We start from the raw sequence: 54,978 nt of genomic DNA on the forward strand, positions 1-54,978 counted from the left end.
ACAGCAGAACAGCGAGATCGAGATGGCGGCCACCGCCGTCACCGAGATGAGCCAGGCGGTGGACGAGGTGGCCGGCAACGCCACCTCCACCTCGGCCGAATCGCGCCAGGCCGCGGACACCGCCCGCCAGGGCCAGCGGCAGCTGGGCGATACCCTGGGCGCCATCGAGGTGCTCACCGAGAACGTGCTGGGCGCCAGCGAACAGGCGCGCCAGCTGGCCGAGCAGACCCGCAACATCAGCCAGGTGCTGGACGTCATCCGTTCGGTCGCCGAGCAGACCAACCTGCTGGCGCTCAACGCCGCCATCGAAGCTGCGCGGGCCGGCGATGCCGGTCGTGGCTTCGCGGTGGTCGCCGATGAAGTTCGCGCCCTCGCCCACCGCACCGGCGAATCCACCCGCGAGATTGAAGGCATGATCGGCAGCATCCAGCAGGGCACCGGCCAGACCGTCGATGCTTTGCTGACCAGCGCCGATCAGGCGCGCCAGACCCGCGAGCAGGCGCAGTCGGCCAACGCCGCCCTGGCCGCGATCGCCCAGTCGGTGTCGGGCATCGACGAGCGTAACCTGCTGATCGCCAGTGCCGCCGAGGAACAGGCGAAGGTCGCCCGTGAGGTGGACCGCAACTTGGTACGCATCCGCGACTTGTCAGTACAGACCGCCGCGGGCGCCGAGCAGACGCGCTCCGCGAGCCAGCAGCTCTCCGAGCTGGCCGTGGAACTGAACGGGCAGGTCAGACGCTTCCGGGTCTAGCGCACCCCCCTCGCCCTCCGGCCCTGGTCAACCGGCCAGGACGCCAGGTGCTATCCCTTTCAGCAGACAGCACCTGGCGCGACTCGGCGATCCTTGGCGCGAAGCGGCCGCTCGCCCCGGACGCTCCACTCTCCGCCCACAAACGAAAAAGCCCCTGGAACCTCAGGCTCCAGGGGCTTTCGCGAATCACAATATGGCGGAGAGATAGGGATTTGAACCCTAGGAGCCATTGCTGACTCAACGGATTTCGAATCCGTCCCGTTCGACCACTCCGGCATCTCTCCAACGCGGCGCATGATACCAGCGATGCGCGCAAAAGCGAACAAGCAATTGCAAAAAAAGCTCTGGTATCAGCGGCTTGCGTTTAGAGCGGGACGCCCAGGCGCTGGGCGACCTCTTCGTAGGCCTCGATCACGCCGCCCAGACCCTGGCGGAAGCGATCCTTGTCCATTTTCTTGCGGGTGGCCTTGTCCCACAGGCGGCTGCCGTCCGGGCTGAACTCGTCGCCCAGCACGACCTTGCCGTGGAACAGACCGAATTCCAGCTTGAAGTCCACCAGCAGCAGACCGGCGTCGTCGAACAGCTGCTTGAGGATGTCGTTGATACGGAAGGTCAGGGCCTTCATCTCGGCCAGCTGGTCGAGCGTGGCCCAGCCGAAGGCCTGGACGTGGCTTTCGTTGACCATGGGGTCGTGCAGGGCGTCGTTCTTCAGGAAGAGTTCGAAAGTCGGCGGGGTCAGCTCCAGGCCCTCTTCCACACCCAGGCGGCGGACCAGGCTGCCGGCGGCGAAGTTGCGCACCACGCACTCGACCGGAATCATCTCGAGCTTCTTGACCAAGCACTCGTTGTCGCCCAGCAGTTGCTCGAACTGGGTCGGAATACCGGCGGCCTCCAGCTTCTGCATAACGAAGGCGTTGAACTTGTTGTTCACCATGCCCTTGCGCTCGAGCTGCTCGATGCGCTCGCCATCGAAGGCAGAGGTGTCGTTGCGGAACAACAGGACCAGGCGGTCGGGATCGTCGGTGGTGAATACCGACTTGGCCTTGCCGCGGTAGAGTTCTGCGCGTTTTTCCATCTTGGACTCCGGTTCGAATGGCTTGCAGGCTGTGGACGAACGCTAAGGGGACGACAGGTTCGGGACGAATACAGCCGGGAAGCGCAGTTTACATAGGATCGTGGATCTTTTGGCCGTGCCGCGAAGCCTAGCCGTCAAAGAAAAAGCCGAGCCGGCGCGCCTAGGCGATCGCCTGCCATTCCAGCCCCTGTTGCTGATCGGCGACGTGCAGCCAATCCGCGTCGCAGCCCAGAACGTTGGTGAAACAGGCGCGCGCCAGCCAGGGGTTGTTGTTCTTTTCGCTCAGGTGCGCGAGCACCAGGTGCTGCAGGCCTGGGCAAGCCAGTTCCAGCACCAGGTCCGCCGCCTGGCGGTTGTTCAGATGTCCCCGCACCCCACCGACACGCGCCTTGAGGTGATAGGGATAGGGCCCCGAGGCGAGCATGGCGCTGTCGTGGTTGGCCTCGATCACCAGGGCATCGAGCCCGCGGTAATGGGTCAGCACGCCGGGCGTGGCCTCGCCGAGATCGGTCAGCACGCCCAGGCGCTTGCGGCCATCGTCGAAGACGAATTGCGTCGGCTCCAAGGCGTCATGGGATACCTGCACCACGGTCACTTCCAGCGCGTCCAGGACCAGGCGTTCGCCATCCACCAGCAGCCCCTGGGCCGCGACCGGCTTGCGCAGGCCGCGCCCAGTGCCGGCGCTGTAGTACACCGGCACGCCATGCTTGCGCGCCAGCAACTCGACGCCCTGCACGTGATCGGAATGCTCGTGGGTGACCAGGACGGCGTCCAGCTGGGCAGGTACCACGCCCAGCCGGGCCAGACGACGTTCGGCTTCCCGCAGGGAGAAGCCGCAGTCGATCAGGACATAGCTGTTATGGCTGTGCACCAGGGTCGAGTTGCCCCGACTGCCGCTGCCCAGGATTGCGAAGCGCATACTGCATGCTCGTCTGAAGCTTTTTCAGCACGCCTTCGGCGATATCCTGGGGTGCTGCGGTATTGATGGTCTTGTCCAGGGTAACCTGGACGGCGTTGCCCACCGAAGTGAGGCGTACCTGGAAGCGCCGTGCCCGGGCGTCTTCCTCTTCCTTGGTCTCGCCCTTGCCGAACAGGCGACCGAAGAAGCCTGGCTTGCGCTCCTCGGGCTTCTGCGCGCCCTCGGCGAGGTTGACGTAGTAGACGCCCAGGCTGCGATCCATGTCGTCGACGCGGATGTCCGCGCCTTCGATGGCGCGACCGACGCTGGACCAGGCACGGTTCAGGTCGCTTTCCAGCACCAGCATGGGCACCCCGCTGCCATCGACCTCGTAGGTCACGCGTTCGGGGGTGTCGTAGCCGCCGGCGGCGAGCAGGGAGACGGAGCCACTGCCCTCCTCGCTGCGATCCAGGCCGGCGAGAACCTGATTCAGCAGAGCGTCATCGAGGGCCGAGCTGTTCTGGCTGCTCGACCAGGACGGCTCACTGCTGCTGCCCTGGCTGCGGGTCTGGGTCTGAACGAAGATTTCGCTGCTGCCGGACTGCACGCCCGGCTCGATGCGTACGCGGGTGCGCAGCTCGTTGCCCGGTTGCAGGCGGCCATTGGTGCTGAGGCTACGGGCCAGCGGCGTGGACAGTTCGGTGGGCGATTGCCAGGCGGTGATGAGTTCACCGGTCTGCGGCCGCTCCTCGGCGATGCGGAAGCCGTTGTCGGTCAGGTACTGGCGAGCCACCGGCCAGACGCTGGCCGGGACCTTCTGCGCGGCCAACCAGCGGGCATTGCCGCTGCGCTGCACGCTGTACTGCTCGCTGCCACCGCCCTGGACGCTCAGCGCCTGGGGCCGCGGGACCTCGAAGCCATAGGAGCGATTCTGGGTGTCGGCGACGTTGGCCGGGATCGGCAGCAGCGGGTCCAGCGGCTTGGCCTTGACATCGGTCGGCACCTGCATCGGTCCCGTCTCGCGGGATTCGAGGTAGTCGTTGCCGCGATCACGGAAATACCCGTGCTCGCCCCACACCCAGCTGCAGCCACTGGCGGTGGCCACGGCCAGACCCAGCGTCGTCAAACCCAGAACACGTTTCATCGACTGCTTCCTAATCACGCCAGCACTCCTGCCTGACGCAGGGCCTCACGTACCACTTCGTGGCAGCGCGAGCTGAGCCAGGTCAGCGGCAGGCGGATACCGGCGTCGATCATGCCCATTTCATGCAGGGCCCACTTCACCGGGATCGGGTTCGATTCGATGAACAGATTCTTGTGCAGCGGCATCAGCTTTTCGTTCAGTGCCCGCGCGGTGTCGGCATCGCCCTTCATCGCGGCGGCGCAGAGGTCGCTCATGGCGCGTGGCGCGACGTTGGCGGTCACCGAGATGTTGCCCTTGCCGCCCAGCAACATGAGCTCGGCCGCGGTGGCGTCGTCACCGGAGTAGACCAGGAAGTCCTTGCCGACCCGGGAGAGGATGTCGCGGGCGCGGGCCAGGTCGCCGGTGGCTTCCTTGATGCCGATGATGTTCGGCACCTTGGCCAGCCGCTCGACGGTCTCGGCCAGCATGTCGCAGGCGGTACGCCCCGGCACGTTGTAGAGGATCTGCGGGATGGCGACGGTTTCGGCGATCATGCGGAAGTGCTGGTACAGGCCTTCCTGGGTCGGCTTGTTGTAATAGGGCACGACCAGCAGGCAGGCGTCGGCGCCGGCGTCCTTGGCGGCTTGCGTGAGGTCGATGGCCTCGCGCGTGGAATTGCCGCCGGTGCCGGCGATCACCGGGATGCGACCCTTGACCTGCTCGACCACATGACGGATCACGGCGACGTGCTCGTCCACGTCCACCGTGGCGGATTCGCCCGAGGTGCCCACCGCAACGATGGCGTCGGTGCCTTCGGCGAGATGGAAGTCCACCAGCTTGGTCAGGTTATCCCAGTCGATACGCCCCTGGGCGTCCATAGGGGTGACCAGCGCCACCATGCTCCCCGCAATCATGCAACCGCTCCTGCCGGAAAAAGAGAGCGGTAATGGTACTGACGCCTCTGCGCCAGCACAAGCAACGCGCCCCCAACGGGCATTCCCCCCGCGAGCGCTTTTCGCTACCCTTTCGCCTTTGCCAGTCGTATCTTCCCCTGCCAGGAACCCTAATGTCCGCCACCCCCCCGATTCGCGAACAATTTCTCGTCATCAGTGCGCTGGGCGCCAATCCGATGGAGCTGACCAATGTGCTCTACCGCAGCTGCATGGACAACCGTTGCGCGGTGGTCAGCAGCCGCCTGAGCCGACACGGGGAATACAGCGCGTTGATCCTGCAGGTCTCCGGCAACTGGGATGGCCTCGCGCGCCTGGAAGGTGGCCTCGCCGGCCTCGGCAAGCGTCACGGCTTCACCGTCGGCGTGACCCGCAGCGCGGCGCTGGAGAATCGTCCGCAGGCCCTGCCGTACGTCGTCTATGTCAGCGCCGCCTATCGCCCCGACATCCTCAACGAACTCTGCCAGTTCTTCGCCGACCACAAGATCGAGGTGGAAAACCTGGTCTGCGATTCCTACCAGGCGCCCCAGACCGGCGGCACCATGCTCAACGCCACCATCACCGTCACCCTGCCGGCCGGCACCCAGATCAGCTGGCTGCGTGACCAATTCCTCGATTTCGCCGACGCCCTGAATCTCGATGCGCTGATCGAGCCCTGGCGCCCGCAGAGCAACTAGACCTCGACCCGACCAGAGGAGCTGTCCATGAGCGTGACCCTCGATCAACCGCTTCCGACCTTCCAGGCCCAGGCCACCAGCGGCCTCGAGGTCTCACCGGACAGCCTGCGCGGACGCCAGGCGGTGCTGTACTTCTATCCGAAGGACAATACCCCCGGCTGCACCACCCAGGGCCAGGGCTTCCGCGACCTGCACGAGCAATTCCAGGCAGCCGACACCCAGATCCTGGGCATTTCCCGCGACAGCCTGCGCACCCACGAGAACTTCCGCGCCAAGCAGGGCTTTCCCTTCGAGCTGATCAGCGACAAGGACGAGACGCTGTGCAACCTCTTCGCGGTGCTGCAACCGAAGAAGCTCTATGGCAAGGAATACATCGGCGTCGACCGCAGCACCTTCCTCATCGATCGCGACGGCGTGGTACGCCAGGTCTGGCGCGGCGTGAAGGTCCCCGGCCATGCGGCCGAGGTGCTGGCCGCCGCCCAGGCGCTGAACGGGGCCTGATCAGGCCTTGCGCAGCCAGTAGCGGAAGGTCTCTCCGGACACTTCCTCGCCCACCAGGGCATGGCCAGACAGCTTGGCGAAGGTGCGGAAGTCCCGCTGGGAACCGGCGTCGGTGGCCACCACGGCGAGCACCTCGCCCGCGGCCAGCCGGTTGAGTTCGAGCTTGGCCTTGAGCAGCGGCATGGGGCAGCTCAGGCCGCTGGCATCGAGGTGGGCGGTGACGGCGCCGGTATAGGGTTGGCTCAGATCGGCCATGGGATTCTCCGGTACGGGATACGACAGTGCCCGCGCTCGCTAGGCACTCGGACGAGGGGCCGCTAAAGTAACGGCTTTGCGGCCAAGAGTCATTTCATGAAAGTCCTGCGCCCCGCCCTGCTGTCCCTGGCGCTGCTCGCCACGCCGTTCCTGGCGCATGGCGCGAACGACCTGCCGTCGCTGGGCGATGCCAGCTCTTCGATCGTCTCGCCCGAGCAGGAGTTTCAGATGGGCCGTGCCTGGCTGAGCATGCTGCGCGGCCAGGTACCGACCATCAACGATCCGCAGCTCAAGCAGTTCGTCGAGCAGACCGTCTACAAGCTGGCCGAAACCAGCGACCTGCAGGATCACCGGCTGGTCTTCATCCTGATCAAGGATCCCGAGATCAATGCCTTCGCTGCGCCTGGCGGCGTCATCGGGGTGAACGGCGGGCTGTTCCTCAAGTCGGAAACCGAAGCCGAGTACGCAGCGGTCATGGCCCACGAACTGGGCCACCTGATCCAGCGCCACTTCGCCCGCAACGTGGAAAACCAGCAACGCATGCAGTTGCCGCTGATGGCGGCCCTGCTCGCCGGAATCGTGGCGGCCGCCGCGGGTGGTGGCGATGCCGGGATCGCCGCCATCGCCTCGACCCAGGCGGCGGCCATCCAGAGCCAGTTGCGCTTCTCCCGGCTCAACGAGCAGGAGGCCGACCGCGTCGGCATCGTCAACCTGGAGCGTGCCGGCTACGATCCGCGGGCCATGCCGGAGATGTTCGGCCGGCTCGCCCGCCAGTATCGCTATGACCGTACCCCGCCGGAATTCCTGCTGACCCACCCGGTCACCGACAGCCGGATCGCCGATACCCAGGCGCGCGCCGAGCGCTTTCCCAAGGGCGGCGTCGAGGACAGCAAGCGCTTCCAGCTGATGAAGGTGCGTACCCAGATGTATTTCGAGGAGACCGCCGGCCTGCTGGTGAAGCGCTACCGAGCCCAGCTGCAGGAAAATCCGGACAACGACCCCGTCCGTTACGGCCTGGCCATGGGCCTGACCCGCCAGGGCCAGCTCAACGAGGCGCGTGACACCCTGGCGCCCTTGCTGCGCAAGGCACCCGACGACGTCAGCTACAACTTGGCCCAGGTCGACCTGGACATCACCGCCAATCGCCTGCCGGACGCCCAGAAGCGTGTGCAGCGCCTGCAGGACCTCTACCCGGGCGACCTGGCCGTCACCCTGGCCCAGGTGGACATGCTCAATCGCACCCAGAAGGCCAAGGACGCCAGCCAACTGCTGGACAAGCTGCTCAAGCAGCGCCCGATCGACCCGGACCTGTGGAACCTGGCCGCCGACATCCGCGGCCAGGCGGGCGATCTGGTCGGCGTGCACCAGGCCCGCGCCGAGTATTTCGCCCTCACCGGTGACTACAACCAGGCCATCCAGCAGCTGGGCTTCGCCAAGCAGCGCGCGGCCAGCAACTACCAGCTGGCCGCGCGGATCGACGCTCGCCAGCAGGAGCTGATCGCCCAGCGCAAGCTGAGCGAAGAGATCCTGCGCTAGCGTCCTGGGCAGCGCCCTCAGGCGTTGCCCTTGACCTTCAGCTGCAGCGCCTGGGTGAAGTCGAGCATCCGCTTGAGCGGCTTGACCGCCCTCGGGATGAGCGCCGGGTCGACCAGTACCTCGCCGGAGCCGTCGAGCAGGCAGTTGAGGGTGCGCTCCAGGGTATTCATCGCCATCCACGGGCAGTGGGCGCAACTGCGGCAGGCGGCGCCGTTGCCGGCAGTGGGCGCCTCGATGAAGACCTTGTCCGGGCAGGCCTGCTGCATCTTGTAGAAGATGCCGCGGTCGGTGGCGACGATGAACTGCCGGTTGGGCAGGGTCTGGGCGGCCTTGATCATCTGGCTGGTGGAGCCGACGTGGTCGGCCAGCTCGATCACTGCCTCGGGTGACTCCGGATGCACCAGGATGGCCGCTTCCGGGTACAGCCGCTTGAGGTCCTCCAGTTGGCTGGCCTTGAATTCCTCGTGGACGATGCAGGAGCCCTCCCAGAGCAGCATGTCCGCCCCGGTCTCGCGCTGGATGTAGCGACCCAGGTGGCGGTCGGGCGCCCAGAGGATGGGCTCGTCGTTGTCCATCAGGTGCTCGACGATGTCCAGGGCGCAGCCAGAGGTCACTACCCAGTCCGCCCGTGCCTTCACCGCCGCGGAGGTGTTGGCGTAGACCACCACGGTGCGCTCGGGATGCTGGTCGCAGAAGGCGGAGAACTCCTCTACCGGACAGCCCAGGTCCAAGGAGCAGGTGGCTTCCAGGGTGGGCATCAGCACCCGCTTTTCCGGATTGAGGATCTTGGCCGTCTCGCCCATGAACTTGACCCCGGCCACCACCACCGTGGACGCCGGATGGCGATTGCCGAAACGGGCCATCTCCAGGGAGTCGGCGACGCAGCCGCCGGTTTCCTCGGCCAGGGCCTGGATCAGCGGATCGGTGTAGTAGTGGGCGAGCAGCACCGCGTTCTGCGCCTTGAGCTCGCGGGCGATGGCGGTCTTGTAGGCCGCGATCTCGTCCGGCCCGAGCGCCTTGGGCTGCTTGGCGGCCAGATGGGCCTGGACCAGGAGACGTTCGGAAATCTGCGCCATGGCGGGTACCTGAAAACGAGGATCGTCAAGGCGGCGAATCATAGCAGCATCCTCGGCGACTCCCTATGGTCACCGAGGATGATCCGCGCTGAAGACTGGCCCTCTGGCGCTAATGTCTGGCAACACTTGGCTTTTCACTTCTCGCGCGGCGGCGGGTCCCACACAGGAAGGCCGGCGAGCGTCTCGCCCGGCAGCCTTCCTGGAGAGTTTTCGTGCCGCCCCGTTCGACCTCACCTGCCCACTCCCCTACTACCGACCTCACCACCCTGCTCGACGACCTGCGCAAGCTGCATGGCGCCCTGGAACGGGCCGCCGCCGACCCGCGCCTCGAACGCCGGGCGCTCAATCCGGCCTACCGCGCCAGTGCCCACAACCTGCTCGCCTACCTGGCCTTGCGCGAGTACGACCTGCATGGGTTGCAACGGCGGCTTTCCGCATTGGGTCTTTCCTCCCTGGGACGCTCCGAGGCCGCGGTGCTGCCTGCGGTGGCGACCCTCCTCGCCACCCTGGAGCGGCTGCTGGGTCGTACCCAGGCGCCACCAGCGGTAGCCAAGGCCACCAATCCGCTGGCCCGCCATGCCCGCGCCCTGTTCGGCGCCCCGCCACGCGAGCGGGAGGTCCGTATCATGGTGACCCTGCCCCGCGAGGCGGCGGAGCGGTACTCGCTGGTGCGTGACCTGGTGGCGGCGCGCATGGATTGCGCACGGATCAACTGTGCCCACGACGAGCCGGCCCTCTGGACGCGGATGATCGAACACGTGCGTCGCGCCAGCGAGGAGGTCGGCCGGCCGTGCAAGGTCTTCATGGACCTGCCCGGGCCCAAGCTACGCACTGGTCCCATCGCCCCGGGCGAAGCCGTGTGCAAGGTGAAACCCGAACGGGACGCCCAGGGCCGGGTGCGCCAGCCGGCGCGGGTCTGGCTGACCGGTCGGCGCCGACCACGACCAGCGCCCGCCGCGGCGAGCGCGGCCTTCCAGGTGGGCGAGCGCTGGCTCGGCGACCTCCGCCAGGGCGAAGTCATCCAGCTGGTGGATACGCGCCAGGCCAGGCGGCGGCTGAAGGTCGTCGAGGTGACCGGCAAAGGCTGCTGGGTGGAGCTGCACAAGACCACCTATTTCACGCCTGGCCTGCGCCTGACGGTCGAGCGCGACGGACGCCGCCGGCACAGCCGCCTTGGCGACTTTCCCGCGCAACCCGGCGCTCTGCGCCTGGCAGAAGGGGAGCTGCTCACCCTGACCGCCGACCAGTCCCCCGCGCGCCCCGCCAGCCACGACAGCGGCGGCCGCCTGCTGACCCCGGCCACCCTGGGTTGCACCCTCCCCCAGGTCTTCGCCGACGTGCGGAGCGGCGAGCCGCTCTGGTTCGACGATGGCAAGATCGGCGGCGTGGTGGAGCACGCCGACCAGGACGGCTTGCAGGTACGCATCACCCACGCACCCGGCGGCGCCAAGCTCAAGGGCGACAAGGGCATCAACTTCCCCCAGAGCACCCTGAGACTTGCCGCCCTGGGCGAGCAGGACCTGGCGGCCCTGGCCTTCGCCGCCGAGCACGCCGACGGCATCGAGATGTCCTTCGTGAACAGCGCGGAGGATGTCCGGGCGCTGCTCGCCGAGCTGGCACGGCTGCAGGCGGATCACCTGGGCGTGGTGCTGAAGATCGAGACTCGCCGGGGCTTCGACCACCTTCCCGCACTCCTGCTGGCCGGCATGCAGCGCGGGGAATTCGGCGTCATGATCGCCCGCGGCGATCTGGCGGTGGAAGGCGGCTTCGAGCGCCTGGCGGCCCTGCAGGAAGACATCCTCTGCCTGTGCGAGGCGGCCCATGTGCCCGTGATCTGGGCGACCCAGGTGCTGGAGAACCTGGCCAAGAAGGGCTCGCCCTCGCGCGCCGAGATCACCGATGCGGCCACCGGGGTCCGCGCCGAGTGCGTGATGCTCAACAAGGGACCGCACATCCTAAAGGCGGTGGCCACCCTGGATGAATTGCTGGTGCGGATGCAGGGCTACAACAGCAAGAAGCGCCAGATGCTGCGCAAGCTGGAACTGGCCTCGCCCTGGCCGGCGCAGCCGGACCCAGGCGAGGCTCGCCACTAGAGCACCTGCAGGCGCTCGGCCTCCAGGCGGACCCGGGCGCCATAGGGCCAGGCCTGGTTTTCCGGACCATGACCACTGGGCAGGCCGCGATAGAGGGCGATGCCGCGCGGCGCCAGCCATTCGGCGAAGATCTCCTCCAGCGACTGCTCGACGTTGCGCTGCGGGCAGTCGGTGAAGGTGCCCAGGCAGACCGCGCCGATGCGGTGCTCGGTCAGGTTGCCGAGCAACTGGCAGAGACTGCGCTCCAGGCGGTAGTAGGGCTCGCCGACGTCTTCCAGCATGAGGATGGCGCCGTCGTGGGGGCGCAGCGCCGCGGCGGTGCCGACCACGCTGGCCAGGGTGGTCAGGTTGCCGCCGATCAGCTCGCCGGCCGGCACCTGGGCCGGACCGGCCAGGCGCTCCAGCTGCCAGGCCGGACGCGCGCCAGCGCAGAGTTCCCGCACCGACTCCAGCGAGCGGGTGCGGGCGGCCTGGGTCGTGGGGTCCTCATCCAGGCGTCCCCAGTCCAGGGCGCCAGGACCGTGGATGGCGGTCAGGCCGCGACGGTGGAAGGCCTCCAGCAGGACGGTGAGATCGGAATAGCCGATCAGCGGCCGCCCCTTGCTGCTGGACAGTCGCGACCAGTCCAGCCAGGGCAGCAGCTGGGCCGAGCCGTACCCGCCACGCAGGCACCAGACCGCATCCACGTCCGCCTGGCTGAAGGCCCAGTGCAGGTCCGCGGCCCGTTCCTCGGCGGTCCCGGCCAAGTAACGATGTCGCTTGAGCGCCTGCTCGCCAAGCACCGGCTCGATGCCGGCGGCCTGCAGCCGCTCCATCGCCGCCGTCACCAGCTCCGCCTTGACCGCACCCGCCGGGCTGACCAGCGCTACCCGTCGCAGGGCGTTCATTCCAGCACCTCCAGCGGCATGCCGGCTTCGATGACGCCACGCCCCAGCGGGATGACGTTCATGCCGAACAGCATGCGATTGTCGTCGAAGCGGTATTCGCGCAGCGCGGTGAGGGGTTGTCGATCGGGATCCTTCTCGCCGGTCAGCGGATCCTGGGTGGTGACGATGCAGCGGGCGCAGGGACAGGCCACGGCGAAGTCCACCGTGCCGATACGCAGGCGCTTCCAGCCGTCCTCGGCATAGGCCGGCGTACCCTCGACCACCAGGTTGGGCCGGAAGCGCAGCATCTCCAGCGGCTTGCCCACCCGCGCCACCAGATCGGCCAGGGAGGCCTCGCTGGTCAGCAGCAGCGGAAAACCGTCGGCGAAATGCACCTTCTGGCCGGGTTCGGCGAAGTCGGTATTGATCTGGCGGGCATGGCTTTCGGCGATGTGGACCAGCCGGCAGCGGCGCCCGAGAAAGTCACTGAGCCAGGCATCGGCTGAGGCGGCGACGGGCGCCTGCAGGGTGTCGCGCCAGATGGTCACGCCCAGGCGTTCGCTGGCGGCATCCGGCACTGCCACCTCGATGGGGGTCTGGCCCGGCGCGCTCAGGCGCAGTCGCTCCTCGCTTAGCCAGCGGGCCTCGATGTGGTTCATCTTCGCCAGCTGACGCAGGGTCAGGAAGCGACCGGTGTCGGCGTCCACCACCATCCAGCGGCGATCCCCCACCAGGCCCAGGGCATCCACCGCGGCACGGGGCAAGGATTCCACGGCCGTCGACTTGACCGGATAACGATAGAGGGCACTGAGGTGCGACATGGGCGCGGCTTCCTGGCGGCGAACGAAGGCCGCCAGTGTAAGGGAGGTGCCAGGCCAGCGAAACCGCGGGGAATCAGGCCTCGGTCAGCGCCAGGCGCCGGCGGACTTCCTCGACCAGCAGGTCCGGCTGGAACTTGGAGAGGAAGGCGTTGCAGCCCACCTTCTTCACCATGGCCTCGTTGAAACTGCCCGACAGCGAGGTGTGCAGCACCACGTAAAGGTCGGCGAGGCGCGGATCCTGGCGGATCTCGGTGGTCAGCCGGTAGCCGTCCATTTCCGGCATCTCGGCGTCGGTCAGCACCATCAGCAACTTGTCGGTCAGCACCACGCCCTCGTCGGCCCAGGCCTTGAGCTTGCGCAGGGCCTGGAGGCCGTCGGTGGCGACGTGGAATTTCAGATCCAGCTGCACCAGGGTGTCGCGCAGCTGGCCGATGGCGGTGCTGGAGTCGTCCACCAGCAGCACCTCGCGGCCGCGGGCCTTGGCCAGCAGCGGATCGGCCAGGCGCTCCTGGGACACCTTGACGTTGTAGGGGGCGATCTCCGCCAGCACCTTCTCCACGTCGATCACCTCCACCAGCTTGTCGTCGATGCGGGTGATGGCGGTCAGGTAGTGCTGGCGGCCGGCGCCGCCGGGCGGGGCCTGGATGCTGTCCCAGTTGAGGTTGATGATGCGGTCCACGCTGCCGACCAGGAAGGCCTGCACCGAGCGGTTGTACTCGGTGACGATGATGGTGCTGTTCTCGTTGGGGGTGATGGGCCGCATGCCGATGGCAGCGGCGAGGTCGATCACCGGCAGGGTCTGGCCGCGCAGGTGGACGACGCCACAGACCATCGGGTGCCGCTTGGGCATCTGGGTCAGCCGCGGCAGCTTGAGGACTTCCTGCACCTTGAACACGTTGATGGCGAACATCTGCCGGCTGGACAGCTGGAACATGAGAATTTCCAGGCGATTCTCGCCAACCAGCTGGGTGCGTTGATCGACGGTGTCGAGAATGCCGGCCATGGAAAATCCACTCCAAAAAGAAAAGTCAGGTGACAGGCTATCGGCCGCGGACGCCAGGTCTTGAGGTCGGAAAACGACGAAGCCGCCCAGCAGGCGGCTTCGCTCGCACCTGGCGGGTCAGGCGCGTGGCAGGGTCACGCCACGCTGGCCCTGGTACTTGCCACCGCGGTCCTTGTAGGAGACCTCGCAGGCCTCGTCGGACTGCAGGAACAGCATCTGGGCCACGCCCTCGTTGGCGTAGATCTTCGCCGGCAGGGTGGTGGTGTTGGAGAACTCCAGGGTCACGTGGCCTTCCCACTCGGGTTCCAGCGGGGTGACGTTGACGATGATGCCGCAGCGGGCATAGGTGCTCTTGCCCAGGCAGATGGTCAGGACATCGCGCGGGATGCGGAAGTATTCCACGGTGCGCGCCAGGGCGAAGGAATTCGGCGGGATGATGCAGACGTCGCTGACCACGTCGACGAAGCTCTTGTCGTCGAAGTTCTTCGGGTCCACCACCGCCGAATGGATGTTGGTGAACACCTTGAATTCGTTGGCGCAACGCACGTCGTAGCCGTAGCTGGACACCCCGTAGGAGATCACCCGGCTGTCGTCCGCGCCGCGCATCTGGCGCTCGACGAACGGCTCGATCATGCCGTGCTCCTGGGCCATGCGGCGAATCCACTTGTCCGATTTGATGCTCATGGCAGGTCTGGCTCCGGGGCGAAAAAATTGACCGCGCATTGTATTGGATCGCCGCGCGGTCTCAAAGGCGAACGGTCGAAATCAGTCGTCGCTGACGGTGATGGTGGGCATCCCGCCACCCGCCTGACCGCTCTGGGCGATGCGCGCCCCGACCTTGCGCGCCAGTTCCTGGTAGATCAGCGCGATCTGGCTGTCGGGATCGGCGATGGCGGTGGGCCGCCCGGCATCGGCCTGCTCGCGGATGGCCATCGCCAGGGGCAGCGAGGCCAGCAGGTCGACGCCGTACTGCTCGGCCAGCTTGCTGCCGCCACCTTCGCCGAACAGGTGCTCTGCGTGGCCACAGTTGGAGCAGATGTGCACGGCCATGTTCTCCACCACCCCGAGTACCGGGATGTTGACCTTCTGGAACATCTCCACGCCCTTCTTGGCGTCCAGCAGGGCCAGGTCCTGGGGCGTGGTCACCACCACGGCGCCGGCCACCGGCACCTTCTGCGCCAGGGTCAGCTGGATGTCGCCAGTGCCCGGGGGCATGTCGATCACCAGGTAGTCGAGGTCGTTCCAGGCGGTCTGCGTGATCAGCTGGATCAGGGCGCCGGATACCATGGGGCCACGCCAGGCCACCGGGGTCTTGTCATTGGTCAGGAAGGCCATGGACATGACCTCGACGCCATGGGCCTGCAGCGGGATGAACCACTTCTCGTCGCGCACCTCGGGACGAGTGCCCTCGGCGAAACCGAACATGATGCCCTGGCTGGGGCCATAGATGTCGGCATCCAGCACGCCTACCCGGGCACCTTCGCGGGCCAGTGCCAGGGCCAGGTTGGCGGCGGTGGTGGACTTGCCCACCCCGCCCTTGCCCGAGGCCACGGCGATGATGTTCTTGACGTTGCCCATGGCATCCAGCTGCGGCTGGGCCGCATGGGGGGCGATGGTGCAGTCGATCTGGATCTCGGCGGTGTCGACCCCGGGCACGTTCTCCAGCGCGGTCTTGAGCACCTGGGCCAGGCCGCCCTTGAACAGCCCGGCGGCATATCCCAGCTCGAAGCGGGCGCGCACCCGGCCGCCATCCAGGGCGAGGTCGCGCAGGGCGCCGGCACTGAGCAGGTCCTGTTCGAGATAGGGATCGTGGTACTGGCGCAGCGCGGCCTCGATGGCCTCGCGAGTCGAAGCGGTCATGCAGACTCCCGGAAACAGCGGATAGGAAAGAGAAGCTGCGGCCTATGCTACCCACTGTCCTTGCTAAAGCCTATCCACGCGGCGCTACACTCCCGGCTTATCCCTCGCTCGCGGAGCCCTGCGTGAACGCCCCTTCCCTGCACATCAGTTCCACCTTCGACAGCGGCGCCGTGGAGGTGCTGTCCCTGGCCGACCCCGCCGACATCCGCCTGCGCATTCGCCCCGACAGCGCCTCGCCCTTCACCCAGTGGTTCCATTTCCGCCTGGAAGGCGCCCGTGGCCGGTCCTGCCGGCTAACCTTCGACAACGCCGGCGAGTGCGCCTACCCCGAGGGCTGGCGCGACTATGGCGTGGTGGCCAGCTATTGCGGCCAGCAGTGGTTCCGCATCCCCACCCGCTATGACGGCAAGACCCTGAGCTGGGAAGTGACTCCGGAGCACGACAGCCTGTTCTTCGCCTACTTCGAGCCCTATCCGGAGAGCCGTCACCTGGCCTTCATGGGCGCGGCGCAGCAACATCCCGCCGTCCGTCTGGAAACCGTCGGTCGCTCGCTGCTGGGGCGTTCGCTGGACCTGCTCCACATCGGTACGCCGGGCGCGCAAAAGAAAAACATCTGGATCATCGCTCGCCAGCATCCCGGCGAGCCCATGGCCGAGTGGTTCGTCGAAGGCCTGCTGAAACGCCTGCTCGGCCTGGGCGAACACCAGGGCGATCCGGTGGGCGGCAAGCTGCTTGAGCATGCCGTGCTGCACGTGGTGCCGAACATGAACCCCGACGGCTCGGCGCTGGGCAACCTGAGAACCAACGCCGCTGGCGCCAACCTCAATCGCGAATGGCTGGAGCCGGATGAGCAGCGCAGTCCCGAGGTCCTGGCGGTACGCCGCGCCATCGCCGCGACCGGCTGCGACCTCTTCCTCGACATCCACGGCGACGAGGCGCTGCCCTATGTCTTCGTCGATGGCTGCAACGGCCTGCCCAATTTCGGCGAGCGCGAGGAAGCCGAGCAACTGGCCTTCCTGCAGCGCTTCCAGCGCGCAAGCCCGGATTTCCAGACCCAGTACGGCTATCCCCGTGGTCACTTCGGCAGCGAGACGCTGAAGCTCGCCACCAAGTACGTCGGCCACACCTACGGCTGCCTGGCCCTGACCTTGGAGCTGCCGTTCAAGGACAACGCCAATGACCCACGTCCGGAGGTCGGCTGGAACGGTGCCCGCAGTGCCGCCCTAGGCGCAGCCATGGTCAGCGCCCTGTACTGGCAGTTGGCGGACCTCTGAGTCCGGACCTGCCCTCGCCCATCCCCCACGGATGAAACCGACCGGCCATTTCGCTATGATGGTCGGTCACCTTATCAGCGTCGCGATCCAGCCAAGACCATGACCGAGCCCCGCAAGATTCTCGTCACCAGCGCCCTGCCCTATGCCAACGGCTCCATCCACCTCGGCCACATGGTCGAGTACATCCAGACCGACATCTGGGCGCGCTTCCAGCGGCTGCGCGGCAACCAGTGCCTCTATGTCTGCGCCGACGACGCCCACGGCTCGGCCATCATGCTGCGCGCCGAGCGCGAGGGCATCACGCCCGAACAGCTGATCGACAACGTCAAGCGCGAGCACAGCACCGACTTCGCCGACTTCGGCGTGGCCTTCGACAACTTCCATTCCACCCATGCGGAAGAGAATCGCGAGCTGTCGCGCGCCATCTACCTGAAGCTGCGGGAAAACGGCCACATCGCCACCCGTCCGGTCACCCAGTACTTCGACCCGGACAAGCAGATGTTCCTCGCCGATCGCTTCATCAAGGGCACCTGCCCCAAGTGCGGCAGCGCCGACCAGTACGGCGACAACTGCGAGAAGTGCGGCGCCACCTATGCGCCCACCGAGCTGAAGGATCCCAAGTCGGCCATCTCCGGGGCGACCCCGGTGCTGCGCGAATCCGAGCACTTCTTCTTCAAGCTTCCCGACTTCAGCGACATGCTCAAGGGCTGGACCCGTAGCGGTGCCCTGCAGGAATCGGTGGCCAACAAGATCGCCGAATGGCTGGACGCGGGCCTGCAGGAGTGGGACATCTCCCGCGATGCGCCCTACTTCGGCTTCGAGATCCCCGATGCACCCGGCAAGTACTTCTATGTCTGGCTGGACGCCCCCATCGGCTACATGGCCAGCTTCAAGAATCTCTGCGACCGCCGCGCCGACCTCGACTTCGACGCCTTCTGGAACAAGGACAGCACCGCCGAGCTGTACCACTTCATCGGCAAGGACATCGTCAACTTCCACGCGTTGTTCTGGCCGGCCATGCTCGAAGGCGCCGGCTACCGCAAGCCGACCGCGCTGAACGTCCACGGCTTCCTGACCGTCGACGGCCAGAAGATGTCCAAGTCCCGTGGCACCTTCATCAAGGCGCGCACCTACCTGGATCACCTGAATCCCGAGTACCTGCGCTACTACTTCGCCGCCAAGCTCTCGCGCCATGTCGAGGACATCGACCTGAACCTCGAGGACTTCGTGCAGAAGGTCAATTCCGACCTGGTGGGCAAGGTGGTCAACATCGCCAGCCGCTGCGCCGGCTTCATCCACAAAGGCAATGCCGGCCTGCTGGTGGACGCCCAGGCCGCTCCCGAGCTGGAAGCCGCCTTCCGCGCCGCCGCGCCGAGTATCGCCGAGGCCTACGAGACCCGTGACTTCGGCCGCGCCATGCGCGAGACCATGGCCCTGGCCGACCGCGCCAATGCCTGGATCGCCGAGAAGGCGCCGTGGAGCCTGGCCAAGCAGGACGGCAAGGCCGACGAGGTCCAGGCCATCTGCGCCCAGGGCATCGAGCTGTTCCGCCAGCTGGCGATCCTGCTCAAGCCGGTACTGCCCAACCTGGTCGCCGCCGCCGAGAGCTTCCTCAACGTTGCGCCCCTGACCTGGGCCGACCTCGATACCCGCCTGGCCAACCACCAGCTCAACGTCTTCCAGCCGCTGCTCACCCGCATCGAACCCGCCAAGGTGCAGACCTTGATCGACGCTTCCAAGGAAGACCTGGCCGCCCAGGCCGCCCCCCAGCTCGCCGGTAACGGCGAACTGACCAAGGCCCCGCTGGCCGAGACCATCGACTTCGATACCTTCGCCAAGGTCGATCTGCGCATCGCCCTGATCGAGAAGGCCGAATTCGTCGAGGGCGCCGACAAGCTGCTGCGCCTGACCCTGGACATCGGCGATGCCAAGCGCAACGTCTTCTCCGGCATCAAGAGCGCCTACCCGGAGCCGAGCCAGCTCGAAGGCCGCCTGACCCTGTACGTCGCCAACCTGGCGCCACGCAAGATGAAGTTCGGCGTCTCCGAAGGCATGGTGCTGGCCGCCGGTCCCGGCGGCAGCGAGATCCACCTGCTCAGCCCCGACAGCGGCGCCAAGCCCGGCCAGCGGGTGATGTGACAGCGACGGCGCCCCAGGGCGCCGTCCTTTCAAGTGCAAGCCATGAACGCCCAAACCAACCTCATCACCGCCATCGACGCCCTCTTGCCGCAGACCCAGTGCGGCAAGTGCGGCCATCCCGGTTGCCAGCCCTATGCGGCGGGCATTGCCGCGGGCGAGGCGCATAACAAGTGCCCGCCCGGTGGCACGACCACCATTCTCGAACTCTCGGCGCTGCTGCAGCGCCCCGCGCTGCCACTGGATTCGCCCTACCCGGTGACGCCCAGCCAGCGCGCGGTGATCCGCGAGGCCGACTGCATCGGCTGCACCAAGTGCATCCAGGTCTGCCCCACCGACGCCATCCTCGGCGCGGCCAAGCTGATGCACACGGTCATCGAAAGCGAATGCAGCGGCTGCGAGCTGTGCCTGGCGCCATGTCCGGTGGACTGCATCGACCTGGTGGCGACCCCCGAGCCGGTCGACCGCGCCGCGGAACGAGCGCGTGCCCGCTACTATCGTCGGCGCTTCGACGCCCGCCAGGCGCGCCTGCAACGGGAGCGCGAGCGCCTGGAGGCCGAGCGTCAGCGGCGGCAGGCACCCATGGCCAACGCCGCGATCCCGGCGCCACCCGCAGCGGCGGACGCTTCGCTCAAGCCGCTGAAGATCGCCGCCGCCATGGCCCGCGTCGCCCTGCAGAAGGCCGAGCGGCAACTGGCCCAGTACGGCACGGCCGCCCTGGAGGCCCAGGTGCAGCAATTGCGCGCAGCTGCGGAGCAGGCCCAGGCCGCGCTGGACCAGGCGCAGCTGACGCCGGCGGACAGCGCTACCGCCCCCGCCGCGCCGCCCCCGGTAGCGGATCCCGCCATCCTCAAGCAGGCGCGCATCGCCGCCACCCTGGCCCGCGCCCAGCTGACCAAGGCCGAGCGGGCCTTTGGCACCACACCCTCTCCCGAACAGCAGGCGCAGCTCGACGCCTTGCGTACTGCCGCCCAACAGGCCGCCCACCACCTCGCCGCCCTGGAATCGCGAACCGCCCCATGAACGCCGCCAAACGCCTGGAGATCTTTCGCCGCCTGCACGAGGACAATCCCGATCCCAAGACGGAATTGGCCTATGCCTCGCCGTTCGAACTGCTGATCGCGGTGATCCTCTCCGCCCAGGCCACCGACGTCAGCGTCAACAAGGCCACCGCCCGCCTCTACCCGGTGGCCAATACGCCCCGGGCCATCCTCGACCTGGGTGTAGAGGGGTTGTCGGAGTACATCAAGACCATAGGGCTCTACAACAGCAAGGCCAAGAACGTCATCGAGACCTGCCGGCTGCTGCTGGAGCGCCACGGTGGCGAGGTGCCCCAGACCCGCGAGGCACTCGAGGCCCTGCCCGGCGTCGGTCGCAAGACCGCCAACGTGGTGCTCAACACCGCCTTCCGCCAGCTCGCCATGGCCGTGGACACCCACATCTTCCGCGTCAGCAACAGGACCAACCTGGCGCCTGGCAAGAACGTGGTCGAGGTCGAACTGAAGCTGCTCAAGGTGGTGCCGAAGGATTTCCTGCTGGACGCCCATCACTGGCTCATCCTGCACGGCCGCTACGTCTGTCAGGCGCGCAAGCCACGCTGTGGCAGCTGCCGCATCGAAGATCTCTGTGAATACAAGGCGAAAACTTCGGACGATTGAAGAAGGGCGCATCAACGTCCTGCGACGATTGAAAAAATCTTTTTTACCGGCCCCTGCTTTGTCGCTATAAGGTGCGCGAAAAGGTCCCGCAGCCCTGTCGATGACTGGCGTGTGACCCTGTCCAGCCTTGCAGGAGTTACCAATGGCCGAAGACAAAAGCGATATCGATGTAGACGATGATTTCGAGACCGATGGCGAAGCGCCCGAGACCGTCGAACCCGTCGTCAGCAAGACTAACCTGACCAAGCGGCGGCTGATCGACAACATGCTCGAAGAGCGCCGCCTGAAGCGACAGATTTCCGAGTACGACTTCGATCTGTAAGCCATGAAAAACCCCAGCCGAGGCTGGGGTTCTGTCGTGCGGGGCGACCCTTACAGCAGGGTGCGGCCCTTGCCTGCGGCGATGCGCATGCGCAGGGCGTTGAGCTTGATGAAGCCCGCCGCGTCCGCCTGGTTGTAGGCGCCGCCGTCTTCTTCGAAGGTGGCGATGTTGGCGTCGAACAGCGACTCGTCGGACTTGCGGCCGACGACGATGACGTTGCCCTTGTACAGCTTCAGGCGCACCACGCCGTTCACGTTGGCCTGGGAGGCGTCGATCAGCTGCTGCAGCATCAGGCGCTCGGGGCTCCACCAGTAGCCGGTGTAGATCAGGCTGGCGTACTTGGGCATCAGCTCGTCCTTGAGGTGGGCTACCTCGCGGTCGAGGGTGATGGACTCGATGGCGCGGTGGGCCTTGAGCATGATGGTGCCACCGGGGGTCTCGTAGCACCCACGCGACTTCATGCCCACATAGCGATTCTCGACGATGTCCAGGCGACCGATGCCGTTCTCGCCGCCGATGCGGTTCAGTTCGGCCAGCACGGTGGCCGGGCTCAGCTCCTGGCCGTCGATGGCGACGATGTCACCGTTGCGGTAGGTCAGCTCGAGATAGGTCGGGGTATCCGGCGCGGCTTCCGGGGACTTGGTCCAGCGCCACATGTCTTCTTCGTGCTCGGTCCAGGTGTCTTCCAGCACGCCGCCCTCGTAGGAGATGTGCAGCAGGTTGGCGTCCATGGAGTACGGCGACTTCTTCTTGCCGTGGCGCTCGATCGGGATCTGATGCTTCTCGGCGTAGTCCATCAGCTTCTCGCGGGACAGCAGGTCCCACTCGCGCCAGGGCGCGATCACCTTGACGCCCGGCTTGAGGGCGTAGGCGCCCAGCTCGAAGCGCACCTGGTCGTTGCCCTTGCCGGTGGCGCCGTGGGAGATGGCGTCGGCGCCGGTCTCGTTGGCGATCTCGATCAGGCGCTTGGCGATCAGCGGACGGGCGATGGAGGTACCCAGCAGGTACTCGCCTTCGTAGACGGTGTTGGCACGGAACATCGGGTAAACGAAGTCGCGGACGAATTCTTCGCGCAGGTCGTCGATGTAGATTTCCTTGACGCCCATGGCCTTGGCCTTGGCACGCGCCGGTTCGACTTCCTCGCCCTGGCCGAGGTCAGCGGTGAAGGTCACCACTTCGCAGTTATAGGTATCCTGCAGCCACTTGAGGATCACCGAGGTGTCCAGGCCGCCGGAATACGCCAGGACTACCTTCTTCACATCCGCCATGCCGTTCGCTCCCGTGTGTTGCGTTGAGTCGGAAAGCGGCAATTCTACTGGTCGTATCGCTGCTTTTACAGGGGCGCGACGCACTCTGATGTCTGGGCGACATGTGGTCGGGGCGGATCAGCCCTTGGGTTTGGCAGGCGGTGCGGGGGTCGGCGCAGGCGGCGCGGGGGGATTGGCGGCGGTATTGGTGACCGGCGCCGTGGGCGCCTCGCCGCTCGGCGGGACCCGCGAGAACACCAAGGTCACCCGGCGGTTGAGCGCGCGATTGGCCTTGCTGGTGTTGGGCGCCACGGGGTACTGCTCGCCAAAGAAGCGCAATTCGATCTGCTCCGCGGCGAAGCCCTTGCTCTTGAGGTACTCCATCACGGCGATGGCGCGCAGTCGCGATTCCTGGCGGTTGTCCAGGCGAGTGCCCTGGTTATCGCTGTAGCCGGAGACGATGACGTGATTCACCGTCGGATCGGCGTTCAGGTACTCGTCGATCAGGTCCAGCTTGGCCTTGCCGACGTCATCCAGGGTGTCGCCACCACCCGGGAAATTGACCTGGGAATGGCGGATCTGCTCGAAGTTGACCGCCAGCAGCTTCTGGGTGCAGGCCTGGAATTGCTGGTAGGCCGGTTCGAAGCGCACTGGCAGCAGCCGCACCTCGACCCTGTCGTTCAGGGCACCCGGCCGGCTGATCTGCGGCATGCGCCCCTCCATCAGCCCCGCGAGCAGGCGCTGGGCCTGCTGCGCCGTGGTCGCCAGGGCCTGTTCGCCCTCCACCACCTGCACCGAACCGAGGTTGATGTCGCCGAGGCCCGGTCGCCAGGGCGCCGCCGCCGCGCGCAGGCTGGCGCTGCCGGCGGGCAGCCACTGACCGGTAGGGCGCAGCTCGAAGACCGTCGCCTCGCCGGCGCGGCGCAGGAAGCCGCCGCTGCCGAAGCGCGGGATGGGCTGCAGCAGCCGACAGGCGAAGATATCGCCCTCCACCTTCCATTCCACGCTCTCGAGCCGACTCTGGAAGGTCATCCCCCAGGCCGGCACGGCGAGCAGTAGACAAGACAGGAAGAGGTAACGCGGGCGCACGTCGGACTCCGGGAAAGAAAGGTACCTGGGGTTCATATCGGTCAAGGGCGCGGAAAACTTGAGCGCGGTCCTGCCGCACGGGTGCCGGCTAACCCCCTTTTCCGGTAGCATTTCCCTACTTTCCCGCAGCCTGGAATCCCGCATGACCGACCGGATCACCCTCGCCCGTCCCGACGACTGGCACATTCACCTGCGCGACGGCGCCGCCCTGCCGCAGACCGTCGCCGACGCCGCCCGCGAATTCGGTCGCGCCATCGTCATGCCGAACCTGGTCCCGCCGGTGCGCAATACCGAGCAGGCCGCCGCCTACCGCGAGCGCATCCTCGCCGCCCGTCCCGCCGGCAGCCGCTTCGAGCCGCTGATGGTGCTCTATCTCACCGACCGCACCAGTCCGGAAGACGTCCGCACCGCCAAGGCCAGCGGCTTCGTGCATGCCGCCAAGCTCTACCCGGCCGGCGCCACCACCAACTCCGACTCCGGCGTCACCTCGCTGGACAACCTCTTTCCGACCCTGGAGGCCATGGCCGAGGTCGGCCTGCCGCTGCTGATCCACGGCGAGGTCACCCATGCCGAGGTAGACGTCTTCGACCGCGAGAAGAAATTCATCGACGAGCACCTGGTGCGCATCGTCCAGCGCTTCCCGACGTTGAAGGTGGTCTTCGAGCACATCACCACCGGCGACGCCGCTGCCTTCGTCCGCGAAGCCCCGGCCAACGTCGGTGCCACCATCACCGTCCATCACCTGCTGTACAACCGCAACCACATGCTGGTGGGCGGGATCCGGCCGCATTTCTACTGCTTGCCGATCCTCAAGCGCAACACCCACCAGAGCGCCCTGCTCGACGCCGCCACCAGCGGCAACCCCAAGTTCTTCCTCGGTACCGACTCGGCGCCCCATGCCCGCCATGCCAAGGAAGCCGCCTGTGGCTGCGCCGGCTGCTACACCGCCTATGGCGCCCTGGAGCTCTATGCCGAGGCCTTCGAAAGCCGCGACGCCCTGGACCGCCTGGAGGGCTTCGCCAGTCACTTCGGCCCGGACTTCTACGGCCTGCCGCGCAACACCGAGACCGTCACCCTGGTGCGCGAGGACTGGCAGGCGCCGGCCACCCTGCCCTTCGGCGACCACGAGGTGATACCGCTGCGTGCCGGTGAAACCCTGCGCTGGCGGCTGGAGGTGGGCGCATGAGCATGGACGAGACCTTCAACGACGAACTGGATGCCAGCCAGCCCATGTCCGACTCGCGCATCCCCATGGCGCGGCGCTTCCGCGGCTACCTGCCGGTGGTGGTGGACGTCGAGACCGGGGGCTTCAATGCCGCCACCGACGCCCTGCTGGAAATCGCCGCCACCACGGTCGCCATGGACGATGAAGGGGTGCTCTATCCGGATCACACCTACTTCTTCCGCGTCGAACCCTTCGCCGGCGCCAACATCGAGCCCGCGGCGCTGGAATTCACCGGGATCAAGCTCGACCACCCACTGCGCATGGCGGTGGGCGAGGAGCATGCTCTCAGCGAGATCTTCAAGGGCGTGCGCAAGTCGCTCAAATCCAGTGGCTGCAAGAGAGCCATCCTGGTCGGCCACAACAGCAGCTTCGACCTGGGCTTCCTCAACGCCGCGGTGCTGCGCTGCGGCCTGAAGCGCAATCCCTTCCACCCCTTCTCCAGCTTCGACACCGCCACCCTCGCCGGCCTGGCCTACGGCCAGACGGTGCTGGCCAAGGCCTGCCAGGCGGCCGGTATCGAATTCGATAACCGCGAAGCCCATTCCGCCCGCTACGACACCGAGAAAACTGCGGAGCTGTTCTGCGGCATCGTCAATCGCTGGCGGGAAATGGGCGGCTGGGTTGACCTCGACTGAGCAGACGACCGTTCGTCGTACAAGACGCCTTTGATGAGATTTTGCCGCTTTCAACTTTGACAATCATTCTCATTGTCATTAGCTTTGGCGGCACCTCCACTCATACAGCAGGCGATCCATGTACGTGTGTCTTTGCCGTGGCGTGACCGACAAGCAGATCCGTGAAGCCATCTATGACGGCTGCTGCAGTTATCGGGAAGTACGGGAGAGCACCGGCTGCGCCACCCAGTGTGGCAAGTGCGCCTGCCTGGCCAAGCAGGTGGTCAAGGAAACGCTCGGCGAACTCCATGGCGCCCAGCAACTCGCCTACGCCCTGGACGTCCCCCACGTCTAGGCAAGCACGCTGTGAAAAAAAGCCGGACCCTGGGTCCGGCTTTTTTATTGTCTAATCAAACGCTTACGGAAAGGATGGAAAAGCTTTCGATTACCGTTCGATTTTCGTCGATTTTTCAACAACTTAAGCTTTTGACAAAGGGCTTTTCGACGCTCAGACTGCCGGCAATCCCACCCCATCCGCAGGTCCGGCCATGAAAGGCGATATCACCGTCATCCAGCATTTGAACAAGATCCTCGGCAATGAACTGGTGGCCATCAACCAGTATTTCCTGCACTCGCGGATGTACAACGACTGGGGTATCCGCAAGCTCGGTCACCACGAGTACAAGGAATCCATCGACGAGATGAAGCACGCCGATCGCCTGATCGAGCGCATCCTGTTCCTGGAAGGCCTGCCCAACCTGCAGGACCTGGGCAAGCTGATGATCGGCGAGAACACCCAGGAGATGATCCAGTGCGACCTGCGCCTGGAGATCGGCGCCGTCGCCGACCTGCGTGAGGCCATCACCTATTGCGAGAGCGTGCGCGACTACGTGAGTCGCGACATGCTCAAGGACATCCTCGCCTCCGAGGAAGAGCACATCGATTGGCTGGAGACCCAGCTCACCCTGATCGCCAGCGTCGGGATCGAGAACTACATCCAGTCACAGATGCACGACGACGATTGATCGAATCGCGCCCATGAAAAAGCCCGCCTAGTGCGGGCTTTTTCATGGGCCAGGGACTCAGGCGTCTTTGGTTTCCACGGCTTGCTTGATCAGGGTCTGCAGCTCGCCCTTCTCGTACAGCTCGGCCAGGATGTCGCTGCCGCCGACCAGCTCGCCACCGACCCACAGCTGGGGGAAGGTCGGCCAGTTGGCGTACTTCGGCAGGTTGGCGCGGATTTCCGGATTCTGCAGGATGTCGACGTAGGCAAACTTCTCGCCACAGGCCATCAGCACCTGGGCGGCGCGGGACGAGAAGCCGCACTGAGGCGCGTTCGGCGAACCCTTCATGTAGAGCAGCACGGGATTGTTGGCAATCTGGTCTTTGATGGTATCGATGATGTCCACGATGCACCTCGCTAATACGGTGGGAGGATTGTAACGGAAAGGCCGGTGGAACGCCGGGATTTCCGCGACGTCCAGCCCGGCACAGGCGCGGCTCGACCTGCCAATCGACCACGCTCCGGCAGCGCCGTTCGCCGGGGCGCCGGCGATCCCGCACCACGCCGAGCAAACTTTGGCGTGGCGGTCGTGGTCAGGTTAAGGGTAGGCGCCGCTCGGTGCGCCTGTTCCAAGACCCAGGAGAACTCCATGAGCCTGTTCAGCACCATTCTTTCCAAGCTCGGCATCGGCGAAGCCCACGCCGACACCCCTGCCGCCGCCCCCACCACCGGCGCGACCGAGACCGCCGCTCCCGCTGGCAGCACCGCCGCCCCCACGGCTGGCGCCGCCCCCATCAGCCAGGTGGACGTCGCCGCCAAGCTCGATGCCCTGGCCGCGCAGAAGGGCGAACAGCTCAACTGGAAGACCTCGATCGTCGATCTGCTCAAGCTGCTCGACTTGGACAGCAGCCTGAGCGCCCGCCAGGAGCTGGCCAAGGAGCTGAACTGCCCCGCCGACAAGCTGGGCGACTCCGCCCAGATGAACATGTGGCTGCACAAAGCCGTCCTGCAGAAGCTGGCCGACAACGGCGGCAACGTTCCCGCCGACCTGCTGTAAGGCCCAGCCGGGCAGCCGATCGCGGCGCCCGGTATCCCGCTCCCCGTCGTAGGGGGCGCTCCGAATGAAGGGAGCCCCCTGCGATGGTGGTAAAATGCGACATGAACTTATACCATTTCGCCTTTGGTCTTTCCGCCGTGTGACACGGCATGCTCTCAGGTTCGCCACGCCCGCCATGGGCGGCCGTTACCGGGACGGGACGCTAGGGTAACGAAATGACGGTTCGCCACTTCCTCTCTTTCATGGATTGTTCCCCCGCGGAACTCCGGCAGCTCATCGCTCGCGGCATCGAGCTCAAGGCCTTGCGCAACCAGGGTGTGCTGCACGAGCCCCTGCGCAATCGCGTGCTGGGCATGATCTTCGAGAAGGCCTCCACCCGTACCCGCCTCTCCTTCGAGGCCGGCATGATCCAGCTCGGTGGCCAGGCGATCTTCCTCTCCTCCCGCGACACCCAGCTCGGCCGCGGCGAGCCGGTGCCGGACAGCGCCCGGGTCATGTCCAGCATGCTCGATGGCGTGATGATCCGTACCTATGCCCACGAGATGCTCACTACCTTCGCCGCCCATTCTCGTGTCCCCGTGATCAACGGCCTGTCGGACGATCTCCATCCCTGCCAGCTGTTGGCCGACATGCAGACCTTCTTCGAGCACCGTGGTGACATCCAGGGCAAGACCGTGGCCTGGATCGGCGATGGCAACAACATGTGCAACAGCTACATCGAAGCGGCCGAACAGCTGGACTTCACCCTGCGCATCGCCTGCCCGGAAGGCTACGAACCCAACCCGCGCTTTCTCGAGCGTGCCGGCGACCGGGTTCAGCTGACCCGGGACCCCCGCGAGGCAGTAGCCCAGGCGCACCTGGTCAGCACCGATGTCTGGACCTCCATGGGTCAGGAAGAGGAAACCCGCTTGCGCCTGGCGGCCTTCAAGCCCTACCAGGTCACCGCCGAGTTGCTCGACGGCGCGGCCCCGGAGGTGCTGTTCATGCACTGCCTGCCCGCCCATCGCGGCGAAGAAATCAGCCATACGCTGCTGGAGGATCCGCGCGCCGTGGTCTGGGATGAAGCCGAGAATCGGCTGCACGCGCAGAAGGCACTGCTGGAATTCCTCATCAAGCCGCCACTGCACGCCTGATCCTTCCGCGCGCGGGCGGCTCCAATGCCCGCGCCCACCTCAGAGCAGCAGGCTGCCGCTGACGACCGTCACGGCGCGCCCGGCGATACTGACGCGATCCCCCTCCAGTCGACACCAGAGCTGGCCACCGCGCGCCGAGAGCTGCTGGGCGGTGAGCATGCGCTTGGCCAGCCGCCGCGACCAATAGGGAATCAGGCTGCAATGGGCCGAGCCGGTCACGGGATCCTCGTCGACTCCCACGCCCGGCGCGAAAAAGCGCGAAACGAAGTCCACCTCCTGGCCGCGCGCCGTGATGATAACTCCCTGCCAGGGCAGGCGGGCGATGGCCGCCAGGTCCGGCTTGCACTCGCGTACCGCCTGCTCCGATTCGAGCAGCACCAGCAGCTTATCGGCCGCCAGGGCGTCCACGGGCGACATGCGCAGGGCGCGCTCCAGCTCGGGCGTCACCCCCAGCTCCGAAGGCACCAGCGCCGGGAAGTCGAGCGCCAGCAGCCCACTCGGCTCCCGGAAGACCCGCAACACGCCGGCCTGGCTGATGAATTCCAGGCGGTCCCCGGGTTCGCCATAGACCTCGAAGAGCACATGGGCCGCCGCCAGGGTGGCGTGGCCGCAGAGCGGCACCTCTACCCGGGGAGTGAACCAGCGGATACGCCAGGTCTCGGCTTCCCGCACCACGAAGGCGGTTTCGGACAGATTGTGTTCGGTGGCGATGCGCTGCAACAGCTCGTCGGCGGGCCAGCTCTCCAGGCGGTACACGGCGGCGGGGTTGCCGCGAAAGGGCTGATCGGTGAAGGCGTCGACCTGGTGAAATGCTAGGGGCATGCGCGCTACCTGGACAGAAGAAGAGAAACAGCGAGCCTCGCGTCCCTTCGGTACCCGGCTCTCACCGTTCCGACAATGACGCTTACAGGGTCAGACCTGACAACGGGTCGGTTGTCGCCCGGGCCCTCTGACCAAAATAGCAGGCGCCGTCGCATCGGCAATGAATTAGGGAACGTCGTCACTGTTTTTGCGCTCAGGAGCTTTGACAGTTTTCATATTTGAAATTAGATTTTCGGTTGCGAACAAATGGCTCAACGGCCACCTATAAATACAACAACCACGAGGCTCCCCATGAGTACTCTTCTCGCTCCAACCCTACGCGGTCAATGTATCGCCGAGTTCCTCGGCACTGCCCTGCTCATCTTCTTCGGTACCGGTTGTGTGGCGGCGGCGAAGGTCGGCGGCGCCACGCTTGGCCTCTGGGAGATCAGTATCATCTGGGGCGTCGGCGTGAGCATGGCCGTCTACCTGTCCGCCGGGGTCTCCGGCGCGCACCTGAGCCCGGCCGTCACCATCGCGCTGTGGCTGTTCGGTGGCTTCGAGCGACGCAGGGTCCCGGCCTACATCGTCGCCCAGGTGGCCGGTGCCTTCTGCGGTGCGGCTCTGGTCTACGGCCTCTACAGCAGCCTGTTTTTCGATTACGAACAAGCCCACCATATCGTCCGTGGCAGCCAGGCCAGCCTGGAACTGGCCGGGGTCTTCTCCACCTATGCCCACCCCTCCCTGTCCATCGGCCAGGCCTTCCTGGTCGAAGCCGTCATCACTGCCATCCTGCTCGCCATGATCATGGCCCTCACCGACGACGGCAACGGCCTGCCCCGCGGCCCGCTCGCGCCCCTGCTGATCGGCCTGCTGATCGCCGTGATCGGCGGCTCCATGGGCCCGCTGACCGGCTTCGCCATGAACCCGGCGCGGGATTTCGGGCCGAAGCTGATGACCTTCTTCGCCGGCTGGGGCGAGATCGCCTTCACCGGCGGCCGGGACATCCCCTACTTCCTGGTGCCCATCGTCGCCCCCATCGTCGGTGCCTGCCTGGGCGCCGCCGGCTACAAGGCGCTGATCTGCCGCCACCTGCCCGGCCTGTCCGGTGCCTGCGACGTACCGGCCAAGGCCGAGGAACCCGCTCGTACCGAGGTCACCTCGGCATCCAAAGCGTCCTGATCGCCACGAATCACAATAAGGAATACGACCATGACCGACCAGAACAAGCAGTACATCGTCGCGCTCGACCAGGGCACCACCAGCTCCCGGGCCATCGTGCTCGACCGCAACGCCAACGTGGTGACCATCGCCCAGCGCGAATTCGCCCAGATCTATCCCCAGGCCGGCTGGGTGGAACACGATCCGATGGAAATCTGGGCCACCCAGAGTGCCGTCTTCGTCGAGGCCCTGGCCCAGGCCAGCATCACCAACGAGCAGATCGCCGCCATCGGCATCACCAACCAGCGCGAAACCGCCATCGTCTGGGACAAGACCACCGGTCGCCCCATCTACAACGCCATCGTCTGGCAGAGCCGCCAGAGCACCGCGATCTGCGACCAGCTCAAGCGCGATGGCATGGAAGAGCACATTCGCAAGACCACCGGCCTGGTGATCGATCCCTACTTCTCGGGCACCAAGATCAAGTGGATCCTCGACCACGTCGAGGGCAGCCGTGAACGCGCCCGGCGCGGCGAGCTGCTGTTCGGCACCGTGGACACCTGGCTGATCTGGAAGATGACCCAGGGCAAGGCCCATGTCACCGACTACACCAACGCCTCGCGCACCCTGCTGTTCGATATCCACAAGCGCGAGTGGGACGCCACCCTGCTCGAGGTGCTGGACATCCCCCGCGAGATGCTGCCGGAAGTGAAGTCCTCGTCCGAGGTCTATGGCCAGGCGCATCTGGGCAGCGGCCAGACCACCGGCATCCCCATCGCCGGTATCGCTGGCGACCAGCAAGCCGCCCTGTTCGGCCAGATGTGCGTGGAGCCCGGCCAGGCCAAGAACACCTACGGCACCGGTTGCTTCCTGCTGATGAACACCGGCGAGAAGGCGGTGCAATCCCAGCACGGCCTGCTGACCACCATCGCCTGCGGTCCCCGTGGCGAGGTCAACTACGCCCTAGAAGGCGCCATCTTCAACGGTGGCTCCACCGTGCAGTGGCTGCGCGACGAACTCAAGGTGATCAACGATTCCCTGGACTCCGAGTACTTCGCCACCAAGGTGACCGACAGCAACGGCGTCTACCTGGTACCGGCCTTCACCGGCCTGGGCGCGCCCTACTGGGATCCCTACGCCCGCGGCGCCCTGTTCGGCCTGACCCGCGGCGTCAAGGTGGACCACATCATCCGCGCTACCCTGGAGTCCATCGCCTTCCAGACCCGTGATGTGCTGGACGCCATGCAGCAGGATGCCGGCGAAGCCTTGAAGTCGCTGCGCGTGGATGGCGGCGCCACCGCCAATAATTTCCTCATGCAGTTCCAGTCGGACGTGCTTGGCACCCGCGTCGAGCGGCCAGAAATGAAGGAAACCACCGCCCTGGGCGCTGCCTACCTGGCCGGTCTCGCCACCGGTTTCTGGAGCAGCCTGGACGAGTTGCGCAGCAAGAGCACCATAGAGCGGGTGTTCGAGCCGGCCTGTGACAACGCCAAGCGCGACCACCTCTACAAGGGCTGGAAGAAGGCCGTGGAGCGCACCCGCGGCTGGGCGCTCGACTGACGGCAAAACGACCGGCGTCGCTCGACGCCGGTCTTGCTTTGCGCGACAAGCGCTTTCCACCATCCATCACCTGCGGCATCCTCTGTGAATGTAGTCGATCACCTCAAGGAAGCCGTAATGAGCCTGGCGCCTCGCCAACAACAGATTCTCGAACTGGTCCGCGAGCGCGGCTACGTCAGTATCGAAGAGCTGGCCCAGCATTTCGCCGTCACCCCGCAGACGATCCGCCGCGACATCAACCAGCTCGCCGAGGCCGGCCTGCTGCGTCGCTACCACGGCGGCGCCGCCCACGACTCCAGCGTGGAAAACACCGAATACAGCATGAGAGCCGGGCAGATGCGCGAGGAAAAGCGCCTGATCGCCGAAGCCGTGGCCGCCGCCGTGCCCGACCATGCCTCGCTGTTCATCAACATCGGCACCACCACCGAAGCCATCGCCCATGCCCTGCTCGGGCATCGCAGCCTCAAGATCATCACCAACAACCTGCACGTGGCCAACATCCTCAGCGCCAAGGACGACTTCGACGTCCTCATCGCCAGCGGCAAGGTGCGCAGCGACGGCGGCGTGGTCGGCCAGGCGACGGCCGACTTCATCAAGCAGTTCAAGGTCGACTATGCAGTGGTCGGCATCAGCGGCATCGACGAGGACGGCACCCTGCTGGACTTCGACTATCAGGAAGTCTGCGTCTCCCAGGCGATCATCCACAATGCCCGCCAGGTGTTCCTCGCCGCCGACTCCAGCAAGTTCGGCCGCAACGCCATGATCCGCCTGGGCAGCCTCGAACAGATCGACCAACTGTTCACCGAGCGGGAACCCTCGCCCGCCTTCGCCCGCTGCCTGCAGGAATGGCAGGTAAAGGTGGAAGTGGCGCGCCCGCGCTGACTGCCCGGAGGCGACGACCATTCGTCGCCTCGCCTTCTTCTATATTCGTTTTTTTTCGTTTTAGCGGTCCTAAGCCCTAGACCTGGCTAGAACCTGTCATTTTGCTGGGCTATCATGTTCGAAACCGAATAATTATGTTCGTTTCACAGGAGGCATCATGGCCCAGGCACCTACTGCAACTCCCCGGACTTACGATCTCGCCGTCATCGGCGGTGGCATCAACGGCGTCGGCATCGCGGCCGATGCCGCAGGTCGTGGACTGTCGGTGTTTCTCTGTGAACGCGACGACCTGGCCAGCCATACCTCTTCCGCCAGCAGCAAGCTGATCCATGGTGGCCTGCGTTACCTGGAGCACCACGAATTCCGCCTGGTGCGCGAAGCCCTGGCGGAGCGCGAGGTACTGCTGGCCAAGGCGCCCCATATCGTCAAGCCGATGCGCTTCGTACTGCCGCACCGTCCGCACTTGCGTCCGGCCTGGATGATCCGCGCCGGCCTCTTCCTCTATGACCACCTGGGCAAGCGCGAGAAGCTGCCGGGTTCCCGTGGCCTCAAATTCGACGCCCACGGCCCGCTGAAGGCGGAGATCAAGCGCGGTTTCGAATACTCCGATTGCTGGGTGGACGATGCCCGCCTGGTGGTGCTCAACGCCATGCAGGCGCGGGACAAGGGGGCCGACATCGTGACCCGGACCCGTTGCATCAGCGCCCGCCGCGTCGAAGGCCAGTGGGAAGTCGAGGTCGAGGGTCCTCAGGGTCGCCGGCAGATTCGCGCCAAGGCACTGGTAAATGCCGCCGGCCCCTGGGTCGCCAGCTTCATCCGCCAGGACCTGCAGCAGAAATCGCCCTACGGCATTCGCCTGATCCAGGGCAGCCACGTCATCGTGCCCAAGCTGTACGAAGGCGAGCAGGCCTACATCATGCAGAACGAGGACCGCCGTATCGTCTTCGCCATCCCCTACCTGGGCCAGTACACCATGGTCGGGACCACGGATCGCGAGTACCAGGGTGATCCGGCGAAGGTGGCCATCACCGAGCAGGAAATGGACTACGTACTGGGCGTGGCCAACGCCCACTTCCGCAAGCAGCTCAGCCGCGCCGACGTACTGCACAGCTTTTCCGGCGTCCGCCCGCTGTGCGACGACGAATCGGACAACCCCTCGGCCATCACCCGCGACTACACCCTGTCGCTGGCCGAGGAGCAAGGCGCGCCGCTGCTGTCGGTCTTCGGTGGCAAGCTGACCACCTATCGCAAGCTCGCCGAGTCGGCGATGGCACAACTGCAGCCCTTCTTCCCCAACCTGGGCGGCAGCTGGACCGCCACCGCGCCGCTGCCCGGTGGGGAACAGATGACCACGCCGCAAGCGCTCACCCGTGAGTTGCTGGACAAGGTCAGCGGCCTGACCCCGGCCCTGGCACAGCGCTGGGCCACCACCTACGGCAGCCGGGTCTGGACACTGCTGGGCGACTCGCGCTCGGTGGAGGAACTGGGGCCGGTAATCGGCGCCGACCTGCACCTTCGCGAAGTCGAGTACCTGCAACGCCATGAATGGGTCACCAGCGCCGACGACGTGCTCTGGCGCCGGACCAAGCTGGGCCTGGTGTTCAGTGACGCGGAACGGGCCGCCCTGGAGCAGCACCTGGCACTGGCCGAGACTGCACCGTCCGCCAAGGACAGCGACGCGGCCTGAGGCGTACGTCGCCAGGGCTGGCCGCGCGCCGCCCTGGCGGAGGCTCGTTGAGCCTGGGACCTGCCAAGGGCATAGGCAGCATCATGAAATACCTTCATGATGCGCCTTTGTCTTCAGTGCCTTGCCATGTTCGAACTTCGCCATCTGAAAACCCTGCACGCGCTACGCGAATCTTCCAGCCTGGTGGAAGCGGCAGAACGCTTGCACCTGACCCAGTCCGCCCTCTCCCACCAGTTCAAGGAACTGGAGGAACGCCTGGGCACCCCGCTGTTCATCCGCAAGACCAAGCCCATTCGCTTCACCAGTGCCGGCCTGCGCCTGCTGCAGACCGCGGACGCGGTATTGCCGCATCTGCGCAGCGCGGAACGGGACCTGGCGCGATTGGTGGGGGGAACGGCGGGACGGCTGCACATGGCCATCGAATGCCACAGCTGCTTCCAGTGGCTGATGCCGACCATCGATCAATTTCGCGACTCCTGGCCGGAGGTGGAGCTGGACCTGGCGTCCGGCTTCTCCTTCGCCCCCCTGCCGGCGCTGGCGCGGGGCGATCTGGACCTGGTGGTGACGGCCGATCCGGTGGACCTTTCGGGGGTCACCTATGTGCCGCTGTTCACCTATGAGGCGCTGCTGGCGGTGGCCAACCAGCACCCCCTGGCGCAGCGGCCCTTCATCGTGCCCCAGGACCTGGCCCAGGAAACCCAGATCACCTATCCGGTGGAACGGGATCGCCTGGACATCTTCACCCGCTTCCTCGACCCAGCCGATGTCGAGCCGTTGTCGATTCGCACGGCGGAGATGACGGTGATGATGCTGCAACTGGTGGCGTCGGGTCGTGGCGTCTGCTGCCTGCCCAACTGGGCGATCCACGAATACAGCTCGCGCGGCTACGTCACGGCTCGTCGCCTGGGGGAAAAAGGCCTCTACGCGACGCTCTATGCAGCCATCCGCGAGGACATGCTGGAGGCGCCCTTCATGCAGGACTTCCTGCTGACGGCCAAGGACACCTCGTTCGCCACGCTCGAAGGGGTCAGCAGCGCACGCTGACCCCGGGTAGCGCTACTTGCTGTTGCCGCCGGGGAAGCCGGCGAATCTCTTGTTGAAGCTCGAGACACGACCTTCGACCTTCATCTGGCGCTGCTCACCGGTGTAGATGGGGTGGGAGGCGCTGGACACGTCCAGGCTGATGTAGGGGTAGGTCTCGCCTTCGTACTCCTGGGTACGATCGCTCTCGGCGGTGGAGCGGATCAGGAAGTAGGTGTCCGAGGTGGTGTCATGGAACAGCACAGGACGGTAGTTGGGATGGATACCGGGTTTCATGAGGCGTCTCCTGCTTTGGGACCACCGTGCGGGACATCCGCGGGCAGTCGATAAAGATACATTATAACATATACAGCGCAATCCGTCAGCCCTGCCTGTGATGGCCGAGGCAGACCGCGACATCGCCACGGAACCATCCGCCGCGCTTGGGGCTCGTAACCTGAGGCCCTGACCGGCAGGCGTCCCCTTCCTCTCCATGAGACCCGCCGCCGGTCGATGCGTGCGGCCGGGTGTGCGCTGCCTGCAGATGATCTGCCCGGCGTAGCCCCAGCCTGCACGCACAGCGCCCTGCATTGGCTTTTCAAGGATCCCGAGAAGTCCACACGCATTGGATGCGCACGCTGGGTTCAGGAGTGAACTCCCCGCGCCGCATCCCAAGGACTCAAGAGGCACAGAACCATGTGCGGCATCGCCGGCGAGCTTCGTTTCGATCAACAACCCGCAGCCATCGGCGCGGTGGAGCGCATCACCCACCGCCTGGAACAGCGCGGACCCGATGCCTGGGGCTTCCACAGCCAGGGTCCGGTCGCCCTCGGCCATCGGCGGCTGAAGATCATGGATCTGGCGGAAGCCTCGGGCCAACCCATGATCGAGCCGGAGCTGGGCCTGTCCATGGTGTTCAACGGCGCCATCTACAACTACCCGGAACTGCGCCAGGAACTGGAAGCCAAGGGCTATCGCTTCCACTCGGGCGGCGATACCGAGATCCTGCTCAAGGCCTATCACGCCTGGGGCAAGGCCATGCTGCCCAAGCTCAATGGCATGTTCGCCTTTGCCATCTGGGAGCGCGACACGGGCCGGCTGTTCATCGCCCGTGACCGCCTCGGCATCAAGCCGCTGTACCTGTCGTTCACCGACAAGCGCCTGAGATTTGCCTCCAGCCTGCCCGCGCTGCTGGAAGCCGGGGACATCGATACCCGCATCGATCCGGTCGCCCTCAATCATTACCTGAATTTCCACGCCGTGGTCCCGGCGCCGCGGACCATCCTGCAGGGCGTGCAGAAGCTGCCGCCAGCGACCTGGATGACCGTGGACGCCTCCGGTAATCGGCATCAGGAAACCTGGTGGACCCTGGACTACGGCCCCCGGGAAGACGAACGCCGCTTCACCCTGGACGACTGGGCCGAGCGTGTCCTGCATGGCCTGAAGGATGCCGTGGCGATCCGCCAGCGCGCCGCGCGTGAGGTGGGGGTGCTGCTGTCCGGCGGCGTCGACTCCAGTCTGCTGGTCGGCCTGCTGCACGACTCGGGGGTCAAGGACCTGCTGACCTTCTCCATCGGCTTCGAGGATGCCGGCGGCGAGCGCGGCGACGAATTCCAGTATTCCGATCTGATCGCCAATCACTACGGGACCCGCCACCAACAGCTGCGCATCGCCGAAGACGAGATCATCCAGCAGCTGCCGCGCGCCTTCTCCGCCATGAGCGAGCCGATGGTGAGCCACGACTGCATCGCCTTCTACCTGCTGTCGCGCGAGGTCTCCAAGCACTGCAAGGTGGTACAGAGCGGCCAAGGCGCGGACGAACTCTTCGCCGGCTACCACTGGTATCCCCAGGTGCATGGCGCTGCCGATCCCTTCGCCGCCTATCGCGCCGCCTTCTTCGACCGCGACTACGCCCAGTACGCCGCCACCGTGCAGGCCGGCGTGCGCCTTGAGGAAGATGCCGCCGAGGCCTTCGTGCGCCAGCACTTCGCCCAGCCGGGTGCCAGCGCCGGGGTCGACAAGGCCCTGCGCCTGGACAGCACCGTGATGCTGGTGGACGACCCGGTCAAGCGGGTCGACAACATGACCATGGCCTGGGGCCTGGAAGCCCGGGTGCCCTTCCTCGACTATCGCCTGGCCGAACTCTCGGCGCGCATCCCGGCCGAATTCAAGCTGGGCGACGGCGGCAAGCAGGTGTTGAAAGCGGCGGCGCGCAAGGTCATTCCCCACGAAGTGATCGACCGGCCCAAGGGCTATTTCCCGGTACCCGGCCTCAAGCACCTGGAAGGCAACACCCTGACCTGGGTACGCGAACTGCTGCTGGACCCCAGCCAGGATCGCGGCCTGTTCGAGACCGCCGAGATCGACCGCCTGCTGACCAATCCGGCCGATCGCATCACGCCCCTGCGTGGTTCCAAGCTCTGGCAACTGGCTGCGCTCAACCTCTGGCTGAGCGAGCACGGACTGTGAGGGCGCAAGACGCATGAAAGCGACCAGCTACAATCAGCGCCTCCAGCGCGCCCAGACGCCCTCCTACGAACGCCTGCAGGCCCGCCTGGCGGAGGGGGACCACCCCATCTCCGAGCCGCTGTGCCTGCACTGCGGCTGGGGCCGGCTGCTCGTCGGCCACACCTATCCCGATCCCGCCAGCCTGGCCAAGGAGTTGCTGGCCGAGACGCCGGGCGAGCGCGACATCGCCCTCTATGTGGCCGCGCCCCACCAGGTACTGGCCCAGGCGCCCCAGCAGCTGTTCCTCGACCCCTCGGATACCCTGCGCCTCTGGTTCAGCGACTATCGCCCCGCGCGCCGGATCTACCGCGGCTTCCGCATCCGCCGGGCCTGTTCCGCACAGGACTGGAGCGAGATCAATCGCCTCTACCAGCAACGTCACATGCTGCCCGTCGACACCGAACGGCTGACGCCCCGCCACAAGGGCGGCCCGGTGTACTGGCTGGCGGAAGACGATGACAGCGGCGCCATCATCGGCTCGGTGATGGGGCTCAACCACGTCAAGGCCTTCCAGGATCCCGATGGCGGCTCCTCGCTCTGGTGCCTGGCGGTCTCCCCCGAGTGCAGCCGCCCTGGCGTCGGCGAGGCGCTGGTACGCCATCTGGTCGAACACTACGCCAGCCGAGGCCTCGCCTACCTGGATCTGTCGGTGCTGCATGACAACCAGCAGGCCAAGCGGCTCTACGACAAGCTGGGCTTCCGACCGCTGCAGACCTTCGCCATCAAGTGCAAGAACGGCATCAACCAGACGCTGTTCCTCGGCCCCGGTCCGGCTGCCGACCTCAATCCCTATGCGCGGATCATCGTCGACGAAGCCCTGAGACGCGGTATCGAGGTGCAGGTGGACGATGCCGAAGGCGGTCTCTTCACCCTGATCCAGGGCAACCGCCGTATTCGCTGCCGCGAATCCCTCAGTGACCTCACCTCCGCGGTGACCATGACCCTCTGCGCCGACAAGGTGCTGACCAGCCGCACCCTGGCCCGGGCCGGGCTACGGGTACCGGAGCAGTGCCTGGCGGGTAGCGACGAAGACAATGCCGCCTTCCTGGACAAACATGGCGCCCTGGTGGTCAAGCCGGTCAATGGCGAGCAAGGCAAGGGCGTCGCCGTGGATATCCGCGATGCCGAGCATCTCGCCGCGGCCATCCAGGCCGCTCGGCGGTATGACGACCGCGTCCTGCTGGAAAGCTTCCACCAGGGACTCGACCTGCGGGTGGTGGTCATCGGCCACGAGGTAGTGGCCGCAGCCATCCGGCGGCCGGCGGAAATCGTCGGCAATGGCCAGCACAGCGTCCGCGACCTGATCGAGGCCCAGAGCCGCCGACGCCAGGCGGCCACTGGCGGTGAGTCGCGCATTCCACTGGACGAGGAAACCGAACGCGCCATCCGCAGCGCCGGCTACGACTGGGACAGCATCCTGCCCACCGGTACCCGGCTGGCGGTACGCAAAACCGCCAACCTGCATACCGGCGGCATCCTCGAGGACGTGACCGCCAGCCTGCACCCGGCGCTGGCCGAGGCGTCCATCCAGGCGGCCCGGGCGCTGGACATCCCGGTGACCGGCATGGACCTGCTGGTCACCGCCGCCGATGCACCCGACTACGTCATCATCGAAGCCAACGAGCGGCCGGGCCTGGCCAATCACGAGCCGCACCCCACCGCCGAACGCTTCATCGACCTGCTGTTCCCGCTCTCCCGGGAGGTTCCGCTATGAATCGACTGCCCGAACCGGATCTGGACTACCTGCGCAAGGTCCTGCTGGACCTGCTGGCGATCCCCAGCCCCACGGGTTTCACCGACACCATCGTCATGTACGTGGCCGAACGGCTGAACGAACTGGATATCCCCTTCGAGCTGACTCGGCGCGGCACCATTCGCGCCACCCTCAAGGGCCACAAGGAGAGCCCGGATCGCGCGGTCTCCGCGCACCTGGACACCATCGGCGCCATCGTCCGGGAGATCAAGGACAACGGCCGCCTGGGCCTGGCGGCGGTCGGCCATTGGTCGAGCCGCTTCGCCGAGGGCAGCCGCGTCAGCCTGTTCACCGATGACGGCACCCTGAGGGGCAGCGTGCTGCCCTTGCTGGCCTCCGGGCATGCCTTCAACACCGAGATCGACAAGATGCCGGTGAGCTGGGACCACATCGAACTGCGCCTCGACGCGGTGACCAAGAGTCGCCACGAGACGGAGCAACTGGGCGTGCAGATCGGTGACTTCGTCGCCTTCGATCCGCTGCCCGAATTCACCGACAGCGGCTACATCAGCTCCCGTCACCTGGACGACAAGGCCGGCGTCGCCGCCCTGCTCACCGCGCTGAAGATGCTCAAGGAAAGCGGCCAGACGCCGCCGATCGACTGCCATCCGCTGTTCACCATCACCGAGGAGGTCGGCTCGGGAGCGGCTGGCGCCCTGCCTTGGGACGTCAGCGAATTCGTCGGCATCGACATCGCCCCGGTCGCCCCGGGGCAGAGATCCGACGAGCACCGCGTCAGCGTGGCCATGCAGGACTCGGCGGGTCCCTACGACTATCACCTGTCGCGGCACCTGCTGCGGTTGGCGCAGCACAACGACATCCCGGTACGGCGTGACCTGTTCCGCTACTACTACAGCGACGCCCATTCGGCGATCAGCTCCGGGCAGGACGTACGGGTCGCGCTGCTGGCCTTCGGTTGCGATGCGACCCATGGCTACGAGCGCACCCATATCGTCAGCCTGGCGGCGCTCAGCCAGTTGCTGACCGGCTACATCCTCAGTCCGCCGGTGTTCGACAGCGATGCCCAACCCGCCGACAGCTCCCTGGAGCGTTTCGGTCACCAGCTGCTGCCCGAGGACACTCACCTGGACAACCAGACGCAGCTGCCGCCGCTCGAGGAGGTGGTCGGCGACGGCAACAAGTAAGGGCCGACTCCTGCGCCTGGGGTATCCTGGGCGCTTTTTCCCGAGCACCCCGCCATGATCATCCCCCACGACCAACTCGCCGCCGCCACCCTGGACAACCTGCTCGAGGACTTCGTCACCCGCGACGGCACCGACAATGGCGACGAGACGCCCCTGGCGACCCGCACCCAGCGGGCCCGGCGCGCGCTGGAAACCGGCGAGGCGGTGATTCTCTTCGATCCGGACAGCGCGCTGTGCCAGCTGGTGCTGCGCCGCGACGTCCCGCCCGAACTGCTGGACTGAAGCGCCAGCCCGGCTAGGCGCTGCCCCGAGGCGCCAGCAGGATCACCAGTGCCCCCACCACGCAGAGCAGGCCACCGGCCAGGTCCGTCCAGGTCGGCCGGGTACGCTCCACCAACGCCAGCCAGCCCAGAGAGGCGACCACATAGATGCCGCCGTAGGCGGCATAGGCGCGTCCGGCATAGGCCGCCTCGATGCGGGTCAACAGCAGGGCGAAGAGCACCAGGCTGGCCAACCCGGGCGCGATCCACCAGGGGCTGCGATCCAGCCGCAGCCACAGCCAGAAGGCGTAGCAGCCGGCGATCTCGAACAGTGCCGCCAACAGGAACCATAGGTAGTTCAGCACGGCGCCACGCCGTCGTCCTGGCGATAGGGCAAGGCCTCCGCGGCCTGGCGTGCATAGGCCTGGACCCCGGCCCGCTCCTGCGCGAGAAAGTCCGCGACGGCCGCCCGCAATCCCGGATGCACCAGGTAATGCCAGGAGTGCGTCAGCGTCGGCTCGAAGCCGCGAATCAGCTTGTGTTCGCCCTGGGCCCCGGCATCGAAGCGCTGCAGCCCCTCGGCGATGGCGTATTCGATGCCCTGGTAGAAACAGGTCTCGAAATGCAGCTGGTCGAATTCCTGCAGGCAGCCCCAATAGCGGCCGTAGAGGGTATCGCCGTCCCTCAGGTAGAAGGCCATGGCCACCGGCCGACCGCCCTGGCGAACCAGCACCACTCGAATGGCTTCGGGCAGTCGTTCGGCCAGCAGGCTGAAGAAAGCCCGCGTCAGATAGGGATCCTGGCCCCGGACCTCGTAGGTGTTGGCGTAGCAGGCATAGACGAAGTCCCACTCCGCCTCGCTCAGCTCGCCGCCCTGGCGCCACTCGAAGCTCACCCCGAGCCCGGCGACCTGGTCACGCTCCTTGCGTAGTTGCTTGCGTTTGCGCGAGGTCAGGGCGGCGAGGAAGTCCCCGTAATCGCGATAGCCGCGGTTGTGCCAATGGAACTGGCAGCCGATCCTGGCCAGCCAGCCATCGCGGTCCTGCAGCAGGGCATCGGCCTTGGGGTCGGTGAAGTTGACGTGCAGGCTGGAGAGCTCCAGACCGGCCAGGCTGCCGGTGGTGGCATCGAGCAGGGTCGCACAAGCACTCGGATCGCCCAGCAGGCGCGCGCCCTGCACTGGTGAAAAGGGAACGGCGGCCAGCAGCTTGGGGTAGTAGTCGATGCCGGCACGGCGACAGGCATCGGCCCAGGCCCAGTCGAAGACGTATTCGCCATAGGAGTGCATCTTGAGATAGGCCGGCATGGCCGCCAGCAATAGACCCTGGGCATCCTTGAGGATCTGATGCGCCGGCTGCCAGCCGGTACCCTTGCCGAGGCTGCCACTGTCTTCCAGGGTGGCGAGGAATTCATGGCGCAGGAAGGGCTGGTCGTCCGCCAGCAAGGCGTTCCATTGCGCCGCAGGTACCTGGGCCAGGCTGTAGAGATACTCGACGATCATCCCGCTCCCCTTTGCTTGGCTGTGTCTGAAAAGAGCCTGCGTTCGGCCATACGGCGTCAAGACCCGCAAAGTCGCCAGTTCGACCTGGGTGACTCCCTCGGAGCGCTCATGACCCTTCGCACGTTCGCACGCGAGCGTGGTCGAGCGCGAGTCCGCTTTCCCTTCCCCGCCGCTTCGACTCGCCGGCGCTCGCCTTCGAGCCACCCTGTGGCTGCAACTCCCCTGGGTCGTCGCGCCTCGCCCGACCTCGGCTCGGCGATTTTCCGACAGGCGCTGGACTCGGTACAGGTCTACCACCGATTCATGCCGAAGCGGCATCTGAGCACAGACCCTGGCGAATGGCTTTGGTGCAGACGAAAAAAAACCGCCGTGAGGCGGTTTTCTTCGATATGGCGTCCCCTAGGGGACTCGAACCCCTGTTACCGCCGTGAAAGGGCGGTGTCCTAGGCCACTAGACGAAGGGGACGTTACCCGGGTGCGACCCTTGCGGACCGCGAAATTGGTGGAGCTAGACGGGATCGAACCGTCGACCTCTTGCATGCCATGCAAGCGCTCTCCCAGCTGAGCTATAGCCCCAAGTACAGCATCGTGCCACGCCTGGGATACGTGACCGATAAATGGCGTCCCCTAGGGGACTCGAACCCCTGTTACCGCCGTGAAAGGGCGGTGTCCTAGGCCACTAGACGAAGGGGACGTTACCCTGTTGCGACCCTTGCGGACCGCGAATTTGGTGGAGCTAGACGGGATCGAACCGTCGACCTCTTGCATGCCATGCAAGCGCTCTCCCAGCTGAGCTATAGCCCCGCGTACAACGTTCGCCACGCCTGGGATACGTGACTGATATGGCGTCCCCTAGGGGACTCGAACCCCTGTTACCGCCGTGAAAGGGCGGTGTCCTAGGCCACTAGACGAAGGGGACGAAACCTTCTACCGATTTCCCCCGCAGGCGAAACCGAAAATTGGTGGAGCTAGACGGGATCGAACCGTCGACCTCTTGCATGCCATGCAAGCGCTCTCCCAGCTGAGCTATAGCCCCGTCGGTCAGGACGGGGCGCATGTTAAGAGGCCACGCTTCCCCTGTCAACACCAAAAAGCAAAAAAGCTGCTAGTAACAGACACTTATACCCTGCTCGGATCAAATCGCCCGGGACAGCGCCAGACGCTGGGCACGCGCAGCCAGCAGGTAGGTGAACTTGCCCTCGCTGGACGAGAGCTTGCGTAGCACCTTCTTGTCCAGTGCCTTGAAGGCGCCCATTTCCAAAGCTGTGCGTCCCGAACTGCCGATCACCATGCCAGGGTTGGCGACCATCAGGCGGGCCGCCTGCTCCACCGCCTTGGCGTAGCTCTTGCGGTCATCGAAATCGTAGCCCTGCAGCGGCAGCAGCATGCGTAGCCACTCCGCCCAGTAGAACTCGAGGAATTCCGAGGGCAGCACCCGCCCGTCCGGTGTGCGCGGCTTGTCGTAGCCGATCTGGCGGGTGAAATAAACCAGGGCGCGATAGGGGTCATCCGCCATGGCCGCGAGCCCCAGGGACGCCGGGAGCTGCTCGGGCAGGATGGGCCGGCCCTGGGGATCCTTGAGCCAGGCCTTGCGCTGGTCAAGCAGGCGAATCCAGAAATCGGCCATGCTCGCGCAGGCACTGAGGTCATCGGTAACCCTGACCCAGACCGAGGTCTCGGGACCACCGCCGGGGTGCTCCCAGAAGGCGGAAAAGGTGTGGTGCCCGTCGGTCAGGTAGAGTTGCTGCCCCGGCCCGATGACCACCGTCTTCATTTCGTCCGGGCAGGTCCCGGGCGGCTGGACGCCCAGGGTGTCACCGGCCGAGCGTAGGCTGGTGCCCGGCTGGATCCCGGCGCTGAGGTGCTGGCCATTGGCTTCGCAATAGTCGTCGAACAGCTTGCGCCGGTCGCAGGCGTACTTGCCAAGCTTGTAGAGCACCTGGTCGTGGCCGATCGCGGGCTGGGTCGGGCGCAGCTGACGCAGCTGTACCCTGAGCAGGCTTCCTGGCTGCACGTGGCCTCCCTCTTTCGCTGATGTCTTCCCAGGTCCGACAACGGTCGTCCCGGGAAGACTCCTGCCGTCGATCAGACCTTGCGCAGCACCACGCTGCCGATGGAGTAGCCCGCGCCGAAGGAGCTGAGCACGCCCAGGCTGCCACTGGCCAGGTCCTGGTGGTGCAGGTGCAGGGCGATCACCGAGCCGGCCGAGCTGGTGTTGCCGTAGGTATCGAGGATCACCGGGGCTTGGTCGGGCTCGGGCTCGCGTCCCAGCAGGCGTTTGACGATGAGCTGGTTCATCGCCAGGTTCGCCTGGTGCAGCCAGAAGCGCGACACGCGCTCGACGGGGATATCCAGTGCGGTCAGGTGCTCGGCGATCAGCTCGGCCACCAGCGGGCAGACCTCCTTGAACACCTTGCGACCTTCCTGGACGAACAGCTTGTCCGGGTTGCTCATGCCCTCCTCCGCCGCCCGGTTGAGGAAGCCGAAGTTGTTGCGGATGTTGTTGGAGAACTGGGTGAACAGCCGGGTCCCGAGGATCTCGAAGCGATGGGCCGAGGTCGCCTGGTCGGCGCGCTCCACCACCAGGGCGGTAGCGGCGTCACCGAAGATGAAGTGGCTGTCACGGTCGCGGAAGTTCAGGTGGCCGGTGCAGATTTCCGGGTCTATCACCAGCACCGCGCGGGCCTGGCCCAGTTGCACGGCGTTGGCGGCGGTCTGCAGGCCGAAGGTCGCCGAGGAACAGGCGACGTTCATGTCGAACCCATAGCCCTGGATGCCGAGGGCGGCCTGGACTTCGATGGCGACCGCAGGATAAGGCCGTTGCAGGTTGGAACAGGCGACGATGACGCCATCGATGTCGGCGGCGGTACGGCCGGCGCGTTGCAGCGCTTCACGGGCCGCGGCGACGCTCATCTCGCAGAGGATGGAGGGCTCGTCGTTGGCGCGCTCGGGGATGTGCGGGACCATGCGCGCCGGATCGAGGATGCCGGCCTTGTCGACCACGTGGCGGCTGCGGATGCCCGAGGCCTTCTCGATGAAGGCCGCGCTGGATTCCGGCTGGGGTGCCAGGCTGCCCTGGGCGATGGCCTCGGCATGCTCGGCGTTCCACTGGCCCGCCCACTGGTTGAAGGACGCAACCAGTTCGTCGTTGGAAATGCTTTCGGGCGGCGTATACAGCCCACTACCGCTGATGACCGCGTGCTGCACGGCTATTCCTCTTGTTGTCAGGATGACGCCGTGCCAGTTTGCCGCAAATCCGGGGTGGACGCCCGTGCAATCTCAGCGGCGATTGGCCGCCTCGGCCGCGCGCAGGACGTCGCTGCCCACCTCGCTCTCGTATCTCTTGATCAGGGGGGCCACCGCGGCGCGCCAGACCTCGCGCTCGGCCGGCGTCGGCACCAGGATCTTGCTGGTATTGGCCGCCACGACGCGCTCGCGGGCCTTGGCATTGATGGCCTCGGCGTCGCGGTTCACCGACTGGGTCACCTCGTCGAGAATGGCCTCCAGCTCGCCACGGATCTGGAACGGCAGCCCGTTCCAGAAGGCGGTATTGGTGATGAGCATGTAGGTCAGGAAACTGTGGTTGTCCTCGACGATATAGGGCTGCACGGTATTGATCTTCTGCCCCAGCAGGTTGGACCAGGGATTCTCCGCCCCCTGCACCTTGCCGCTCCGCAAGGCGTCGTAGACCTCGGCGAAGGGCAACTTCACCGCCTGGGCGCCGAGCTGTTGATAGTAGGCGGCGAGGACATCGGATGACTCCACGCGGAAGGTCAGGCCCTTGAGATCGGCCGGGCTGTGCACGTCCCGCGTGGCGGAGAGCTGGCGGCCGCCGTTGTTCCAGTAGCCGAGCCCGGTGATGCCATGGGTGACCAGGCTGCCCAGGAGTTCACGGCTCTTGTCGCGACGCTGGAAGCGCTTGACCGCCTCGATGCTGTCGAACACATAGGGCAGGTCGTAGACCCGCAGCGGCTTGGACAGGGCGTTGAGCTTGGACACCGAGGGCGCCAGCAGCTGGACCTGGTTGGTGCGCAGGGCCTCCAATTCGTTGGCATCGCCCACCAGGCTGGAGCTGGGATAGACCTCGACCTTGACCTTGCCCGCCAGGCGCTCCTCTACCAGTCGCTGGAACTGCAAGGCTCCCCGGCCCTTGGGGGTGTCGTCCGTCACCACATGGGCGAACTTGATGACGATGGGGTCGGCCTGGGCGAGCGGCGCTGCCAGCGCCAGCAGCGCGCCGGCGAGGCTGGCGAAGAAGGTCTTGATCATGGAATTCCCTGCGATGAACTGTCCGTCGGACCGCCTGCGCGATCCAGGTCGCGATGCGTGTGCGACGCCATCACCTTAGCAGGCGACCGCCGGAAGGCTGATCAAGGGAGGGATTTCGGACGACGAATGTGCAAGAAAGCAGGATCAGGGGTAGCAACAGCGCCGTCGAAACGGCGCCAATAAAGCATCAGGGCGAGATCGGATCGCTGGCCGGGAAGGTCTCCTCGACGGACTCGTCGAGCTGTTCTTCGCTGACCTCGTCTTCGTCGTCGGCGACTGGCGGATCCTGCGGCGCTTGCTGGGCGTGGATGGCATTCATGGCGATTCTCCTGGTGGTGCGGAGGGATGACTGGGTGGCCAGATCGAGACCGGCCTAGAGGTTAGTCATGCCGATGCAGACGGACGTTCAGCTCGTCGACGATCGGTGCCCAGTCGGCGTCTTCCATGATTTCGCCCTTCAGGAAGGCCTTCTGCGACGGCGACCAGAAGTCGGCCTCCGACACCTTCACGTCATCCGGCAGCGGCGAGTGGCTGTCGATGAAGGCATCGATGCTGGCCGGATCCGAATCCAGCCCCAGTTGTTCGAAAAGCGTCGTCAGATCGTGAACGGGAAGTTCCATGTCGGTCTCCTGGAAGTGTCTTTCGCTAGCGGTGATCATCTAGAAAGGCGCCGACCGCAACGGGTTCCCTGCCTTAAGGGATCCTTCATCCTCTTTGCTTAAGGTGCACCCACGTTTCCCCCCACTCAGGGCCACCGCCATGTCGCTCCCCGTCTCCTCCATACAGTTCAACCCCGCCCCGCGCCGCATCCTCGTCACCGGCGCCACCGGCTTTCTCGGCGGCGCCGTCACCCTGCGCCTGCTGGAGCTGGGTCACGTCGAAGGGCTGAGGTTCCTCGTCCGCGCCGCCTCCCAGGCGGAAGGCCTGGAACGCCTGCTGCAGAACCTGCGGGTGCACGATGTCGACGAACGCCTGGCCGCGATGCTGCAGCCCGAGCAGATCCTCTGCGGCGACCTGCTGGACACCCATTGGATAGAGGCGGCCAAACCCCAGCTGCAGGCGCTGGACGAGGTGATCAACTGCGCCGCGGTGGCGTCCTTCTCGCGCAACCCGAAGATCTGGCCGGTGAACGTCGAAGGCACCTTCGCCCTCGCCCAGGCCTGCGCCCAGTCGCGTCGGCTGAAGCGCTTCCTGCACGTCAGCACCGCCATGGCCTGCGGCCCGCAGCGCCAGTCGCCGGTGGCCGAGACCTGGGACTTCCCGGAGCCGGAACAGCAACTGGTGGACTACACCGCCTCCAAGGCGGCCATCGAGCTGAAGCTGCGCAACGAATTGCCGCTGCTGCCGCTGGTGGTCGCGCGCCCCTCCATCGTGGTGGGCCATCGCCGCTCCGGCTGCAAGGCCTCGGGCAGCATCTTCTGGGTGTTCCGCATGGGCTTCGCCCTGGAGCGTTTCACCTGCGGGCTCGACGAACAGATCGACGTCATCCCGGTGGACTACTGCGCCGAGGCCCTGGTCGAGCTGGCGCTCAAGCCGGCCCTGAGCCACAGCCTGTACCACATCTCCGCCGGCCATGCGGGCGCCTGCACCTTCGGAGAGATCGATGAGGCCTACGCCGGCGCCATGGGCGATGCCCCGGTGGGCGAGCGCTATCGCCAGGTGGCCAGTGCCGACCTCAAGGAACTGGCCGCGGATTTCAACGAGCGCATCGGCCCGGCCAACCCGCGCCTGGTGCTGCGCGCCCTGAAGTTGTACGGCGGCTTCGCCGACCTGAACTACCTGTTCGACAACCAGCGCCTGCTGGAAGAAGGTATCGCCGCCCCGCCGCGCTTCACCGACTACCTGGATGTCTGCGTGCACTCCTCGCGGGACATCAGCATCCCCGCGCAGATGCAGTGGGACTTCAAGTAGGGCATTCCCAGCGGCCGCTGGCACCCGCCAGCGGCGACCGACGAGGGCTCAGACGGCATCCCGTTCCGGCGAGTTCGACCGCGAATCGCGGACGATTTCGCTGACCGAGGCATAGCCCCCGCGGGCATCGCGCAGCATGGTGCGCAGGTTGCCCTCGATGGTGTTGCAGATGGTACCCATGGTGATCTGGTGCCGGCTGCGCTGGAAGGGGTTCTGCAGGTCGGTGCCGACCTTTTCCATCGCCAGGAAGATGAAGCCCACCACCGTGGAGGCCAGCGGCGTGTACCACTGCAGGCTTTCCACCAGGCCGATGGGCATCAGCACGCAGAACAGGAAGATGAACAACCGCGGGAAATTCACATAGGGATAGGGCAAGGGGGTATTGGCGATCCGCTCCATGCCGCCCTGCCAGTTGGACATGTCGACGAAGGTGGCTTCCAGACGCTCCAAGCGGATGCTGTCCAGCCGGCCCGCCCGATATTCCAGGGCGATGAGGCTGGAAGAGCCGCTGAGGATGGCGTTGGCGAAGTTGTTGGTCTCCTTGCGCATCGCCCATTCCTCCTTGCCCAGGTAGGTGCGGACCTCCTTGGGCAGCGGATCGCCGCTGAGCTGGCAGGCCAGGCAGCGGACATAGGCCAGGTGGCGCTCGATGAGCACCGTCTTGATGGCGTTGAAATGCTCGTCGCCATCGTCGATCAGGGTCAGCGCCTGGCGGGCGAAGCTGCGCGAGCTGTTGACCATGCCGCCCCAGAGGGTGCGCGCTTCCCACCAGCGCTGGTAGGCACTGGTGTTGCGGAAGCTGGTGAGCACGATCAGCGCCGAGCCGATCAGGGTCAGCGGTATGTTGGGCAGCTCGGCCCGTTTCTCGACCAGGAGCATGTAGTCGGCGGTGACGGCGATGTCCCACAGCAGCAACCAGAAGACCGACCAACCGACGTAGGTAAAGGTCTGCCGAAGGAATGTCAGGATGCGGTGAAAAAAACCCACGGTGATAGTCCTTAGCGCGTGATAGAAAAGGTGCAGGCATACGAACCCCGTGGGTCCGGACAGGTTCACGGCAGGCCTCTGGAACGCGGATCGCCGCGCAATCCTGACAACTGGCCAACGACTATTCGGTTTCCGAATGTGAAAAGGTCATGAGACCCGGGCTAGCCGCCACGCGGTCCACCGCCAGCGATCTCGACCCCACGTGGCGAACATCCGCGCCGCGCGGCGGTCCGACGCTCACCACGCCCTTCCGGAGCACTGCCATGACCGCCACCCCGCGCGTTCGTCTGGATGTCTGGAGCGATTACGTCTGTCCCTTCTGCTACCTGGCACTGCCCCAGCTGGCGCGGCTGCAGGAGGAATTCGGCGAACGTCTCGCCATCGAGTGGCATGCCTTCGAGCTGCGCCCCTATCCCACGCCTACCCTCGATCCCGCCGGCGACTATCTGCGCCGGACCTGGGACCGGGCCGTCTACCCCCTGGCGGCCGAATACGGCATGACGCTGCGGTTGCCGCCGGTGCAGCCGCGCAGTCGCCTGGCGCTGGAGGCAGCGGAATTCGCCCGCGAGCACGATCGCTTCGACGCCTTTCACATGGCGGTCTTCCAGACCTTCTTCGAAGAAGGTCGCGACATCGGTGAGCAGGAGGTCCTGCTGGACCTGGCGCGGCGCACCGGGCTCGATGGCGAGGCGCTGCGTGCCAGCCTCATCCGGGGCGATCACACCGAGGTGGTGCTGCACGCCGAGGACCGCGCCGAGGCCCTCGGCATCACCGCCGTCCCGGCGCTGTTGCTCAGGTCCGCGCGAGCCCCCATCGAAGACGCCCAGGTGCTGGACGGTGCCCTGCCCTTCGCCCAGTTGGCGGCAGCGGTCCGTGCCCAGCTGGATGCAGCCGACGCCTAGCGTTGCGCCGCTGGCGTCAGCTCGGGGAAGAGCACCTCGGTGAAGCCGAACCGCGCGAAGTCCTGGATCCGCGACGGATAGAGCCGGCCGATCAGATGATCGTATTCGTGCAGCACCACCCGGGCATGGAAGCCTGCGGCCTCTTCCTGCACCAGCCGGCCGTCGCCATCCATGCCCTGGTAGCGGATCCGTCGCGGGCGCGGTACCTCGCCGCGTAGCCCCGGGATGGACAGGCAACCTTCCCAGCCCAGTTCCTCGGTGGCATCCAGCACCTCGATGCGCGGGTTGATCAACACCTGCAGCGGTACCGGGGGCGCGTCCGGATAGCGGGCATTGCGCTCGAAGCCGAACACCATGAGCTGCAGATCCTCGCCGATCTGCGGGGCAGCCAGGCCCACGCCACCCGCCGCGGCCATGGTCTCGAACATGTCCTGGATCAGTTCCTGCAGCTCGGCCGAGCCGAAGCGCTCGGCGGCCACCGGCGGCGCCAGCCGGAGCAACCGCGGATCACCCATCTTCAAAATGTCACGAATCATGCGAGGATTCCTCCCTTGGCCGGCCAAGCCGCCGGCGTTCGCCAGGAGCTTAAACCAGATGTCTTCCCTACTGCTCGCCAGTGCGCTCGGCCTCGGCCTGAGCACGCCCCTCGCCCAGGCCGAGGATGCCCGGCTCGCCGCCCGCCTGGATCCGATCCTGGCGCGCGCCATCGCCCAGCAGCGGATCGTCGGCACCGTGGTGATGGTCGCCCGCCAGGGTCGGGTGGTCTATCACCGTGCCGCGGGCTTCGCCGACCGTGAAGCCGGCCGGACCATGCAGGAAGACCAGCTGTTCCGCTTCGCCTCCCTGACCAAGCCGCTGGTCGCCGTCACCGCCTTGCGCCTGGCCGACCAGGGCCAGCTGGACCTGCAGGCCCCGGTCAGCCGCTACCTGCCCTACTTCACCCCCCGGCTGGCCGACGGCACCCCGGCCGCGCCGACCCTGGCCCAGCTGCTGAGCCATACCGCCGGCCTGCACTATGGCTTCGGCGAGACCGAGCAGGGCCCCTATCATCGCGCCGGGGTGTCCGACGGCCTGGATGGCGCCCCCCAGACCCTGGAGGAGAATCTGCGCCGCCTGGCCGGGGTACCGCTGGACTTCGCCCCGGGCAGCGCCTGGCGCTATTCCCTGGGGCTGGATGTCATGGGGGGTGTCCTCGCTGCCGCCACCGGCCTGCCACTGCCGGCGGTGGTCCAGCGCGAGGTGTCTGCGCCGCTGGCGCTGCGGGACCTGAGCTTCCACGTCGCCGACGCGACGCGCCTGGCCACCGCCTATCGCGACGGCTATCCACGCCCCGAGCCGATGAGCGAACCCTACCTGTTGCCCATGCCCACCGGCGGCATCCTCTACTCGCCCGCGCGGGCCCTGGCGGCCAGCGCCTTTCCGTCTGGCGGCGGGGGCATGCAGGGCAGCGCCAGCGACTACCTGACCTTCCTCGAAGCGCTGCGCCAGGGCAAATTGCTGTCGCCGGCCCAGCAGCGGCTGTTCATGGAGGACCAGATCCCGCACCTGCAACGCGAGGATGCGCCCGGCTGGGGCTTCAGCCTGGGGGCGGGGGTGCTGCGCGATCCACGGCGGGCGAATACCCCGCAAAGCGTTGGCACCCTGCAATGGGGCGGCGTCTACGGCAATGCCTGGTTCATCGATCCCGCCCGCGAACTGAGCGTGGTGATCCTGACCAATACCGCCATCGCCGGCATGACGGGCCCCTTCCCCGACGCCATCCGTGACGCCCTCTACAGGGACTGACCGCTGGCCAAGCGGGTCTGCAGGGCGCGCAGCTGCTCCTGCAGGTCGGCATGCTCGCGCTGCAGGGCCTGGTAGTCATCGGTGACGGCGTCGGTATCGATGAACACCTGCTCGATGAATTCCTTTTCCACCAGGGTGCGCGACAACTTCGCCTGCTCTTCCTCGAGACGCTCGCGCAGGGTTTCCAGCTCCTGCTGCAGGGGGTCGTCCGCGCCGACCGGCGCGGTGGCTGCCGGACCGAGCGGCGGCTGCCGGAGGCGCCCCAGCTCCTCTTCCAGGCGTGCCACCGTCGCACCGAGGTCATCGCGCTCCCGCCGCGTTTCCACCAGGCTCGCCTGCAGGCGATCGTGTTCGAGACTCAGGCGCTGCAACTTGGCTTCGGCGCCGCGCAACTCGCGATTCTGCCCGTGCAGATTGGTGACCAGCTTGTGCGCCCGATCCAGCTTGGACTTGAGGTCGTCGAGCTTGAACTCCAGGTCTTCACGGTGGGACAGCAGCTCGTCGATCTGCGGCTGATGGGTCTTTTTCCAGTCCGGGTAGGCCGCGCCATCGACGTCGTCGAGCCTGCCCACCAGTTCGAGGCTGTCGCTCATGGCCCGCTCCAGCGGCAGTACCGCCTGCCGCTGGACGTCTGCGATCAGCCCCGCTGCTGCCTGCGCCGGGCTCGCCGCTCCCTGCGTGGCGCCGGCATCCGCGGCATCCGCGCCAGCCTCGTCAGCCTGCGGGAAGAGCCGGCGCCAGAGCAGGATCAGCACCAGCCCGATGAGCAGGACGTTGGCCAGGGTGACCAACAGGAAACCCCACTCGATGAACCGGGAATCCGTCATGCCGCCTAGCTCAGCAGGAAGGCGATGAAGCCGTCGCCGAGGCCGGGAAAGGACAGACTGAAATCCGCGCGTCCATTGTTCTGCCGCCACAGGCTATAGAGTTTTTCGAAGGGTTTCTGCACGAGATGGCTGGTGCTGAGCACCAGCGGTTGCCCACCCATGCCGGTGGCGATCATGCCGCTGAGATCGGCCAGGAAGGCCGCCGCGTTCTCGTAGATCTCCCGGCTCAGGGTCGCGCTGGCGATGGCGGCGTGGATGGCCGCCGGTGAAAAGCCGGCCAGCGAGCCACCGAGGATGCAGGCGGCATTGAGATCCAGCAGGCACACGGCCTCCAGCGCCCGGCTCTGTGGCGGGCCATAGATGCCGATCACATAGGGCAAGGCCAGGCGATCCACCGGGATCGGCGCCATGGGCTCGATATGGCAGACGATGGAAGACAGCCCCAGCAGCCGCTGGATGACCTGCGGATCGGGCCGGAAGCGCGTCGGGATCGGCAGGCTCTCGCGCCCGGAGGATTCGATGGCCTGTTCGGCGCTGGCACCGTCCTGCAACACGGTGAGCACCGCCTGCTGCAGCGTTTCCTGGGTGAAGGGCTTGGTCACGACGAAGGCCGCGCCATTGCGATAGGCTTCCTCGACGTTACGCGCCGAAGACTCGGTGGTGACGAAACCCACGTGGATGTCGCCACCGGCACTTTGGCGGATCGCCTGGAGCAACTCAAGGCCGGTCATCCCGGGCATGTGCCAGTCGGTCAGTACCAGGTTGGGCGTCCAGCTCTCCAGCAGCGCCATGGCTTCTTCGCCCGTGGACGCCACCCGCAACTCGATGTCCTTGTAGCCGGTACTGACCAGGATCCGCTTGATGATGGTCTGGACTGCCCGGCTGTCGTCTACCACGAGGAACTTCATGGCCCTTCCTTGATGTCGCAACGTTATTCCCGCGGCGAGCATACGCCAGCGCGCCGCTCTTGCATCGGGAATGACGATGTCACAGGGCCATTAACCGCTAAAAGGCTATCTTTTAACGATGTCAGGTCATCATTCAAGAACGGGTGGGGCGCCAACCTCCCGCCTTGGGCGTTCGCGGAGCACTCGAAGGCGGCGAAACGCTCTACCTTGGGATCTGCAGGCACCTTGACGGAGGATGATGGGAAAAGCGCTGCTTTTCGATCGTCCCGCGCGCGAAGGCGCAGGCTGACAGTAGAGTGCCTTCGCCTCGCACGACGTTCACTCTGGCTTGCGCACGTGCTGGACTTCCACCATCAGCGCATCGCGCTCCTGGCGGACCTGGCTCAGGGTGGTCTGGGTCCGCGTCAGGTCCGCCTGCAGGCGCTGAGCGAGGGCCTCGGCGGCGCGCAGTTCGCGATTCTGGACGTGCAGACCGGCCACCACCTTGTGCGCCCGGGCGAGCTTGGCCGCCATGTTGTCCACCTTGAGCTCCAGGGCTTCGCGATGGGACAGCAACTCGTCGATGTAGGGTTGGTTGGTCTTCTTCCAGTCCGGGTAACTCTCACCATCCACCCCGTCCAGCCCCTCGACCAGATCCAGGCTGTTACTCAGGGCCTGACCGATGGGCAGCAGCTGCTGCTGGGCATCGGCGAGCAGGCTCTTGGCTGAGTCGGGCACCTCCGGTGCCTTGTCCTCGGTATCGCCCTCCCCCGTCGCCGTGGCGTTGCCGGCGAAGTAGCGCTGCCAGAGCAGGAAGATGACCAGGGCGATCAGCAGGATGTTGCACAGGGTGATAAGGAAGAAACCCCAGTCCATCAGCCGCGCCCGG

General features: G+C 66.1%; 56 protein-coding genes and 7 tRNA genes (2 of these 63 only partly in view). 28 read left to right on the plus strand and 35 right to left on the minus strand.

The features are described from left to right. Positions 1-751: the 3' portion of a methyl-accepting chemotaxis protein gene (locus tag ACYJP6_RS14345; protein WP_459475679.1), read on the plus strand. 875 nt of this gene lie to the left of the window's left edge; only the last 751 of its 1,626 coding nucleotides appear in the window; its start codon lies beyond the left edge, outside the window; its stop codon occupies positions 749-751. Between the two features lie 194 nt (positions 752-945). Here ACYJP6_RS14345 and ACYJP6_RS14350 read toward each other — a convergent pair. The 5 genes from ACYJP6_RS14350 to dapA all read right to left on the minus strand — a co-directional run bounded on the left by ACYJP6_RS14350 (position 946) and on the right by dapA (position 4,761). Continuing rightward, positions 946-1,035: transfer RNA gene (locus ACYJP6_RS14350), tRNA-Ser, on the minus strand. Positions 1,036-1,115: 80 nt separating this feature from the next. Further along, positions 1,116-1,826 (minus strand): phosphoribosylaminoimidazolesuccinocarboxamide synthase, encoded by a 711-nt coding sequence (purC, locus tag ACYJP6_RS14355; RefSeq protein WP_145005970.1) that lies wholly within the window; start codon positions 1,824-1,826, stop codon positions 1,116-1,118. Between the two features lie 160 nt (positions 1,827-1,986). After that, positions 1,987-2,745 carry an MBL fold metallo-hydrolase gene (locus ACYJP6_RS14360; protein WP_145005967.1) on the minus strand — a complete coding sequence of 253 codons (759 nt, stop codon included), beginning with the start codon at positions 2,743-2,745 and terminating at the stop codon, positions 1,987-1,989. Next, positions 2,684-3,868 (minus strand): outer membrane protein assembly factor BamC, encoded by a 1,185-nt coding sequence (gene bamC, locus ACYJP6_RS14365; protein ID WP_459475680.1) that lies wholly within the window; start codon positions 3,866-3,868, stop codon positions 2,684-2,686. Before bamC ends, ACYJP6_RS14360 begins: the two co-directional genes overlap by 62 nt. 14 nt (positions 3,869-3,882) lie before the next feature. Next, positions 3,883-4,761: a 4-hydroxy-tetrahydrodipicolinate synthase gene (dapA, locus tag ACYJP6_RS14370; protein WP_459475681.1), complete on the minus strand. Its 879-nt coding sequence runs from the start codon at positions 4,759-4,761 to the stop codon at positions 3,883-3,885. A gap of 152 nt (positions 4,762-4,913) precedes the next feature. On the opposite strand from dapA, the gene ACYJP6_RS14375 reads away from it, so the two are divergent. Further along, a complete protein-coding gene (locus ACYJP6_RS14375) occupies positions 4,914-5,474 on the plus strand; it encodes a glycine cleavage system transcriptional repressor (RefSeq protein ID WP_007162770.1) in 561 nt (186 codons plus the stop codon). Positions 5,475-5,501: 27 nt separating this feature from the next. Beyond that, positions 5,502-5,975, plus strand: coding sequence for a peroxiredoxin (locus ACYJP6_RS14380; RefSeq protein WP_459475682.1), 474 nt, complete (start codon positions 5,502-5,504; stop codon positions 5,973-5,975). On the opposite strand, the gene ACYJP6_RS14385 is transcribed toward ACYJP6_RS14380, so the two are convergent. After that, positions 5,976-6,230, minus strand: a complete 255-nt coding sequence (locus tag ACYJP6_RS14385; protein ID WP_459475683.1) for a sulfurtransferase TusA family protein — start codon at positions 6,228-6,230, stop codon at positions 5,976-5,978. Between the two features lie 96 nt (positions 6,231-6,326). Here ACYJP6_RS14385 and ACYJP6_RS14390 point away from each other — a divergent pair, with 96 nt between their 5' ends. Next, positions 6,327-7,766: a M48 family metalloprotease gene (locus ACYJP6_RS14390; RefSeq protein ID WP_459475684.1), complete on the plus strand. Its 1,440-nt coding sequence runs from the start codon at positions 6,327-6,329 to the stop codon at positions 7,764-7,766. A 17-nt stretch (positions 7,767-7,783) separates the two neighbouring features. On the opposite strand, the gene nadA is transcribed toward ACYJP6_RS14390, so the two are convergent. Then, positions 7,784-8,842 carry a quinolinate synthase NadA gene (gene nadA, locus ACYJP6_RS14395; RefSeq protein ID WP_459475829.1) on the minus strand — a complete coding sequence of 353 codons (1,059 nt, stop codon included), beginning with the start codon at positions 8,840-8,842 and terminating at the stop codon, positions 7,784-7,786. Between the two features lie 212 nt (positions 8,843-9,054). Here nadA and ACYJP6_RS14400 point away from each other — a divergent pair, with 212 nt between their 5' ends. Beyond that, positions 9,055-10,935: a pyruvate kinase gene (locus ACYJP6_RS14400; protein ID WP_459475685.1), complete on the plus strand. Its 1,881-nt coding sequence runs from the start codon at positions 9,055-9,057 to the stop codon at positions 10,933-10,935. On the opposite strand, the gene ACYJP6_RS14405 is transcribed toward ACYJP6_RS14400, so the two are convergent. The 5 genes from ACYJP6_RS14405 to apbC all read right to left on the minus strand — a co-directional run bounded on the left by ACYJP6_RS14405 (position 10,932) and on the right by apbC (position 15,485). After that, a complete protein-coding gene (locus tag ACYJP6_RS14405) occupies positions 10,932-11,822 on the minus strand; it encodes a S66 peptidase family protein (protein ID WP_459475686.1) in 891 nt (296 codons plus the stop codon). The two genes, ACYJP6_RS14400 and ACYJP6_RS14405, sit on opposite strands and share 4 nt — an antisense overlap. Next, positions 11,819-12,622, minus strand: a complete 804-nt coding sequence (locus ACYJP6_RS14410; protein ID WP_459475688.1) for an MOSC domain-containing protein — start codon at positions 12,620-12,622, stop codon at positions 11,819-11,821. Before ACYJP6_RS14410 ends, ACYJP6_RS14405 begins: the two co-directional genes overlap by 4 nt. 73 nt (positions 12,623-12,695) lie before the next feature. After that, positions 12,696-13,625: a chemotaxis protein CheV gene (locus tag ACYJP6_RS14415; protein WP_459475689.1), complete on the minus strand. Its 930-nt coding sequence runs from the start codon at positions 13,623-13,625 to the stop codon at positions 12,696-12,698. 117 nt (positions 13,626-13,742) lie between these two features. After that, positions 13,743-14,309, minus strand: coding sequence for a dCTP deaminase (gene dcd / locus ACYJP6_RS14420; protein ID WP_007162761.1), 567 nt, complete (start codon positions 14,307-14,309; stop codon positions 13,743-13,745). Between the two features lie 81 nt (positions 14,310-14,390). After that, a complete protein-coding gene (gene apbC / locus ACYJP6_RS14425) occupies positions 14,391-15,485 on the minus strand; it encodes an iron-sulfur cluster carrier protein ApbC (protein ID WP_459475691.1) in 1,095 nt (364 codons plus the stop codon). A 122-nt stretch (positions 15,486-15,607) separates the two neighbouring features. On the opposite strand from apbC, the gene ACYJP6_RS14430 reads away from it, so the two are divergent. The 5 genes from ACYJP6_RS14430 to ACYJP6_RS14450 all read left to right on the plus strand — a co-directional run bounded on the left by ACYJP6_RS14430 (position 15,608) and on the right by ACYJP6_RS14450 (position 20,875). Next, complete coding sequence (locus ACYJP6_RS14430; RefSeq protein ID WP_459475692.1) at positions 15,608-16,759, plus strand: M14 family metallopeptidase; 1,152 nt, start codon at positions 15,608-15,610, stop codon at positions 16,757-16,759. A gap of 99 nt (positions 16,760-16,858) precedes the next feature. Beyond that, entirely contained in the window at positions 16,859-18,898 is a 2,040-nt protein-coding gene (gene metG / locus ACYJP6_RS14435) for a methionine--tRNA ligase (protein ID WP_459475693.1), read from the plus strand. A gap of 42 nt (positions 18,899-18,940) precedes the next feature. Continuing rightward, positions 18,941-19,918, plus strand: a complete 978-nt coding sequence (locus ACYJP6_RS14440; RefSeq protein ID WP_459475694.1) for an RnfABCDGE type electron transport complex subunit B — start codon at positions 18,941-18,943, stop codon at positions 19,916-19,918. Then, on the plus strand, positions 19,915-20,553 hold the full coding sequence (nth, locus tag ACYJP6_RS14445; RefSeq protein ID WP_459475696.1) for an endonuclease III: 639 nt from the start codon (positions 19,915-19,917) through the stop codon (positions 20,551-20,553). Before ACYJP6_RS14440 ends, nth begins: the two co-directional genes overlap by 4 nt. A 142-nt stretch (positions 20,554-20,695) precedes the next feature. Continuing rightward, a complete protein-coding gene (locus ACYJP6_RS14450; RefSeq protein ID WP_007162755.1) occupies positions 20,696-20,875 on the plus strand; it encodes a PA3496 family putative envelope integrity protein in 180 nt (59 codons plus the stop codon). Between the two features lie 50 nt (positions 20,876-20,925). Here ACYJP6_RS14450 and ACYJP6_RS14455 read toward each other — a convergent pair whose 3' ends face one another. Both ACYJP6_RS14455 and ACYJP6_RS14460 read right to left on the minus strand, forming a co-directional pair. After that, the gene (locus tag ACYJP6_RS14455; protein ID WP_459475698.1) at positions 20,926-22,143 is read right to left on the minus strand and encodes an argininosuccinate synthase; all 1,218 of its coding nucleotides are present in this window, start codon (positions 22,141-22,143) and stop codon (positions 20,926-20,928) included. 117 nt (positions 22,144-22,260) lie between these two features. Then, positions 22,261-23,211 carry a flagellar protein MotY gene (locus ACYJP6_RS14460; protein ID WP_459475699.1) on the minus strand — a complete coding sequence of 317 codons (951 nt, stop codon included), beginning with the start codon at positions 23,209-23,211 and terminating at the stop codon, positions 22,261-22,263. A 142-nt stretch (positions 23,212-23,353) separates the two neighbouring features. Here ACYJP6_RS14460 and pyrC point away from each other — a divergent pair, with 142 nt between their 5' ends. The 4 genes from pyrC (at position 23,354) to bfr (ending at position 26,075) form a co-directional block, all read left to right on the plus strand. Then, positions 23,354-24,397: a dihydroorotase gene (gene pyrC / locus ACYJP6_RS14465; protein ID WP_459475700.1), complete on the plus strand. Its 1,044-nt coding sequence runs from the start codon at positions 23,354-23,356 to the stop codon at positions 24,395-24,397. A gap of 2 nt (positions 24,398-24,399) precedes the next feature. Further along, positions 24,400-25,071, plus strand: coding sequence for a ribonuclease T (rnt, locus tag ACYJP6_RS14470; protein WP_459475830.1), 672 nt, complete (start codon positions 24,400-24,402; stop codon positions 25,069-25,071). Positions 25,072-25,189: 118 nt separating this feature from the next. Further along, positions 25,190-25,405, plus strand: a complete 216-nt coding sequence (locus tag ACYJP6_RS14475) for a bacterioferritin-associated ferredoxin (protein WP_459475701.1) — start codon at positions 25,190-25,192, stop codon at positions 25,403-25,405. Between the two features lie 193 nt (positions 25,406-25,598). Beyond that, the gene (gene bfr, locus ACYJP6_RS14480; protein ID WP_459475702.1) at positions 25,599-26,075 is read left to right on the plus strand and encodes a bacterioferritin; all 477 of its coding nucleotides are present in this window, start codon (positions 25,599-25,601) and stop codon (positions 26,073-26,075) included. Positions 26,076-26,132: 57 nt separating this feature from the next. On the opposite strand, the gene grxD is transcribed toward bfr, so the two are convergent. Further along, positions 26,133-26,459 carry a Grx4 family monothiol glutaredoxin gene (gene grxD, locus ACYJP6_RS14485; RefSeq protein ID WP_007162748.1) on the minus strand — a complete coding sequence of 109 codons (327 nt, stop codon included), beginning with the start codon at positions 26,457-26,459 and terminating at the stop codon, positions 26,133-26,135. Between the two features lie 243 nt (positions 26,460-26,702). Here grxD and ACYJP6_RS14490 point away from each other — a divergent pair, with 243 nt between their 5' ends. Both ACYJP6_RS14490 and argF read left to right on the plus strand, forming a co-directional pair. Then, positions 26,703-27,110, plus strand: coding sequence for a DUF3597 domain-containing protein (locus tag ACYJP6_RS14490; RefSeq protein WP_459475703.1), 408 nt, complete (start codon positions 26,703-26,705; stop codon positions 27,108-27,110). 215 nt (positions 27,111-27,325) lie between these two features. Continuing rightward, a complete protein-coding gene (gene argF, locus ACYJP6_RS14495) occupies positions 27,326-28,243 on the plus strand; it encodes an ornithine carbamoyltransferase (protein ID WP_459475704.1) in 918 nt (305 codons plus the stop codon). 39 nt (positions 28,244-28,282) lie between these two features. Here argF and ACYJP6_RS14500 read toward each other — a convergent pair whose 3' ends face one another. Further along, complete coding sequence (locus ACYJP6_RS14500) at positions 28,283-29,065, minus strand: PhzF family phenazine biosynthesis protein (protein WP_459475705.1); 783 nt, start codon at positions 29,063-29,065, stop codon at positions 28,283-28,285. A 291-nt stretch (positions 29,066-29,356) separates the two neighbouring features. On the opposite strand from ACYJP6_RS14500, the gene ACYJP6_RS14505 reads away from it, so the two are divergent. From ACYJP6_RS14505 to metR, 5 genes are all read left to right on the plus strand, one after another. Next, positions 29,357-30,226, plus strand: a complete 870-nt coding sequence (locus tag ACYJP6_RS14505) for an MIP/aquaporin family protein (protein ID WP_459475706.1) — start codon at positions 29,357-29,359, stop codon at positions 30,224-30,226. Between the two features lie 30 nt (positions 30,227-30,256). Further along, a complete protein-coding gene (glpK, locus tag ACYJP6_RS14510) occupies positions 30,257-31,765 on the plus strand; it encodes a glycerol kinase GlpK (RefSeq protein ID WP_459475707.1) in 1,509 nt (502 codons plus the stop codon). Positions 31,766-31,882: 117 nt separating this feature from the next. After that, on the plus strand, positions 31,883-32,647 hold the full coding sequence (locus ACYJP6_RS14515) for a DeoR/GlpR family DNA-binding transcription regulator (RefSeq protein WP_459475708.1): 765 nt from the start codon (positions 31,883-31,885) through the stop codon (positions 32,645-32,647). Between the two features lie 157 nt (positions 32,648-32,804). Further along, on the plus strand, positions 32,805-34,334 hold the full coding sequence (glpD, locus tag ACYJP6_RS14520) for a glycerol-3-phosphate dehydrogenase (RefSeq protein WP_459475710.1): 1,530 nt from the start codon (positions 32,805-32,807) through the stop codon (positions 34,332-34,334). 126 nt (positions 34,335-34,460) lie between these two features. Then, positions 34,461-35,378 carry a transcriptional regulator MetR gene (gene metR / locus ACYJP6_RS14525; RefSeq protein ID WP_459475712.1) on the plus strand — a complete coding sequence of 306 codons (918 nt, stop codon included), beginning with the start codon at positions 34,461-34,463 and terminating at the stop codon, positions 35,376-35,378. Positions 35,379-35,390: 12 nt separating this feature from the next. Here the strand turns inward: metR and ACYJP6_RS14530 are convergent, their stop codons facing one another. Next, positions 35,391-35,651, minus strand: a complete 261-nt coding sequence (locus tag ACYJP6_RS14530; RefSeq protein ID WP_145005879.1) for a type B 50S ribosomal protein L31 — start codon at positions 35,649-35,651, stop codon at positions 35,391-35,393. Positions 35,652-36,050: 399 nt separating this feature from the next. On the opposite strand from ACYJP6_RS14530, the gene ACYJP6_RS14535 reads away from it, so the two are divergent. The 4 genes from ACYJP6_RS14535 to ACYJP6_RS14550 are packed head-to-tail and all read left to right on the plus strand — an operon-like array spanning position 36,051 to position 41,042. After that, complete coding sequence (locus ACYJP6_RS14535) at positions 36,051-37,823, plus strand: N-acetylglutaminylglutamine amidotransferase (RefSeq protein ID WP_459475713.1); 1,773 nt, start codon at positions 36,051-36,053, stop codon at positions 37,821-37,823. Positions 37,824-37,836: 13 nt separating this feature from the next. Next, positions 37,837-39,576 carry an N-acetylglutaminylglutamine synthetase gene (ngg, locus tag ACYJP6_RS14540; protein ID WP_459475714.1) on the plus strand — a complete coding sequence of 580 codons (1,740 nt, stop codon included), beginning with the start codon at positions 37,837-37,839 and terminating at the stop codon, positions 39,574-39,576. Beyond that, the gene (locus ACYJP6_RS14545; protein ID WP_459475715.1) at positions 39,573-40,760 is read left to right on the plus strand and encodes an osmoprotectant NAGGN system M42 family peptidase; all 1,188 of its coding nucleotides are present in this window, start codon (positions 39,573-39,575) and stop codon (positions 40,758-40,760) included. Before ngg ends, ACYJP6_RS14545 begins: the two co-directional genes overlap by 4 nt. Positions 40,761-40,814: 54 nt before the next feature. After that, on the plus strand, positions 40,815-41,042 hold the full coding sequence (locus ACYJP6_RS14550; RefSeq protein ID WP_145005867.1) for a YheU family protein: 228 nt from the start codon (positions 40,815-40,817) through the stop codon (positions 41,040-41,042). Positions 41,043-41,055: 13 nt separating this feature from the next. On the opposite strand, the gene ACYJP6_RS14555 is transcribed toward ACYJP6_RS14550, so the two are convergent. The 13 genes from ACYJP6_RS14555 to ACYJP6_RS14615 form a co-directional block, all read right to left on the minus strand. Next, complete coding sequence (locus ACYJP6_RS14555) at positions 41,056-41,385, minus strand: YnfA family protein (protein ID WP_459475716.1); 330 nt, start codon at positions 41,383-41,385, stop codon at positions 41,056-41,058. Continuing rightward, positions 41,379-42,521, minus strand: a complete 1,143-nt coding sequence (locus ACYJP6_RS14560) for a GNAT family N-acetyltransferase (protein ID WP_459475717.1) — start codon at positions 42,519-42,521, stop codon at positions 41,379-41,381. Before ACYJP6_RS14560 ends, ACYJP6_RS14555 begins: the two co-directional genes overlap by 7 nt. Positions 42,522-42,911: 390 nt before the next feature. Next, positions 42,912-42,987 (minus strand) — tRNA-Glu (locus ACYJP6_RS14565). Positions 42,988-43,021: 34 nt separating this feature from the next. Then, a tRNA-Ala gene (locus ACYJP6_RS14570) sits at positions 43,022-43,097 on the minus strand. A gap of 42 nt (positions 43,098-43,139) precedes the next feature. Beyond that, positions 43,140-43,215 (minus strand) — tRNA-Glu (locus tag ACYJP6_RS14575). A gap of 34 nt (positions 43,216-43,249) precedes the next feature. Next, positions 43,250-43,325 (minus strand) — tRNA-Ala (locus tag ACYJP6_RS14580). A gap of 39 nt (positions 43,326-43,364) precedes the next feature. Then, positions 43,365-43,440 (minus strand) — tRNA-Glu (locus tag ACYJP6_RS14585). A gap of 41 nt (positions 43,441-43,481) precedes the next feature. Further along, positions 43,482-43,557, minus strand: a tRNA-Ala gene (locus ACYJP6_RS14590). Positions 43,558-43,656: 99 nt separating this feature from the next. Then, positions 43,657-44,535 carry a ParB/Srx family N-terminal domain-containing protein gene (locus ACYJP6_RS14595; protein ID WP_459475718.1) on the minus strand — a complete coding sequence of 293 codons (879 nt, stop codon included), beginning with the start codon at positions 44,533-44,535 and terminating at the stop codon, positions 43,657-43,659. Positions 44,536-44,606: 71 nt separating this feature from the next. After that, positions 44,607-45,728, minus strand: coding sequence for a beta-ketoacyl-ACP synthase III (locus tag ACYJP6_RS14600; RefSeq protein ID WP_459475719.1), 1,122 nt, complete (start codon positions 45,726-45,728; stop codon positions 44,607-44,609). A 72-nt stretch (positions 45,729-45,800) separates the two neighbouring features. Beyond that, positions 45,801-46,790: a DctP family TRAP transporter solute-binding subunit gene (locus tag ACYJP6_RS14605; RefSeq protein WP_459475720.1), complete on the minus strand. Its 990-nt coding sequence runs from the start codon at positions 46,788-46,790 to the stop codon at positions 45,801-45,803. A gap of 187 nt (positions 46,791-46,977) precedes the next feature. Beyond that, positions 46,978-47,109, minus strand: a complete 132-nt coding sequence (locus ACYJP6_RS14610; RefSeq protein ID WP_459475722.1) for a hypothetical protein — start codon at positions 47,107-47,109, stop codon at positions 46,978-46,980. Positions 47,110-47,170: 61 nt separating this feature from the next. After that, positions 47,171-47,410: a DUF2789 domain-containing protein gene (locus tag ACYJP6_RS14615; RefSeq protein ID WP_145005849.1), complete on the minus strand. Its 240-nt coding sequence runs from the start codon at positions 47,408-47,410 to the stop codon at positions 47,171-47,173. A gap of 139 nt (positions 47,411-47,549) precedes the next feature. On the opposite strand from ACYJP6_RS14615, the gene cprA reads away from it, so the two are divergent. Beyond that, a complete protein-coding gene (gene cprA / locus ACYJP6_RS14620; protein ID WP_145005846.1) occupies positions 47,550-48,701 on the plus strand; it encodes a cationic peptide resistance protein CprA in 1,152 nt (383 codons plus the stop codon). Between the two features lie 48 nt (positions 48,702-48,749). On the opposite strand, the gene ACYJP6_RS14625 is transcribed toward cprA, so the two are convergent. Beyond that, complete coding sequence (locus ACYJP6_RS14625) at positions 48,750-49,688, minus strand: bestrophin family protein (RefSeq protein ID WP_459475723.1); 939 nt, start codon at positions 49,686-49,688, stop codon at positions 48,750-48,752. A 263-nt stretch (positions 49,689-49,951) separates the two neighbouring features. Between ACYJP6_RS14625 and ACYJP6_RS14630 the strand changes: the two genes are divergently transcribed. Beyond that, positions 49,952-50,590: a DsbA family oxidoreductase gene (locus ACYJP6_RS14630; RefSeq protein WP_459475724.1), complete on the plus strand. Its 639-nt coding sequence runs from the start codon at positions 49,952-49,954 to the stop codon at positions 50,588-50,590. Here the strand turns inward: ACYJP6_RS14630 and def are convergent. Further along, positions 50,587-51,126, minus strand: coding sequence for a peptide deformylase (def, locus tag ACYJP6_RS14635; RefSeq protein WP_459475725.1), 540 nt, complete (start codon positions 51,124-51,126; stop codon positions 50,587-50,589). The genes ACYJP6_RS14630 and def overlap by 4 nt on opposite strands. Before the next feature lie 58 nt (positions 51,127-51,184). On the opposite strand from def, the gene ACYJP6_RS14640 reads away from it, so the two are divergent. Continuing rightward, entirely contained in the window at positions 51,185-52,375 is a 1,191-nt protein-coding gene (locus ACYJP6_RS14640; protein WP_459475727.1) for a serine hydrolase domain-containing protein, read from the plus strand. Here the strand turns inward: ACYJP6_RS14640 and ACYJP6_RS14645 are convergent. From ACYJP6_RS14645 to ACYJP6_RS14655, 3 genes are all read right to left on the minus strand, one after another. Continuing rightward, entirely contained in the window at positions 52,363-53,202 is an 840-nt protein-coding gene (locus ACYJP6_RS14645) for a hypothetical protein (RefSeq protein WP_459475729.1), read from the minus strand. The genes ACYJP6_RS14640 and ACYJP6_RS14645 overlap by 13 nt on opposite strands. A 5-nt stretch (positions 53,203-53,207) precedes the next feature. Beyond that, positions 53,208-54,110, minus strand: coding sequence for a response regulator (locus tag ACYJP6_RS14650; protein ID WP_459475730.1), 903 nt, complete (start codon positions 54,108-54,110; stop codon positions 53,208-53,210). A gap of 318 nt (positions 54,111-54,428) precedes the next feature. After that, positions 54,429-54,978 carry the 3' portion of a hypothetical protein gene (locus tag ACYJP6_RS14655; RefSeq protein ID WP_459475732.1) on the minus strand. It continues 98 nt past the right edge of the window, so 550 of the gene's 648 nt are visible here — the last part of the coding sequence; its start codon lies off the right edge, out of view; it ends in the stop codon at positions 54,429-54,431.

The organism is Pseudomonas sp. No.117 (genome assembly GCF_054558395.1).

Excerpts from the sequence above, each read along its gene's own strand:
- purC (WP_145005970.1), bottom strand. The coding sequence starts at position 1,826 with ATGGAAAAACGCGCAGAACTCTACCGCGGCAAGGCCAAGTCGGTATTC.
- ACYJP6_RS14360 (WP_145005967.1), bottom strand. The coding sequence starts at position 2,745 with ATGCGCTTCGCAATCCTGGGCAGCGGCAGTCGGGGCAACTCGACCCTG.
- bamC (WP_459475680.1), bottom strand. The coding sequence starts at position 3,868 with ATGAAACGTGTTCTGGGTTTGACGACGCTGGGTCTGGCCGTGGCCACC.
- dapA (WP_459475681.1), bottom strand. The coding sequence starts at position 4,761 with ATGATTGCGGGGAGCATGGTGGCGCTGGTCACCCCTATGGACGCCCAG.
- ACYJP6_RS14375 (WP_007162770.1), top strand. The coding sequence starts at position 4,914 with ATGTCCGCCACCCCCCCGATTCGCGAACAATTTCTCGTCATCAGTGCG.
- ACYJP6_RS14380 (WP_459475682.1), top strand. The coding sequence starts at position 5,502 with ATGAGCGTGACCCTCGATCAACCGCTTCCGACCTTCCAGGCCCAGGCC.
- ACYJP6_RS14385 (WP_459475683.1), bottom strand. The coding sequence starts at position 6,230 with ATGGCCGATCTGAGCCAACCCTATACCGGCGCCGTCACCGCCCACCTC.
- ACYJP6_RS14390 (WP_459475684.1), top strand. The coding sequence starts at position 6,327 with ATGAAAGTCCTGCGCCCCGCCCTGCTGTCCCTGGCGCTGCTCGCCACG.
- nadA (WP_459475829.1), bottom strand. The coding sequence starts at position 8,842 with ATGGCGCAGATTTCCGAACGTCTCCTGGTCCAGGCCCATCTGGCCGCC.
- ACYJP6_RS14405 (WP_459475686.1), bottom strand. The coding sequence starts at position 11,822 with ATGAACGCCCTGCGACGGGTAGCGCTGGTCAGCCCGGCGGGTGCGGTC.
- ACYJP6_RS14410 (WP_459475688.1), bottom strand. The coding sequence starts at position 12,622 with ATGTCGCACCTCAGTGCCCTCTATCGTTATCCGGTCAAGTCGACGGCC.
- ACYJP6_RS14415 (WP_459475689.1), bottom strand. The coding sequence starts at position 13,625 with ATGGCCGGCATTCTCGACACCGTCGATCAACGCACCCAGCTGGTTGGC.
- dcd (WP_007162761.1), bottom strand. The coding sequence starts at position 14,309 with ATGAGCATCAAATCGGACAAGTGGATTCGCCGCATGGCCCAGGAGCAC.
- apbC (WP_459475691.1), bottom strand. The coding sequence starts at position 15,485 with ATGACCGCTTCGACTCGCGAGGCCATCGAGGCCGCGCTGCGCCAGTAC.
- metG (WP_459475693.1), top strand. The coding sequence starts at position 16,859 with ATGACCGAGCCCCGCAAGATTCTCGTCACCAGCGCCCTGCCCTATGCC.
- ACYJP6_RS14440 (WP_459475694.1), top strand. The coding sequence starts at position 18,941 with ATGAACGCCCAAACCAACCTCATCACCGCCATCGACGCCCTCTTGCCG.
- nth (WP_459475696.1), top strand. The coding sequence starts at position 19,915 with ATGAACGCCGCCAAACGCCTGGAGATCTTTCGCCGCCTGCACGAGGAC.
- ACYJP6_RS14450 (WP_007162755.1), top strand. The coding sequence starts at position 20,696 with ATGGCCGAAGACAAAAGCGATATCGATGTAGACGATGATTTCGAGACC.
- ACYJP6_RS14455 (WP_459475698.1), bottom strand. The coding sequence starts at position 22,143 with ATGGCGGATGTGAAGAAGGTAGTCCTGGCGTATTCCGGCGGCCTGGAC.
- pyrC (WP_459475700.1), top strand. The coding sequence starts at position 23,354 with ATGACCGACCGGATCACCCTCGCCCGTCCCGACGACTGGCACATTCAC.
- rnt (WP_459475830.1), top strand. The coding sequence starts at position 24,400 with ATGGACGAGACCTTCAACGACGAACTGGATGCCAGCCAGCCCATGTCC.
- ACYJP6_RS14475 (WP_459475701.1), top strand. The coding sequence starts at position 25,190 with ATGTACGTGTGTCTTTGCCGTGGCGTGACCGACAAGCAGATCCGTGAA.
- bfr (WP_459475702.1), top strand. The coding sequence starts at position 25,599 with ATGAAAGGCGATATCACCGTCATCCAGCATTTGAACAAGATCCTCGGC.
- ACYJP6_RS14490 (WP_459475703.1), top strand. The coding sequence starts at position 26,703 with ATGAGCCTGTTCAGCACCATTCTTTCCAAGCTCGGCATCGGCGAAGCC.
- argF (WP_459475704.1), top strand. The coding sequence starts at position 27,326 with ATGACGGTTCGCCACTTCCTCTCTTTCATGGATTGTTCCCCCGCGGAA.
- ACYJP6_RS14500 (WP_459475705.1), bottom strand. The coding sequence starts at position 29,065 with ATGCCCCTAGCATTTCACCAGGTCGACGCCTTCACCGATCAGCCCTTT.
- ACYJP6_RS14505 (WP_459475706.1), top strand. The coding sequence starts at position 29,357 with ATGAGTACTCTTCTCGCTCCAACCCTACGCGGTCAATGTATCGCCGAG.
- glpK (WP_459475707.1), top strand. The coding sequence starts at position 30,257 with ATGACCGACCAGAACAAGCAGTACATCGTCGCGCTCGACCAGGGCACC.
- ACYJP6_RS14515 (WP_459475708.1), top strand. The coding sequence starts at position 31,883 with ATGAGCCTGGCGCCTCGCCAACAACAGATTCTCGAACTGGTCCGCGAG.
- glpD (WP_459475710.1), top strand. The coding sequence starts at position 32,805 with ATGGCCCAGGCACCTACTGCAACTCCCCGGACTTACGATCTCGCCGTC.
- metR (WP_459475712.1), top strand. The coding sequence starts at position 34,461 with ATGTTCGAACTTCGCCATCTGAAAACCCTGCACGCGCTACGCGAATCT.
- ACYJP6_RS14530 (WP_145005879.1), bottom strand. The coding sequence starts at position 35,651 with ATGAAACCCGGTATCCATCCCAACTACCGTCCTGTGCTGTTCCATGAC.
- ACYJP6_RS14535 (WP_459475713.1), top strand. The coding sequence starts at position 36,051 with ATGTGCGGCATCGCCGGCGAGCTTCGTTTCGATCAACAACCCGCAGCC.
- ngg (WP_459475714.1), top strand. The coding sequence starts at position 37,837 with ATGAAAGCGACCAGCTACAATCAGCGCCTCCAGCGCGCCCAGACGCCC.
- ACYJP6_RS14545 (WP_459475715.1), top strand. The coding sequence starts at position 39,573 with ATGAATCGACTGCCCGAACCGGATCTGGACTACCTGCGCAAGGTCCTG.
- ACYJP6_RS14550 (WP_145005867.1), top strand. The coding sequence starts at position 40,815 with ATGATCATCCCCCACGACCAACTCGCCGCCGCCACCCTGGACAACCTG.
- ACYJP6_RS14560 (WP_459475717.1), bottom strand. The coding sequence starts at position 42,521 with ATGATCGTCGAGTATCTCTACAGCCTGGCCCAGGTACCTGCGGCGCAA.
- ACYJP6_RS14605 (WP_459475720.1), bottom strand. The coding sequence starts at position 46,790 with ATGATCAAGACCTTCTTCGCCAGCCTCGCCGGCGCGCTGCTGGCGCTG.
- ACYJP6_RS14610 (WP_459475722.1), bottom strand. The coding sequence starts at position 47,109 with ATGAATGCCATCCACGCCCAGCAAGCGCCGCAGGATCCGCCAGTCGCC.
- ACYJP6_RS14615 (WP_145005849.1), bottom strand. The coding sequence starts at position 47,410 with ATGGAACTTCCCGTTCACGATCTGACGACGCTTTTCGAACAACTGGGG.
- cprA (WP_145005846.1), top strand. The coding sequence starts at position 47,550 with ATGTCGCTCCCCGTCTCCTCCATACAGTTCAACCCCGCCCCGCGCCGC.
- ACYJP6_RS14630 (WP_459475724.1), top strand. The coding sequence starts at position 49,952 with ATGACCGCCACCCCGCGCGTTCGTCTGGATGTCTGGAGCGATTACGTC.
- def (WP_459475725.1), bottom strand. The coding sequence starts at position 51,126 with ATGATTCGTGACATTTTGAAGATGGGTGATCCGCGGTTGCTCCGGCTG.
- ACYJP6_RS14640 (WP_459475727.1), top strand. The coding sequence starts at position 51,185 with ATGTCTTCCCTACTGCTCGCCAGTGCGCTCGGCCTCGGCCTGAGCACG.
- ACYJP6_RS14645 (WP_459475729.1), bottom strand. The coding sequence starts at position 53,202 with ATGACGGATTCCCGGTTCATCGAGTGGGGTTTCCTGTTGGTCACCCTG.
- ACYJP6_RS14650 (WP_459475730.1), bottom strand. The coding sequence starts at position 54,110 with ATGAAGTTCCTCGTGGTAGACGACAGCCGGGCAGTCCAGACCATCATC.